We start from the raw sequence: 45,302 nt of genomic DNA on the forward strand, positions 1-45,302 counted from the left end.
GGGAGCCTCTCCGTACGCCGGCTCTTACACGTACGTCGTGCGGTGAGCCGCTCGTAGCTGCTCGCACCCTGCTCGTACGCCGCGAGAGGGTCAGACGGCCTCGGCCTGCTTGGGAGCGGCGGCCGCGGCCCGTGCCTGCGTGTCGTCCGACGACGTGGTCTCCGGGCCCGCGCCCCGCAGCGGGACCTCCTTGACGAACACCGAGGCGAGCAGGGCGATGACGCCGACCGAGGCGCCCACCAGGAACGCGATGTGCGTGCCGGACGACACCGCGTACTGGTACGCCTCACGCGCCTGCTCAGGCAGCTTCGCCAGGCTCGCCGCGTCCAGCTGGGCGGACTTCGCGGTGGCTGCCCCGCCGCCGCGGGCCACCATCTCGTCCTGCACCCGTCCGGTGAACAGTGCGCCCATGATCGCGACGCCGAAGGAGCTGCCGAGCGTACGGAAGAGGGTGGTCGCGGAGGAGGCGACGCCCATGTCCTTCATCTCCACGCTGTTCTGCGCGACGAGCATCGTGATCTGCATCAGGAAGCCCATGCCCGCGCCGAGCACCGCCATGTAGACGCCCGAGGTCAGTCGCGTGGTGGCGGTGTCCATCTGGGAGAGCAGGAACAGACCGGTCACCATCAGGGCGGAGCCCACGATGGGGAAGATCTTGTACTTGCCGGTGCTGGTGGTGACCCGTCCCGCGATCAGCGAGACCACCATCATCGCCAGCAGCATCGGCAGGAGCAGCAGGCCCGAGTTGGTCGCGGAGGCGCCCTGGACGGACTGCTGGTACAGCGGCAGGAAGAGCACCGCCCCGAACATCACGAAGCCCACCATGAAGCCGACGACGGACATCAGGGTGAAGTTGTGACTGCGGAATATGTGCAGCGGAATGATCGGCTCTGCGGCCTTGGTCTCGACGAAGAGGAAGCCGACGAGCGCGGCGACACCGATCGCGATGAGCTCCATGATCACAGCGGAGTTCCAGTCGTACTCCGAACCGCCCCAGGTGGTGACCAGCACGATCGCGGTGATTCCGAGGGTCAGCAGCCCGGCACCGAGGTAGTCGACCTTCGCCGCGGCGCGCTCACGCTTCGGCAGATGCAGTACGGCGGTGACCATGGCGAGGGCGACCGCGCCGAGCGGCAGGTTGATGTAGAAGCTCCAGCGCCAGCCGAGGTGGTCGGTGATGGTGCCCCCGACCAGCGGTCCGCCGATCATGGCGATGGCCATGACACCGGCCATCATGCCCTGGTACTTGCCGCGTTCGCGCGGCGGTACGAGGTCGCCGATGATCGCCATGACACCGACCATCAGACCGCCCGCGCCGAGCCCCTGGACCGCCCGGAAACCGATCAGCTGACCCATGTCCTGGGCCATTCCGCTCAGCACCGAGCCGATCAGGAAGATCACGATGGACGTGAGGAAGATGCCCTTGCGCCCGTACATGTCGCCGAGCTTGCCCCAGATGGGGGTGGAGGCGGCGGTGGCCAGGGTGTACGCGGTGACGACCCAGGACAGATGCTCCAGACCGCCCAGGTCGCCGACGATGGTCGGCATGGCCGTGCCGACGATCAGGTTGTCCAGCATGGCGAGCAGCATCGTGATCATGAGCGCGAGCATCACCACCCGCACACTGCGCTGCTGCTTGCCGGGTTTTCCGGCAGGCAGGTCGGCACCGGCCGCCTTTCCGCCGGCCGCCTTCTTCAGATCGGACATTGGTCCCCACTCCCCTGATCCCCTGTGCGGGCCTGACACTTACTTGCCGCCCGGCTAGTTGACTACACTGGGGAAAGTAGACCCGTAACTAGCCGGGCGTCAAGTAAGTTTTTTTGAGGGAGAGCTTCATGGGCCGCACGCCGCAGCAGCGCCGTGGCAACACGCGCCAGCGCATCCAGGATGTCGCCCTGGAGCTCTTTGCCGAACAGGGCTATGAGAAGACCTCGCTCCGCGAGATCTCCGAGCGGCTGGATGTCACCAAGGCCGCGCTGTACTACCACTTCAAGACCAAGGAAGACATCCTGGTCAGCATCTTCGAGGACCTCAACCGGCCGGTCGAGGAGCTGCTTGCCTGGGGCAAGGAGCAGCCGCGCACCCTGGAGACGAAGAAGGAGATCCTCAGCCGCTACAGCGAGGCCCTGATCGGTGCCGCCCCGCTGTTCCGCTTCATGCAGGAGAACCAGGCGGCCGTGCGGGACCTCAGCATCGGGGTGACCATCAAGGAGCGCGTCGTCGCCCTGGTCGACCTGCTCCAGGAACCCGGCGCGTCACTGACCGACCAGGTGCGCTGCTTCACCGCGCTCTTCACGACGCACGCGGGCATGTTCGCGCTCAAGGACCTCGAAGGCGACCCCGAGGAGAAGCGCAAGGCCATCCTCGAAGTCGCCTTCGAACTCATCACCCGGGCGCACGGCCCGGAGTCCGCCGAGTAGCGGGGTCCGTCCCGGTCGGATCAGACCGAGACGCCCTCCTTGTGCAGGAAGCTGACCGGGTTGACCGCGGAACCGTAGTCGGCGGTGTGGCGGATCTCGAAGTGCAGGTGCGGGCCGCTGGAGTTGCCGGTGTTGCCGGAAAGGGCGATCTTCTCGCCCGTCTTCACGGTCTCGCCGATGCGCACATCGATCTTCGACAGGTGGGCGTACTGCGAGTACGTGCCGTTGGCGTGCTTGATCACAACGGCGTTGCCGTACGCGGGACCGTCGCCACCGCCGTTCGGGCCGGCCTTCACGACGGTGCCGCCGTGTGCGGCCTTGACCTTGGTGCCGATCGGCACGGCGAAGTCCTGGCCGGAGTGCTTGTGGGCCCAGCGACTGCCGTCGTTGCCGAAGCTCGCGCTCAGCTCGTAGCGGCTCACCGGGGTCTCCCAGCCGGCCGCCTTCTTCGCAGCCGCCTTCTTGACTGCCGCCTCCTTGGCAGCCTTGGCCACCTTGGCCTCCTGGGCAGCCTTGGCCGCCTTGGCCTGCACGGCCGCCTGCTGGGCGACCGAGTGGGCCGAGAAGTCGTTGATCAGGCTCGCGGCACCAGGAGAACCCGCCGTGGCGGCCGCGAACGCAGCGCCCGCACCGAGAACCATCGACGTCCCCAGGCCGGCTGCCACCACGGCGCCACGGACACGGGACAGGGACGGGCGGCGGGAGTGCTGGAACGAAACGCGCTTCGACATAAGCGGAGATCCTCCGGAGATGACTGGACCCGGCGCTCCGGCCGGGCTGGCCATTCCTTGGTAACCCGCGCCCCCGCTCATGCTCAAACACCCTATCTACGAACAAAAGCCGTAGCAGCACCCTAGGGAATTCGCCGCCGGCAGTCCCGCACACCCGCCGCCGGGACGCGTCGAAACTCCTTTTCCAGGCAGGATTAACCCCAGCTTCGTACCGGTCGAATCGGACTAAACATAGCTATTCAGACCCATCCTCCTCGGGCCCCGAAACCCCCTCCCCTCGCAGGGGCATAGGGCCCTGCCGCGACCGCGGCACTCTCCCCTATGGCCGCTAGTAGGCCGCGAAAGGGCTGTGTGCCTTGTCACCACCGGTGGGACCGAAGCCCGTCCGATCCGGGACTTTCGGCCGACGGGTGAAGTCGGTCCGGTTCACCGTTCCGAGGTACTCGGCGCCGATCGCGGCACCGCACGGGCACGACCGGGTACAGGCACGGACACGGGGCGGGGCGGGGCGGGTACAGGCACGGGGCGGGGCGGGGCGGGTACAGGCACGGGCACGGGGCACGGGGCACGGGGCACGGGGCACGGGGCACGGGGCACGGGGCACGGGGCACGGGCACAGTAAAAGGGGCTGCCCCGGACCGTTTCTCACAGTTCCGGGGCAGCCCCTTCAGGCGCTCAGGCGCTCACACGCTTCGGCGCGTCCTCACACGTCCTTCGACATGTTCGGTCCCCCGCCGCCCGCCGCCTGCTCGATCGGGGGGACGTCGGGCAGAGCCGACTTCTCCTCGCCGCGGAAGGTGAACGTCTTCTCCTCGCCCTCGCCGTCGGTGCCGACGACCACGATGTGACCGGGGCGCAGCTCACCGAAGAGGATCTTCTCGGAGAGGATGTCCTCGATCTCGCGCTGGATCGTCCGGCGCAGCGGCCGGGCGCCCATCACGGGGTCGTAGCCCTTCTTCGCCAGGAGCGACTTGGCTTCCGAGCTCAGCTCGATGCCCATGTCGCGGTCCTTCAGGCGCTCGTCCACCTTGGCGAGCATGAGGTCGACGATCTGGATGATGTCTTCCTCGGTGAGCTGGTGGAAGACGACCGTGTCGTCGACACGGTTGAGGAACTCGGGGCGGAAGTGCTGCTTGAGCTCTTCGTTGACCTTGTTCTTCATCCGCTCGTAGCCGGTCTTGACGTCACCCTGGGCGGCGAAGCCCAGGTTGAAGCCCTTGGAGATGTCCCGGGTCCCGAGGTTGGTCGTCATGATGATGACCGTGTTCTTGAAGTCCACGACCCGGCCCTGGGAGTCGGTCAGCCGACCGTCTTCCAGAATCTGGAGCAGGGAATTGAAGATATCGGGGTGGGCCTTCTCGACCTCGTCGAAGAGGACGACGGAGAACGGCTTGCGGCGCACCTTCTCGGTGAGCTGGCCGCCCTCTTCGTAACCCACGTAACCGGGGGGAGAACCGAAGAGGCGGGAAACCGTGTGCTTCTCGCTGAACTCCGACATGTCGAGGGCGATCAGTGCGTCCTCGTCACCGAAGAGGAATTCGGCGAGCGTCTTCGACAGCTCCGTCTTACCGACACCGGACGGGCCGGCGAAGATGAACGAACCACCGGGGCGCTTCGGGTCCTTCAGACCGGCTCGCGTACGGCGGATCGCCTGCGAGAGGGCCTTGATGGCGTCCTTCTGGCCGATGACGCGCTTGTGGAGCTCGTCCTCCATGCGCAGCAGCCGGGAGGACTCCTCCTCCGTCAGCTTGAAGACCGGGATGCCGGTCGCGGTGGCCAGGACCTCGGCGATCAGCTCGCCGTCGACCTCGGCCACGACGTCCATGTCGCCGGCCTTCCACTCCTTCTCGCGCTTGGTCTTCGCGGCGAGGAGCTGCTTCTCCTTGTCGCGCAGGGACGCGGCCTTCTCGAAGTCCTGCGAGTCGATCGCGGACTCCTTGTCGCGGCGGACGGCCGCGATCTTCTCGTCGAACTCGCGGAGGTCCGGCGGCGCGGTCATCCGGCGGATGCGCATCCGGGAACCGGCCTCGTCGATCAGGTCGATCGCCTTGTCCGGCAGGAAGCGGTCCGAGATGTACCGGTCGGCCAGCGTCGCGGCCTGGACCAGCGCCTCGTCCGTGATGGAGACGCGGTGGTGGGCCTCGTAGCGGTCGCGCAGACCCTTGAGGATCTCGATGGTGTGCGGCAGCGACGGCTCCGCGACCTGGATGGGCTGGAAGCGGCGCTCCAGCGCGGCGTCCTTCTCCAGGTGCTTGCGGTACTCGTCGAGCGTCGTCGCACCGATGGTCTGCAGCTCGCCGCGGGCAAGCATCGGCTTGAGAATGCTGGCGGCGTCGATCGCGCCCTCGGCGGCGCCCGCACCCACCAGGGTGTGGAGCTCGTCGATGAACAGGATGATGTCGCCGCGGGTGCGGATCTCCTTGAGGACCTTCTTCAGGCGCTCCTCGAAGTCACCGCGGTAGCGGGAACCGGCAACCAGCGCACCGAGGTCGAGGGTGTAGAGGTGCTTGTCCTTGAGGGTCTCGGGCACCTCGCCCTTGACAATGGCCTGCGCCAGTCCCTCGACGACCGCCGTCTTGCCGACGCCGGGCTCGCCGATGAGAACCGGGTTGTTCTTGGTACGACGGGACAGCACCTGCATGACCCGCTCGATCTCCTTCTCGCGCCCGATGACCGGGTCGAGCTTGGATTCGCGGGCAGCCTGGGTGAGATTCCGGCCGAACTGGTCGAGCACCAGGGACGTGGAGGGCGTGCCTTCCGCGGGGCCGCCCGCGGTTGCCGCCTCCTTGCCTCCCGAGTACCCGGAGAGCAGCTGGATTACCTGCTGCCGCACCCGGTTCAGGTCGGCGCCCAGCTTCACGAGGACCTGGGCGGCGACGCCCTCGCCCTCGCGGATCAGGCCGAGCAGGATGTGCTCGGTGCCGATGTAGTTGTGGCCGAGCTGGAGGGCCTCACGGAGCGACAGCTCCAGGACCTTCTTGGCCCGGGGGGTGAAGGGGATGTGCCCGGACGGGGCCTGCTGGCCCTGGCCGATGATCTCCTCAACCTGCTGGCGGACCGCCTCGAGCGAAATCCCGAGGCTCTCCAGGGCCTTAGCGGCGACACCCTCACCCTCGTGGATAAGGCCCAGGAGGATGTGCTCGGTGCCGATGTAGTTGTGGTTGAGCATCCGGGCTTCTTCCTGAGCCAGGACGACAACCCGCCGCGCGCGGTCGGTGAACCTCTCGAACATCGTTAATCGCTCCTCAGAGCGGTCAGGCAGTAAGGGGTCGGTCCCCTCCCTGTCCTTCCGCAGCTTAGTCCCGCAAGCGGGGACCGCTCATTCCAACTGCCGACACCGTCCTTGGCCTCCTGCCCCGAACGCCGACATCTGCTCCAACCTGATGGTGCGAGACGATGTTCCCGCAGGCCAGGCAGATACGCCTTTCGTCAGTACGCCGATGGCGAACGTGAGATGCCCAGACCTGCGTGTCGCCCCTCCCCACTAGGGATGTCTTACCCGCTATTACAGACAGTCCATGCGGCGCACGCCGGTTCCCTCCGCTATGGGCGAACATATTTACGCTCCTGAATACGCTCCTACGCCCCCATCTCGGACACGCTGAGCACCTGGTCACGGACTCCGCGTAACCGTTGATGCGGTTCGGCCGTTCTTCCGGCATGACCATCACCGACCCGTCCCCCCCGCCGTCGTTCGCCGACGGGCGGAAGGGCCTGGACGCCTGCGCGTGGTGGGCACGGTGGTACGAACGCGAGCTCGGCTGGGCAACGGAGGGCACCACGCCGGTGCGGTTGCTGACCGGGCTGCGGTTCGACGTCCTGGAGGTGCCCGCGGCCGTCGGCCGTGCGGCGCTGCGACGGGTCGGCGCCGGCGGGCCGGTGGCGCTGGCGGGCGCACGGATGAACCTGCTGGTCGCGGCGGGAAGCGCCGACGAGCTGCCCGGGCTGCTCGACTGGCTGGAGTGGGGCGGGGTCGCCCTCTCGCTGACCGCCATCGGGGCGGGCGGCCGGATCACCGCGCCGGTGCCGCCCGGCGGGGTGCCGAGCCGGCCGGGGGCCGCCGTATGGCTGCGGCCCCCCGGGCTGCGGCACGAGGAAGAGCCGGAGCTACCGACTCTGAGCGGCCTCGGGAGCAGGGGTGGGGGTGCTCCCGATCTCGTACGGCTCGTGGACGCGGTGGCGACGGAATGCCACCGGGTCCGGTTGATGCACGCCCGAACGGGGCGGTCGACCGATGAGTCGACAGCTCAGCCGTTGGCCTTCTCGTAAGCCTCACGGATCTCCGCGGGAACACGGCCACGGTCATTCACATTGTGGCCGTTCTCGCGCGCCCACTTACGGATCTCCGCGGTGTCCTTGTTGCCACCCGTAACAGCGCGACCCTTGCCGCGGCCGGCCGCCGCGCGGCCACCCGTACGCCGGCCACCCTTGGTGTACGGCTCAAGAAGACCACGGAGCTTGTCCGCGTTGCTCGTGGTGAGGTCGATCTCGTACGTCTTGCCATCCAGAGCGAACGTGACGGTCTCGTCCGCCTCGCCGCCGTCGAGGTCATCGACAAGAAGGACCTGAACCTTCTGTGCCACCGGATTTCCTTTCATCGAAAATGCAGTACGCGGAAAGGAAACCGCTTTTCTCCGAAAAACACAAACCCTCGGGAGAGGTTCAGGATCGCGAGAAGACGGGAAACGTGCGCGATTCGGACATAGAGCTACGGCTTCTTGTGGCGGTCACAGGTGCAGAAGCATCCGGCTGTTGCCCAAGGTGTTCGGCTTCACTCGTTCGAGACCCAGGAACTCCGCTACACCCTCGTCATAGGAACGCAGCAGCTCGCTGTAGACATCTCCGTCGACCGGCGTCTCTCCGATCTCCACGAAGCCGTGCTTCGCGAAGAAGTCGACTTCGAAGGTGAGACAGAAAACCCGCCGTACGCCCAGCCAGCGGGCGGTCTGCAGCAACTTGTCCAGTACTTGATGTCCGACTCCGGCGCCCCTGATGCTGTGGTCGACCGCGAGAGTGCGCACTTCGGCCAGGTCTTCCCACATCACGTGCAGTGCGCCGCAGCCGATGACCCGGGCGTCCTCGTCGCGTTCCGCGATCCAGAACTCCTGGATGTCCTCGTAAAGGGTCACCGTCGCTTTGTCGAGGAGGATGCCTTCACGTACGTACCCGTCGAGGAGACGGCGGACCGATGCCACATCGCTGGTCCTGGCCCGGCGGACGGTGATGGCCACGTTTATAACCGACGGTTCGGTACGCAAATCGGTATGCGGAAGCTCTGAGGACATACCCCGACGCTATCGCCCGGACTCCGGGCCCGCGCCATCGGCCGGATCTACGGCCTGTTCATCGGTCGGTTCATCGCTCGGTTCATCCGCGGCTTCGTGCGCGGGTTCATGCTTGCCTTCATCCGCGACTTCGCGCTTGTCTTCATCGGGCTCTTCCCGCGTCCGGGGCTCGGAGGAACCGAGCAGGTCGGGCCGGACGATCCGCATGGCGTCCCGGAGGGCCTGGCGCTGCTCGGCGGACATCATGCCGAAGAAGGCGACGAGAGCGGCGGCGGGGTTGTCACTGCGCGACCAGGCCTCGTTCATCAGTGCGGCCGAGTATGCGGCGCGGGTCGAGACCGCCGTATATCGATATGCGCGGCCGTCGACTTCCCTGCGCACCCAGCCCTTCTGATGGAGATTGTCCATTACCGTCATGACGGTCGTATAGGCGATGGAGCGTTCCTGCTGAAGGTCCTCGAGGACTTCCCGCACGGTCACCGGACGGTTCCATTGCCAGACCCGCGTCATCACGGCGTCTTCCAGATCTCCCAATTGGCGGGGCACAATGTCACTTTAGTGCTAGATGCCGGGAATGCTCGGTTATTTACGCAGCGAAAGGGCGCACGACTCCTGACGAGTCGTGCGCCCTTTGTGTGCGCGAGAAGCGGAGTGTCAGACTCCGTCGGTCCGCGGTGCCTGCTGGACGGACTCGGCACGGCCGAGCACCGAGTCCACGGCCGCGTCCTCCTTGGCCTTGTTGGGACCGCCCTGGCTCTTGACGATCGTCACGACGAGGCCGATGAAGAAGGCGGCCATCACCACTGGGGGCACGAGCGCGGATACGTAGTCCATGGCATCCAGAGTAGCGAGGCCGGTACGGGCTTCCGCGCACCCCCTCCGAGTCGCGGCCGGCTATCCCGCGGCACGCTGCTGCGGCGGCGGGGCCGGGCGGCGGGGCGGGAAGACCTCGGAGGGCTTGGGTGCCGGGCGTCCGGGCGACGGAGCGGGCCGGGCCGGGCGGGCCGGGGCCGCCGGGGTCTTCGGCCGTTCGGGTTCGGCTTCGTCGGCCCGGCCGCCGGGCAGGGCGAGAAGCCGGCTGCGGGGCGCGGGGGTCACCGCCGGCACGGCACGTCCGGCGAGGCGGGCCCGCACCGAGCGCTCCGTGAGCATCTGGCAGCGCTCCAGGAGGGCCGCGGCCACCGGTCTGTGGCGCAGGGCGCGCAGCGCGGCGAGGTCGTCGGGGCGAGGGTCGTATCCGCCCGCCAGGGCGTCCTGGAGCAGCTCCAGGTAGCCGCCGGCGGAGCCGGGGAGGGCATTGCGGTAGCGGACGAGGTCGGCGAGCAGGAACGTGCGCAGCCGTCCCGCCTCGCCGACCGCCTCGTCCACGGCGCCCGCCAGCAGCAGGCAGTCCTGGACGTCCTCGTCGGGCAGGGGCGTGGGGTGAAGGGCGGTGGAGAGGGCGCGTCGGAGCACACGCAGCTCGTCCGCGCTGAACGCCATACCGCCGCGTGATCCGTAAGGCGTGGGCATGAAGCGACAATACGTGCTAAATGGACAAAATCCGCTTAACGGGTCGTCGGCGGCGCGGCGGCGGCCCCGGTCCGCCCCGCCGTTCCCGCAGGTACGCCCCGTATCCACTACATCCGGGCGATGTTCCGCTCATACACCAGCCGCAGACCGATGAGGGTGAGCCAGGGCTCGTGCTCGTCGATGACGGAGGACTCGCCCAACACCATCGGCGCAAGGCCGCCCGTCGCGATGACGGTGACGTCGTCGGGGTCGGCGGCCAGTTCCTTCTTCATCCGTGCGACCACACCGTCGACCTGGCCGGCGAAGCCGTAGATGATGCCCGCCTGCATCGCCTCGACCGTGTTCTTGCCGATCACACTGCGCGGCCGGGCCAGCTCGATCTTGCGGAGCTGGGCGCCCTTGACGCCGAGCGCCTCGACCGAGATCTCTATGCCGGGTGCGATGACACCGCCGGTGTACTCGCCGCGGGCGGAGATCGCGTCGAAGGTGGTGGCCGTCCCGAAGTCGACGACGATCGCCGGACCGCCGTACAGGTCGACGGCGGCGACCGCGTTGATGATGCGGTCCGCGCCGACCTCCTTCGGGTTGTCCATCAGGATCGGCACCCCGGTCTTGATGCCCGGCTCGACGAGGACCGCGGGCACGTCGCCGTAGTAGCGGCGGGTCACCTCGCGCAGCTCGTGCAGGACGGCCGGGACCGTGGAGCAGATCGCGATGCCCTCGATGCCGTCGCCCAGCTCCATGCCCAGCAGCGGATGCATGCCCATCAGGCCCTGGAGCAGCACCGCGAGCTCGTCCGCCGTGCGGCGGGCATCGGTGGAGATCCGCCAGTGCTCGACGATCTCCTCACCGTCGAACAGGCCGAGGACGGTGTGGGTGTTGCCGACGTCGATGGTGAGCAGCATCAGGCGCCGGCCCCGTCGGTGTCGCGGAAGTCCAGGCCGATGTCGAGGATCGGCGAGGAGTGGGTGAGCGCGCCGACGGCCAGGTAGTCGACGCCCGCCTCCGCGTAGGCGCGTGCGGTGTCCAGGGAGAGCCGGCCGGAGGACTCCAGGACCGCGCGGCCGCCGACCAGGGCGACCGCCTCGGCGGTCTGCAGCGGGGTGAGGTTGTCCAGCAGGATCAGGTCGGCGCCCGCGTCGAGGACCTCGCGGACCTGCTGCAGGGTGTCGACCTCGACCTCGATCGGTACGTCCGGGAACTCGTCCCGTACCCGCTTGAAGGCCTCGGCCACGCCGCCGGCCGCGATCACGTGGTTGTCCTTGACCAGCGCCGCGTCCGACAGCGACATGCGGTGGTTCACGCCGCCGCCGCAGCGCACCGCGTACTTCTCCATGGCGCGCAGGCCAGGGGTGGTCTTGCGGGTGTCGCGGACCTTGGCCTTCGTGCCTTCGAGGATGTCGGCCCAGGCGCGGGTGGCGGTCGCGATGCCGGAGAGCCTGCAGAGCAGGTTGAGCGCGCTGCGCTCGCCCGTGAGCAGGTCGCGGGTGCGGGTGGTGACGGTCAGCAGCTTCTGGCCGGGGACGACGCGGTCGCCGTCCTCGACATGGCGCTCGACCGCGAACTCGTCCGTGCAGACGATGGACAGGACGGCCTCGGCGACGCGCAGACCGGCCACGACGCCCGCCTCACGGGCGGTGAAGTCGCCGGTGGCCACGGCGTCCTCGGCGACGGTCGCGACGGTGGTGACGTCGACACCACCGTCGAGGTCCTCCTCGATGGCGACATGCGCGACGTCCTCGACCTGGACCGGGTCCAGGCCCGCGTCGGCCAGGAGCTGGGCGAGGTCGGGGTCGAGGCCGCACTCCAGGGGGTTGAGCTGGTAGTACTCGTCCTCGCCGCAGCCGCAGCCGTCCCCGCAGCCGCCCTGGGACGGTGCGGGCGCGCCGATCTGGATCAGCGGTACGTCCACGGGTGTGGGGCGCGGATTCTCTTCGGGCGTGCTCACGGTTACGGCTCCTCGATGACGTCTACGGGGTGAATCAGGGGTGCTGCTGCTGCGCAGTCTGGTGCCTGCGCCGGGCGTACGGGCCCGAATGCCTCGGTCTCCGTCCGACGGAGGACGAGTTGACGCTCCGGGGTGAGCCGGACGACGAGGTGGCGGCGCCAGTTCTCGTCGTCGCGCTCGGGCCGGTCCTCGCGCCAGTGACAGCCGCGGGTCTCCTCGCGCCGACGGGCGGCGGCGACCAATACGCGCGAGACGAGCAGCAGATTGGTGGCCTCCCAGGACTCGACGCCGGGCACCGCGACCTTGGGCTCGGCCTCGCCGGCGGCGCGGGCGACGCTGTCGTGCAGGGCCTCGAGCTCATCAGCGGCGGTGGCCAGGCTCTCGGCGGAGCGCAGGACTCCGGCGCCCCGGGTCATGATCCGCTGGATCGTGCCGCGCGCCTCGGGGGCGAGCAGCGGCGACGGGGCGGGGAGGGGGTAGGAGGCGGGGAGCGGCGAAGGGGCGGGGAGGGGGAGCCGGCCGACGGTCGCGGTGCCCGCGCGGGGCCGGTCCTCGACGATGTCCGCCGCGATGCGCTCGGCGAAGACGAGGCCCTCCAGGAGGGAGTTGGACGCCAGTCGGTTCGCGCCGTGCACGCCGGTGCACGCGACCTCGCCGCAGGCGTACAGACCGGGCACGGTCGTACGCCCCCGCAGGTCGGTGCGGATGCCGCCGGAGGCGTAGTGCGCGGCAGGCGCGACGGGGATGGGTTCGGTGATCGGGTCGATGCCGTGGGCGCGGCAGGCCGCCAGGATGGTGGGGAAGCGCTGTTGCCACATCTCGGCGCCGAAGTGACGGGCGTCGAGATACATGTGCTCGGTGCCGTGCAGCTGCATCTGGCGGGTGATGGCCTTGGCGACGATGTCGCGCGGCGCCAGTTCCGCCAGTTCGTGCTGCCCGGTCATGAAACGCGTACCGGACGCGTCGACGAGATGGGCGCCCTCGCCCCGTACCGCTTCCGACACGAGGGGCTGCTGGCCCTCGGAGTCGGCGCCGAGGAAGAGGACCGTCGGGTGGAACTGGACGAATTCGAGGTCGGAGACCTCCGCGCCGGCCCGCAGCGCCAGGGCCACGCCGTCGCCGGTGGAGACCGACGGGTTGGTGGTGGCGGAGAAGACCTGGCCCATGCCGCCGGTGGCGAGGACCACGGCGGGGGCACGGACCGCGCCGACGCCGTCGTGCTGCCCCTCGCCCATGACGTGCAGGGTGACGCCCGCGGTACGGCCCTCGTCGTCGGTGAGGAGGTCGAGGACGAGGGCGTTCTCGACGGTGTGCAGGGCGGCTTCGCGGACCGCCTCGACCAGGGCGCGGGAGATCTCGGCGCCGGTCGCGTCACCGCCCGCGTGCGCGATGCGGCGGCGGTGGTGGCCGCCCTCGCGGGTCAGCGCGATGTCGCCGCTGTCCGTGGTGTCGAAGTGGGCGCCGGTCCCGATCAGCCGACGCACGGCGTCGGGCCCCTCGGTGACCAGGGTCCGTACCGCGGCCTCGTCGCACAGGCCCGCGCCCGCGACCAGGGTGTCGTCCAGATGCTGCTGGGGCGTGTCGCCCTCGCCGAGGGCGGCGGCGATGCCGCCCTGCGCCCAGCGGGTGGAGCCGTCGTCGAGGCGGGCCTTGGTGACGACGACCGTGGCGAGACCCGCGGCGGCGCAGCGCAACGCGGTGGTCAGACCGGCCACGCCGGATCCGACGACCACGACGTCGGCGTCGATGGACCAGCCGGGGGCGGGGGCGGTCAGCCGTATTCCGGTCACGTGGTGGCTCCGAAGGTCAGCGGGATGTTGTCGATGAGGCGGGTCTTGCCGACCTTCGCCGCGACGGCGAGGATCGCGTCGCCGGTGGTGCGGTCGTCGGGGATCTCGGTGAAGTCGGCCGGGTCCACGAGTGCCAGGTAGTCCAGGGCGAGCGGCGGCTGTTCGGCGGACGCGTCGTCGAGGATCAGTCGCGCGGCGGCGCGCACCGCGGCGGGTCCGTCCACGGGGCGGGCCAGGGCCACCGCCTGGGTGTCGGCGGCCGCGCGGGTCTCGCCGAGCGCGGTGAGCGCGGCGGCCCGGCCGGTGGTCGCCGCGGTGGTCTGCGCGCGGGCGTGCAGCGCCTGCTGGGCGGCGAGCCTGTCGCGCGCCGCGAACAGGGCCCGGGACAGGGCGAGGGCGGTGTGCCGCTCCTCGGCGTCCAGGAAGCGGTTGCGGCTGGAGAGCGCGAGGCCGTCCGGCTCGCGGACCGTCTCCACGCCGACGATTTCCACGGGGAAGTTCAGATCGCGCACCATGCGGCGGATCAGCGCCAGCTGCTGGGCGTCCTTCTGCCCGAAGAACGCGGCATCGGGGCGGGTGAGGTGCAGCATCTTCGCGACGACAGTGAGCATCCCGTCGAAGTGCCCCGGCCGGGACGCGCCTTCGAGCCGCTCGCCCATCGGGCCCGCCGAGATCCGGACCTGCGGTTCGCCGCCGGGGTACACCTCGTCGACGGACGGCGCGAAGACCGCGTCCGCCCCGGCGGCACCGGCCACGGCGAGATCGGCGTCGAGGGTCCGGGGGTAGCGCTCCAGGTCGGCGGCCTCACCGAACTGGAGCGGGTTGACGAAGACGGTGACGACGACCTGGCCGTCCGGGCCCGCGGCCGCGCGCGCGGTACGGATCAGGGTGGCGTGGCCCTCGTGGAGAGCGCCCATGGTCATCACGACGGCCCGCGGCCCCTTGAGCGGCGCGAACCCGGCGAGCTCGGCAGCCGTACGGAGAAGGGTGGCCGCGGGGGCGGCGCCGGGGGCCTGCGGCGGGGCGGCGGAGCGGGGGGTGCGGGGCATGGGGGACTCAGCGGGCCGGGGCGGTGGGGTGGGCTTGTGCGACTGGGCTGTCGGAGGCGTGGTGCCCCGCGTGTGCGGTGCGTCGGGCCTGCCGGTCGTGTGGGTCATCGGGGCTCCTGTGATCCCGTGCCGCCTGCGGTGTCGGCGCCGTCGGCCAGCACGCCGAGCAGGGCCTCGGCCAGCTCCGGCTTGAGCATGCCGTGGGCGAGCGCGCGGTCGGCCGTGGCGCGGGCCATCGCGAGGTAGCCGGCCACGGCCTGCGGAGAGTGCCGGCGCAGCTCGCTCATGTGCGCGGCGACCGTGCCGGCGTCGCCTCGGGCCACCGGGCCGGTCAGGGCGGCGTCGCCGGAGCGCAGGGCGTTGTCGAGGGCGGCGCCGAGGAGGGGGCCGAGCATCCGGTCGGGGGCGGCGACCCCGGCCGTACGCAACAGCTCCATCGACTGGGCGACCAGCGTGACCAGGTGGTTCGCGCCGAGAGCGAGCGCCGCGTGGTAGAGCGGGCGGGACTCCTCCGCGATCCATTCGGGCTCGCCGCCCATCTCGATGACCAGCGCCTCCGCGGCGAGCCGCAGCTCCTCGGGGGCGGTCACGCCGAAGGAACAGCCGGCCAGCCGCTGGACGTCGACGGAGGTGCCGGTGAACGTCATCACCGGGTGCAGGGCGAGCGGCAGGGCACCGGCCCGCATGGCCGGGTCCAGCACTTGCGTCCCGTACCGCCCCGACGTGTGGACGAGCAGCTGGCCCGGCCGCACCGCGCCCGTCTCGGCGAGGCCCTCGACCAGGCCGGGCAGGGCGTCGTCCGGAACGGTCAGCAGCACCAGCTCGGCGCGCGCGAGCACCTCGGCGGGCGGCACCAGCGGGACGTCGGGGAGCAGGGTGGCCGCCCGGCGCACCGACGCGTCGGAGACGCCCGACACGGCGACCGGTCGGTGCCCGGCGAGCTGCAGGGACGCGGCGAGAGCGGGGCCGACGCGACCCGCGCCCACGACACCGACCGTGAGTCGGGCGGGGCGGTCCCTCGCGTCGAGGGGCTCCTTGGGGATTGATGCATTCACGCGGCGGTGGCCTTCCGTTCCAGTCCGCGGGGGGTACCGGACGATTTCTCTGCATGCTACGCCAGCGTTTCGCCCGGACCCCTGGCTGTCCACAGCCTGTGGGAAAAGTCCCGGGAGCGCGCGGCCCGGCACCCCCGTGGGCCCGAAAAAACGTGCGAGCTCCGGCTGCGACCTGCGTGATGATCGTCCCATGACAGACACGGCAGACATGGCGAGCGCGGAAGAGCAGGCACGGCACTCGAAGGGGGATGCGCGGGAACAGTCACAGGGGCAGCCGCAGGCACAGGAACAGTCGCAGTCGCACGAGCAGTTGCGGTCACAGGAACAGTCGCAGGAGGACGCGGAGCGGCTGCGCAGGTTGAAGGCCCGGCGTGCGGCCGAGCGGGTCCTGATCAGGTCGCCCATGCACCTCCCGCTCGGTGAACGGCTGGCCGCGCTGGCGGCGGGGGCCGGCGCGGTCACCGATCTCGGCCGTCCCACGGACATATACGGCGATGGCGTCGTCGCCGAGCTGGAGCGGCGGATCGCGGACCTGCTGGGCATGGAGTCCGCCGCGTTCTTCCCGACCGGGACGATGGCACAGCAGGTCGCGCTGCGCTGCTGGGCCGGGCGGACCGGAAATTCCACGGTGGCGCTGCATCCCCTGGCCCACCCCGAGGTGCACGAGCGCGGCGCGTTGGGAGCGGTGAGCGGGCTGCGTACCGTCCATCCGACGTCCGAGCCCCGGCCGCCCACGGCGCAGGAGATCCGCGACTTCGCCGAGCCGTTCGGCACGCTGATGCTGGAGCTGCCACTGCGCGATGCCGGTTTCGTCCTGCCGACGTGGGAGGAGCTGGAGGCCGTGGTGGCGGCCGCCCGGGAACGCGATGCGGTGGTGCATGTCGACGGCGCGCGGCTGTGGGAATGCGCCCCCCACTTCGGGCGGGAGCTGCCGGAGATCGCGGCGCTCGCGGACAGCGTGTACGTCTCGTTCTACAAGACCCTCGGCGGAATCTCCGGGGCCGCGCTGGCCGGTCCCGAGTCCCTGATCGAGGAGGCCCGCACCTGGCGCCACCGGTACGGCGGGCAGCTCTTCCAGCAGTTCCCGGCGGCGCTCGCCGCGCTGATCGGCCTGGACCAGGAGCTGCCGATGCTGCCGTCGTACGTCGCCCAGGCGAAGGTGGTGGCCGGGGCGCTGGCCGAGGGCTTCGCGGCGACCGGCGCCGGGTGGTTCCGGGTGCATCCGGAACCACCGCACACGCACCAGTTCCAGGTATGGCTGCCGTACGAGGCGGACGTCCTGACGGAGGCGGCGGTGCGGCAGGCGGAGGACACGGGCGTGGTGCTCTTCCACAACTGGCACCCCGCGGCTGCCGGGCCGCCCGGGGTGGCGTTCACCGAGGTCACGGTGGGCCGGGAAGGGCTGGAGTGGACGGCGCAGGACGTACGGGGGGCGGTGGCGGAGTTCATGAACCGGGTGATGGCTCAGCTCCGTTCGTCGGACTGACGTCCGCCGGGCCGGGCGGACCAGGTGCGACGGCGGTAGCGGCCGTAGTGGTCCCGGACGGTCCGCAGTACGGACCGGTCGTGCCGGCCCGGCGGTGGCGGCGGCGGCTCGCCGTGCTGGGCCGCGCGGTAGCTGTCGATCATGTGCTGCTGAAGGGCGTTCATGGCCTCAGGGTGGGCCGGTCCCGGCCCACCCTGCTCGCCGATTGACGAGCAGCGTCAAGTGACGCGTGGCCTTTCGCGCGCACCCCGCACCATGGAGGGGTGAGCGTGCACATCGACATCGTGGGGCTGGAGCCCCGGAGCATCGTGTTCGAGACCTCTCCCCTCGCCGAGCTGGGGCTGGCCCTGCATGCCCTCTCCGAGCCCGGACACCACCCGGGGCTGCACGGCTGGGCGACGGCGACCGCCAGTGCGCTGGAACCCGACCTCGCCGACCGGCTGCACGAGGCCGAGTTCCTGTGGCGCAACACGTTCTCGGACATCTTCATGCCGTTCGCCGGCGTCCGTGGCGGCAACGGCAGGACGGGCGCGAACCTCGCCGAGGACCTGGACATCCTCGACCGGCTGGACGACGAGCGGTTCGTCGCCGCCGCCCTGGAGTTCACCTGCTCCAGCCTGTACGGGCTCGGCGCGCCCTCCCCGCTCAGCGACTCGCTGATGCGCGCCCGCGCCTTGGACATGGCGGCGGCGCGCGGCCCCCAACAGGTGGAATTCGCCCAGCAGCTGCTGGACGATCCCGCCCCCGTACGCCGCTGGATCCGCCGCCTGTTCGAGGACTGTGACCAGGCGTTCTTCGCCGACACCTGGCGGCGGGTGCGGGTCCAGCTGGTCGCCGACGCCCGGCACAAGACGGATCTGCTGCGGCGCAAGGGGCTCGGCGAGGCGATGGGCGCGGTGTCCCCGGCGCTGTCGCTCGACGAGGCCGGGACCCGGATCAGCGCCGACAAGCTGACCGAGGGCCGGACCAACGCCGCAGACCCGGCTGTCGGCCGCCCCGGGCTCACCCTCGTCCCGTCCGCCTTCGGCTGGCCGCACCTGAACCTGCTGTACGCGCCCGGCTGGCGCCCGGTGATCCACTACCCGGTGCACCACCCCGAGCTGCCCTCCCCTGCCTCCGTGGAGCTGCTCCAGCTGCGCATGGAGGCGCTGGCCCACCCGATGCGGATGCGCCTGTGCCGCCATCTCGCCCGTTCCCCGTACACGACCGGTGAACTCGCCGAGACCTACGGCATCTCGGCGCCCGAGGTCTCCCGGCACCTCGCGGCGCTGAAGAAGGCGGGCCTGGTCACCACCCGGCGGCGCGGCCGGTACGTGCAGCACCAGCTGGACCTGACCGTGGTGGCACGGCTCGGCAGCGACTTCCTGGAGGGCGTCCTGCGCTGAGTCACGCTTCCGATTCGCGCCGAGCGACGACCGGCTCGACCGGCCGCATCAGCCGCATCGGCCGGCTCAGTCGAAGCGGATGTGTTTGATCCCCGTCCACGTACGCCGCACCCGGTGCCGCAGCGCGCTGTCCGTGTCCGGCAGGATGCTCAGCCCCGCCGATCCGGCGATCCGGTCGGCGACCTGCGGGACCGTCAGCCGGTCGGTGGCGAGGTGTTCGGCGAACTCCGGCTCCGCGAGCCGTTCGAGGCAGTGATCGAGCTTCGCCACGGCGAAACTCTCCCGCTTCAGCCCCCGCCCGAACCCGCGTTCGCTCAGCCGCCGCAGCACCGTGGCCCGTTCGGCGAGCAGCGCGAAGTGGTGCACGGTGTGCCCGTCCTCGCGCAGCCGTCCGATGATCTCGGCGAAGTAGCCGGGGTCGACGAGCGTCATCGGGGCGATCACCGGTCCCGGATGACCCCGCAGCGCCAGTCCCAGCACCTCGCGCACGCCGTCCCGCCAAGCCGTCAGGTCCTGGAAGTCACCGCGTAGTCGCGGTGGGAGCGTCCGGTGTAGCCCGAACCCGACGTGCTCGGGGTCGCAGACCACGCTGCCGGGCAGTCGCCGGTTCAGCTCGTACGCCGTGTGCGTCTTGCCGCCGCCGAACGGCCCGTTGATCCAGAGCAGCGCCCCCATGGTTCAGCCCATCCCGCCGGCCCTGACCAGCCCCGTCTCGTACGCGAGGACGACGACCTGCACCCGGTCACGCAGGCCCAGCTTGGTGAGGATGCGGCCCACGTGCGTCTTCACGGTCGCCTCGGAGAGCACCAGGCGGGCCGCGATCTCGCCGTTCGACAGTCCCTGCGCGACCAGCAGCATCACTTCGCGTTCACGTTCGGTGAGCTTGGCGATGCCCTTGTGCTGCGGCTCGCTGGTGCCGCTCGGCAGCATCGGTGAGAAGCGGTCGAGGAGCCTGCGGGTGGTGGACGGGGCGACGACGGCGTCGCCGCTGTGCACGGAGCGAATGGCTGCGAGCAGTTCGGCGGGCGGCACGTCCTTGAGCATGAAGCCGCTGGCCCCGGCCTTCAGCCCGGAGAAGGCGTACTCGTCGAGGTCGAACGTGGTCAGGATGAGCACCTTGGGCGCATCCGGCTGCGCGCAGATGCGCCGGGTGGCCTCGACACCGTCCAGCCTCGGCATCCGGACGTCCATCAGCACCACGTCGACGGCGGTGGTGCGCAGGATCCCGATCGCCTCCGCGCCGTCGCCGGCCTCGGCCACGACCTCCATGTCCGGCTGGGCGGCGAGCACCATCCGGAAGCCGGTGCGCAGCAGCACCTGGTCGTCGACGAGCATCACGCGGATCGCCATGAGGGGTCCTGTCTCCTGTCTGTCCTGCGCCTGTACTGCATTTCTGTACCGTGTCCGTCCTGCGCCCGTACTGCGTCTCCGTACCGCGTCCGTCCCGGGTCCGGAAAATAGAATGCCGGAGGCCTAGTGGGCCGCCTTGAGCGGCAGCAGGGCGCTGATCCGGAACCCGCCGCCGGGCCGCGGCCCGGCGTCCAGCGTGCCGCCGACCATGCCCACCCGTTCGCGCATGCCGATCATTCCGTGGCCCGCGCCGTCGGCGCCGCCGTCCACGTACAGTTCGTGCGCCGCACCCCGCCCGTCGTCCTCGACCAGCAGCCCGAGCCCGTCGTCGAAGTAGACCAGCCGCACACTGGCCCCGGCGTCCGGACCCCCGTGCTTACGGGTGTTGGTCAGGGCCTCCTGCACGATGCGGTACGCGGTCAGCTCGACCCCGCTGGGCAACGGCCGCGGGGTGCCCTCGATCTTGAAGTCGACGGCCAGCCCGGTCTTCCTGACCTGCTCGATGAGGTCCTCGATCTGCTCGACATCGGGCTGCGGGACGTACTCCCCGCTCTCCTGGGCGTCCCCGGTCCGCAGCACCCCGAGCAGCCGCCGCATCTCCGCGAGGGCCTGCCTGCCGGTGCTGGAGATGGTCTCCAGGGCCTGCCGGGCCTGATCGGGGGCCGCGTCCATGACATACGCCGCGCCGTCGGCCTGCACCACCATCACCGAGACGTTGTGCGCGACGACGTCGTGGAGTTCGCGGGCGATACGGGCCCGCTCGGCGGCCACCGCGACCTTCGACTGCGCCTCGCGCTCCCGCTCCAGCCGGGCCGCGCGCTCCTCCAGCTGGCTGAAGTAGGCGCGCCGGGTCCGCATCGAGTCGCCGAGCACCCAGGCGAGCACGAACGGCACGGTGAGCACGATGACGACGAAGACCTGCTGGGGCCAGCCGGTGTGCGGTACGTCCTGCGGCCAGCGCAGCTGAGAGAGGCCGGCCGCGCCCAGGGCGCAGACCAGCGCGAGCCGGGACGCCCAGCGCTCCCCGAGGGTGGCCACGGTGAAGACGATCACCAGCATCGCGAAGTTCACGACGCCGGGAGTGACCCCGAACACCAGCTGTCCGACGCCCATCGCGATGGTGAGGAGCAGCATCTTCTCCGGCGCACGCCGGCGCAACGCGACGACGGTGCAGAGCCCGACGCTGATCAGCAGGGTGGCGAGCCGCCCACCCGCGCGATCCGCAGGCGCCACCATGGACAGGCCGGAGAGCCCGAAGAGGAAGACAGCCCAGAAGCTGTCGACGCCCGTCGGGTGTCTGCGGATGAAGTCGTAGAGGCGCTGCACGTAACCCAGCGTAGGGACAGGCGACAGGTGCACGGGTCAGCCGAAGGGCCGATCCGGCTCCAGGGACCGTACTCCCCAAGGTGGAGACTTGGAAACGTGACGGACGAGTGGCGTGGGTGGCAGGAGGCGGCAGAGACCGCTTTGTACGGAGACGGGGGGTTCTATCGGAGCCCCGAAGGGCCGGCGGGTCACTTCCGTACCTCCGTCCACGCGTCCCCGCTGTTCGCCTCGGCCGTCGCCCGGCTGCTGGTCAGGACGGCGCGGGAGCTCGGCACCGGCTCGGTCGACCTGGTGGACCTGGGGGCGGGGCGGGGCGAACTGCTGACGGGGGTGCTGGCGGCCCTGCCGGCCGCGGGCGCCGACGGCCTGGCCGTACGGGCGTACGCCGTGGAGCTCGCCGCCCGCCCCGCCGGTCTGGACCCCCGGATCGAGTGGTGCACCGAACCGCCGCCGGGGGCGCGCGGTCTGCTGTTCGCCAACGAGTGGCTGGACAACGTCCCGACCGAGGTCGCCGAGACCGACGCGGACGGCGTGGACCGGTATGTCCTCGTCCGGACGGCGGACGGTGCGGAACGGCTGGGCGGGCCGGTGTCCGGGGCCGACGCCGCGTGGCTGCGCCGCTGGTGGCCGTCGGCCGGACCGGGCAGCCGGGCCGAGATCGGGCGCCCGCGCGACGAGGCCTGGGCACGGGCGGTTTCCACGCTGGACGGGGGGCTCGCGGTGGCGGTGGACTACGCCCACGTACGGAAGGCGCGGCCCCCCTTCGGCACGCTGACCGGCTTCCGGTCCGGCCGCGAGGTGCGACCGGTGCCGGACGGCAGCTGCGACCTCACCTCGCACGTGGCCCTGGACGCGTGCGCGGCGGCGGCCGGGGGCGGGACGGTGCTCCCCCAGCGCGAGGCGCTGCACGGCCTCGGCATCGACGGCAGGCGCCCGCCCCTGGCCCTGGCCTCGACCGACCCGGCAGGCTACGTACGGGCCCTCGCCTCGGCGGGCGAGGCGGCGGAGCTGACGGCCCGGGGCGGCCTGGGCGACTTCGGCTGGCTGATGCACCGAAGAATCGGCCCCGTCGGCGAGTGAGGCGCGGGGCCGGGGCGGCGCCCCGGTCGGACCAGCCCCGCAGGCGCTTGAGCCGCGGGGCCCGGGGCAGGGCGCCGGACGCTCAGGGAATACTGGCTGTATGACGGAGACGACAGTCGGCATCGGCGGCGCAGCGGAGAGCACCGACATGGTGCTCAACATCGGCCCCCAGCACCCCTCCACCCACGGCGTGCTCCGTCTGCGCATCGTCCTCGACGGCGAACGCATCCAGCACGCCGAACCGGTCATCGGTTACATGCACCGCGGCGCGGAGAAGCTGTTCGAGGCCCGCGACTACCGGCAGATCGTGATGCTCGCCAACCGCCACGACTGGCTGTCGGCGTTCTCCAACGAGCTGGGCGTCGTGATGGCCGTCGAGCGCATGCTCGGCATGGAGGTCCCGGAGCGCGCGGTCTGGACGCGCACCCTGCTCGCCGAGCTGAACCGGGTCCTGAACCATCTGATGTTCCTCGGCTCGTACCCGCTCGAACTCGGCGGGATCACCCCGGTGTTCTACGCCTTCCGCGAGCGCGAGGAGCTCCAGGCCGTGATGGAGGAGGTCTCCGGCGGCCGGATGCACTACATGTTCAACCGGGTCGGCGGCCTCAAGGAGGACCTCCCGGCGGGCTGGCTCGGCCGCGCCCGGGACGCCGTCGCCTCGGTCCGGTCCCGGATGGACGTGTACGACGACCTGGTGCTCGGCAACGAGATCTTCCGGGGCCGTACCCGCGGCGTCGGCGTGCTGTCCGCCGAGACCGTGCACGCGTACGGGGTGTCCGGTCCCATCGCCCGCGCCTCCGGGGTCGACTTCGATCTGCGCCGCGACGAGCCCTATCTCGCGTACGGGGAACTCCAGGACACCCTCAAGGTCGTCACCCGCACCGAGGGCGACTGCCTGGCCCGCTTCGAATGTCTGCTGGAGCAGACACACAACGCCCTGGATCTGGCGGACGCCTGCCTGGACCGGATGGCCGGCCTCGCGCCCGGCCCGATCAACCAGCGGCTCCCCAAGGTGCTGAAGGCCCCCGAGGGCCACACCTACGCCTGGACCGAGAACCCGCTCGGCATCAACGGCTACTACCTGGTGTCCAAGGGCGAGAAGACCCCGTACCGGCTGAAGCTCCGCTCCGCGTCGTACAACAACATCCAGGCGCTCACCGAGCTGCTGCCGGGCACGCTGGTCGCCGACATGGTGGCGATCCTGGGCTCGCTCTTCTTCGTCGTCGGCGACATCGACAAGTAGGCCGGACCGGCCCCGGCCGCGCGGCGCCTACGAGATGGCGGTGCGCAGCTCCACCACGTCCAGCTGCTCGGTCTCGTCGTGCGCGGTCAGATCGATGACCTTACCGACGGCCCGGTTCCCGGTCGTGCCCGTGCGGTGCGCGGCCAGCGCCTCCTCGCCCACCACGTCCGCGAGGTCCTCGTTCTGCACGGACTCGATCGCGGCGCGCGCCTTCTGCGTACCGAAGAAGTCGAAGCTTCCCTGCGGCACCGGATGACGGCGGGGCGCGGCGTGCGGAGCGACCGGGCTGGCGGCCGGCACGGCGCGCGCCGCGGGCAGCGCGGCGGCCTGCCGGGGTGCCGGAAGGGCCGTCGTCGGGCGGAGGTGCTGCGCTCCGGAGGTGTCCGGGGCCGCCGCGTGCTTCCCCTGCCGCTCCTCCGCCTCCCGGGCGCGCTCCGCGAGATCCCGCTTCCTGGCCTGCTCGGCGGTACGGCGCGCCTCCTGGAGGGCCCCGTTGCGCGAGAGGTCCTCCAGCGCCTGGGCGGCGCGCAGATAGGCGGCCGGCGTCGGTGTGCTGCGCGCCGCGGGCAGTTCCCGGGGAGTCGCGGCTTCGAGCGCGAGCTGCCTGCGGCCCTCCAGCGCGCTGGCCCGCTCGGTCTCGGCGTTGGCGTACCGCCGCAGCAGAGCAGCGTGCTCCCCGCGCAGGTTGGCGAGCTCCACGCGCTTGCGGCGCAGCTTCGTCTCCAGTCGGGCGCGCAGCTCCCGCGACTCCTCCAGGTCGGCCTCCAGCTCGGCCATGCGCTCCTCGGCCCGCCATTCGTCACCGGCTCGGGCGCGCGTCAGCTCCGCGAGACGGCGGCCCGCGTCCCGGTCCCAGCTGCGCATCAGATACGCGCCGGTCACGGCCGCGGCCGCCGTGGCGGCCACCAGACCGCGCAGGATCAGGGGCTCGGCGAGCAGCCAGGCGCCCCCGGCACAGAGAACCGACACTCCGACGACGGCAGACGGCGGAAGGATTCTGTGCAGAGGTGGCGAATGGCGATGACGTCCACGTGGCATGGCCTGAAATTTACCGTGTGTAGGAGGCACTTGGGGAGCCGCCGGCCAATCTGTTCCCACCCGGTTACCTGGCGGTCCCCAATCCTCGATCTCTACTTCTTGATGAGGCCCTTCGACCGCAGATAGTCCTTGGCCGCGTCGGCGGGCTTTGCGCGCTCGGCGTCCACCTTGCGGTTCAGTTCCGCGAGATCCTCGGTGGTGAGGGCCTTGGTGAGCTTGCCGAGTGCGTCGGCAATGTCCTGGGAACCCGCGTCCTTGGCATTGACGACCGGCAGAACGTTGTCCGCGTTCTGGAGCTTCTTGTCGTCCTCCAGGAACACCAGGCCGTAGCTGTCGAGCACCGCGTCCGTGGTGGTGGTGAGGACCAGTTGGTCCTTGCCGTCCTTGACTGCCTGCTTGGACTGCGGTGTGCCGACTCCCTTGGGGTCGATACCGGTGACATTGACGCCGTACGTCTTCTTCAGGCCCGGCGCGCAGAACGGCCGCACCTCGCACTCGTCACCCGCAGCGATCCTCACTTCGGCCTTCGAACTGCCGAGATCCGAAAGCGTCCTGAGCTTGTTCTTCGCGGCGAATTCCTTGGTCACCGCGAAGGCGTTCTGGTCGACGGCTCCGCCGACCGGGAGGACCTTCAGTCCGCGCGGAGTGGCGAGCTTCTCCAGCGCCGCGACCGTGGCGGCCGCGTCACCGGAGGCGACCGGCTTCTTCTCGGCCGCCTTCGCGCCGTTCACCTTGGCATTGAGGAATTCGGCGATCGTCGCAGCGTATTCGGGAACGACATCGATTTCGCCCTTCTCCAGGGACGGTTCGTACAGTTCCCGGTTGGCCACCGTGGTGACCGAGGTGCTGTATCCGGCCTCACCCAGGATCTGTGCGTACAGCTCCGCGAGGACCTTGGACTCGGTGAAGGACGCCGCGCCGACGACGAGCGGACCCTTCTTGCCGGAGCCGCCGCCGGAGTCGCCGGAGGACGCCGAGCCCGCCTTGTCCTTCTCCAGGCTGTCGCCGCCGCAGGCGGCGAGCGAGCCGGCCAGCGCGACCATGCCGATGACCGCGCCCGCTATTCGCGAGGTCTTGCTCATGAGGTGTTCTCCGTCCACAGCAACAGGGCTATTTGAGATGAGATATGGGGATCCGGGGAGCTGGGGGCGTCATGCCGTCCTGCGGCGGCGCAGCGGTGACAGCAGCCGGTCCAGACCCACCAGCACCGCCTCCACCAGCAGGGCGAGTACGGCGACCAGCAGCGCCCCCGCGACCACCTGCGGCGTGTTGTACGTGTTGAATCCGGCGGTGATGATCCGGCCGAGGCCGCCCTGGCCGACCATCGCGGCGATCGTCGCCGTGGCGACCACCTGGACCGCGGCCGAGCGCAGCCCGGTCATGATCATCGGGTAGGCCAGCGGCAGCTCGACCCGTACGAAGAGCTGGCCGCCGGACATTCCCATGCCTCGCGCCGCCTCGGCCACCGACCGGTCGACCTCTGTCATCCCGACATAGGCGTTGGTGAGCAGCGGCGGCACGGCGAACAGCACCAGCGCGGTGATCGTCGGCACGTATCCGGCATTGCGCAGCGGCGAGACCATGAAGAGGGCCAGCACTGCGAAGACCGGGACCGCCCGCCCCACGTTGGAGATGTTGACGGCCAGCGCGCCCCCTTTCCCGATGTGCCCGAGGTACAGGGCGACCGGCAGCGCGATCGCACAGGCCAGGGCGAGCGCGACACCGCTGACGTACAGATGCTCGGCGAGCCGGTGGGCCGCCCCGCTCTCCCCCGTCCAATTGGCGCCGGTCATGAGCCAGGTCCAGGCCTCGCCGAGAACTCCCATGGTTCAGACCGCCTTTGCCGTGGCACCCGCGACCGCGGTCTCGCCCGCGCGGGTGGGGCGTATTCGGGTCCAGGGGGTCAACAGCCGCTGGAGGCCCAGCAGCAGCAGATCGGCGAAGACCGCGAGCAGTACGCACAGGACCGAGGCGGTCAGCACCTGGGCCTTGAAGAAGCTGGGCAGGGCGTCCCCTATGAGGTTGCCCAGGCCGCCTCTGCCGATGATCGATCCGACCGTCGTCAGCGCGATCGTCGAGACGGTGGCGATCCGTACACCTGCCATCAACGCGGGCATGGCAAGGGGGACTTCAACCTCCCACAGCAGCCGGACCGGCCCGTAGCCCATGCCCTTCGCGGCTTCCTTCGCCTCCCGCGGAACCGCTTCGAGACCCGCCAGGATGTTCCGCACGAGAATAGTCAGGGAATACAGCACCAGACCGGTGACGACCAGCGCCGCGGAGAGACCGAACAGCGGCAGCAGCAACGAGAACATCGCGAGGGACGGCACGGTGTAGAGCACCGTCGTCAACCCCAGCACCGGTCCGGCGAAGCGGCGACTGCGGCGGGCGAGCAGCGCCAGCGGAAAGGCCACCACGAGCCCGATCAGCACCGAGACCACGGTGATCCAGATGTGCTGGACCGTCGCATCGGTCAACTCCTGGCTGCGGGAACGGAGATACTCCCCGCAGATCCAGTCGTTCGTGACCATGCAGTTCTGTGCGGCAGCCATCCGTCCCCCACCTCCCGATTACCGCTCGTGCCGAAGCATCGACGTCGTACCCGAAGTACCGATGCCTGGCGACCCTATCCCCGACCACCGACAATCGCCGAGGCCGTTGTATTCCAGCAACATGTCCTTCACAGAACACGCGCGACAATGGGGAACCATGATCCGTTTCGAGCACGTCACCAAGCGGTACGCGGACGGCACCACCGCCGTCGACGACCTTTCCTTCGAGGTCGCCGAGGGTGAACTGGTCACGCTCGTCGGACCGTCGGGCTGTGGCAAGACGACCACCATGAAGATGGTGAACCGGCTGATCGAACCGACCGGGGGCCGGATATTCCTCGACGGGGACGACATATCCGCCATCGACCCCGTCCAACTGCGCCGCCGCATCGGCTATGTGATCCAGCAGGTGGGCCTCTTCCCGCACCGTACGGTCCTGGAAAACACCGCGACCGTTCCCCACCTCCTCGGCTGGAAACGAGGAAAGGGCCGCGAGCGCGCGGCAGAACTCCTCGACCTGGTCGGACTTGATCCTTCCGTTTATGGCGACCGCTATCCGGAACAGCTCTCCGGCGGTCAGCGCCAACGCGTGGGCGTCGCAAGGGCGCTGGCCGCCGACCCGCCCGTACTGCTGATGGACGAGCCTTTCGGCGCGGTCGACCCCGTCGTACGGGAACGGCTGCAGAACGAATTCCTGAATCTCCAGAAACAGGTCCGTAAAACCGTGTTGTTCGTCACGCACGACATCGAGGAAGCGGTCCGGCTCGGTGACCGTATCGCCGTCTACGGACAGGGCTCGATCGAGCAGTTCGACTCCCCGGCGACCGTGCTCGGCGCACCCGCCACCCCCTATGTGGCGGACTTCGTGGGCGCCGACCGCGGCCTCAAACGCCTCTCCGTGACCCCCATCGAGGAGGGCGACCTCGACCAGCCGCCGGTCGTCCACCTCGACGACTCCCTGGCGAGGGCGACCGAACGGCTGCGGGCCGAAGGCGCGCGCTGGGCCGTCGTGCTGGACGGCGAGGACAATCTGCACGGCTGGATCCCGGCCGACGGCACCACCACCGCGACCGAGGAGACGGTGCGCGCCCACGCCCGCAGGATGGAGGCGTGGCTGCCCGTCGGCGCCCCGCTCAAGCAGGCGTTCGCCACCATGCTCCAGCACGACGCCGGCTGGATCGCCGTCATCGACAAGGAGAGCACCGGCCGCTTCCTCGGCGTACTCACCCCGGCCCGGCTCCATGAGGCGCTGCGCCGCTCGATCGACGCGGACGCGCAGGACGTCCCGCGGGCCGAGGTGGCCGTCGAGACGGTGGAGAGCATCACCAAAGCCGCCTCACAGTGAGCCGGGAGCCGGGGACCGGGGGTCGGGGGCCGGGGACCGGGGGTCGGGGGTCGGAAGCCGGGGACCGGGGGTCGGGGGCCGGGGACCGGGGGTCGGGGGTCGGAAGCCGGGGACCGGGGGTCGGGGGCCGGGGACCGGGGACCGGGGGTCGGGGGCCGGTGAGCCGGATGCCGGGGACCGGGGACCGGGGGCCGGGGGTCGGGGGCCCGGGGCCGGTGGGCCCCTGCCCGGGACGGGAACCAGGACCCGCCCCGTCCCCCGGCTCAGCTCTCGCTCAGCCGGCTGCTCATCCAGTCCAGCGCCGAAGGAATCTCCCGCCGCCAGGTGTTGAAGTTGTGCCCACCGCTGTCGAGCACGATCGACGAGGCATGGGCGGGCGGCTTCACCTTGCTGAGGAACCGCATCGTGGAGTGGTAGTTCCCCTCGCCGTGCCTGGAGGTCGTGACCAGGAACGACGAGTCGGGCTGCGGCAGGTTGTCCAGGCTCCACATCAGATCGGAGCGGTCACGCGCGCCCTGGTCACCGTGGAAGAGGTCGCCGGTCGTCGGGTCCTCGGCCGCCTTGTAGTACGCGGAGAGCCCGGCGCTCGCGGCGAACCGGTCCGGGTGGTGGAGGCCGATCTTCAGCGCACAGTAGCCGCCGGTCGAATTGCCCATGATGCCCCAGTTACGGGGCAGCTTTCCGACCCGGTACGCATTCGAGACCACCTGCGGCAGGTCGTCGGCGAAGAACGTCTCGGTCTGCGGTCCGCCCTTCACGTTCACGCACTCGGTGTCCCGCGGCGGCGCCACCGTCGGCCGCAGCATCACCAGGATCATCGGCTGCGACCGTCCGGCCTCCACCCGATCGTGTGCCGTCCGCGGATAATCGAGGCCCTTCAGAAGGTTCTCCGAGACACCCGGGTAGCCCGTGAGGACCACCACCGCGGGGAACTTCCGGCGGGCGAACGCCGGCTGGAAGTACTCCGGCGGCAGATACACGTACGCGGAACTCTCTATCTTCGACCGCCGCCCCGAGATCACGACCTTGTCGATCCGGCCGCTCACCGCGGGCTGCGAACTGCGGGGCCCGTCCGGCAGCTGCATCCCGACCCGGACGATGTTCTTGGTGGCCAGCGTTCCGGCCGCGTGGTCCGTGACCACGCCCAGATCCTGCTTCTGCCCGAACAGATCGGCCCAGGAACCGTAGAAGAGGAAGGAGTTGTTGGCCACCAGCCCGACGGTGACGAAGACCGTCACCTGGGTCGCCAGCAGCAGGCCGACCCTGCCGAACACCGCGGACACGCTGCGCCGCGCCAGCCGCGGCCAGAGCCAGACCGTGGCACCGAAGAACACCACGGCCAGCACGATGGCCAGCGCCAAGAACGTCTTGCTGGTAAGACCCATGGGGGGTGCGCTTTCTTGTCTGGAATTTTCCGGCCGACGGGTGAACCCCCGCCGCGGAAGCCTCGTCCTACAGGTCGCACATCGTCCGGAAGGCCCTCGGCCGAAGGACTCAAGAATCTCTCGCGGAACCACGGGAAGCGATGTCTGTCACGCTAGATGGGGATAAATCGGGATCGGTTCCGAGTCCTGTACGTAAGTTCATGCGGGGCCCGCGCCCCGAATCCGTACCGGCACTGGTCGGCACCGCCTGCGCCGTCGTCGGCCTGGTCGATGTCGCCGCGGGTGTCTTCCCGCGCTTCCGGAACAGTCGGATGCATACCCTCGCCGAGGTGCTCCCAGGCGCCCTCGGACCGTTCGCCGCCGCTCTCTCCTTGAGCGCGGGCGTCCTGCTGCTGCTCCTCGCCCACGGCCTGAAGCGGCACAAGCGGCGGGCCTGGCGGGCGGCCGTCGTGCTGCTGCCGGCCGGTGCGCTGGCGCAGTTCGTCTACCGGCACTCGTTGATCGGCACGCTCGTCTCGCTCACGCTCTGCCTTCTGCTGGTCCGCCATCGCGGTGAATTCGCCGCGCTCCCCGACCCCCGGAGTCGCTGGCGGGCCCTGGCGAACTTCGTGCTCCTCGGCGCGGGTTCGCTCGGACTGGGCCTGATCATCGTCAGCGTCCATCCCGGCCGCGTCGTGGGGAGCCCCAGCGTCGCCGACCGTCTCCAGCACGTGCTGTACGGGCTGTTCGGCTTCGAGGGTCCCGTCGAATACGCCGGAGTCACCTCCTGGACCGTGGCGTACTCGCTCGGCGCCCTCGGTCTGCTGACCGCCGTCACCACCGTCTACCTGGCCTTCCGCCCCGAGCACCCGGCCGCCCGCCTCACCGAGGACGACGAGGCCCGGCTGCGCGCCCTGCTGGAGAAGCACGGCGGCCGCGACTCGCTCGGCCACTTCGCGCTCCGCCGCGACAAGGGCGTCGTCTTCTCCCCCAGCGGCAAGGCCGCCGTCTGCTACCGCGTCGTGTCCGGGGTGATGCTGGCGAGCGGCGACCCGATCGGTGACGTGGAGGCCTGGCCCGGCGCCATCGAGCGCTTCATGGACGAGGCCAAGGTCCACTCCTGGACCCCTGCCGTGATGGGCTGCAGCGAGACCGGCGGCGAGGTCTGGACCCGCGAGACCGGACTCGACGCGCTGGAACTGGGCGACGAGGCGGTGGTGGATGTCGCGGATTTCTCGCTCGCCGGGCGCGCGATGCGCAACGTACGCCAGATGGTGAAGCGCATTGAACGTCTTGGCTACGAGACCCGGGTCCGGCGTGTCCGCGATATCGGCGAGGCCGAGCTGGACCGCATCCGGCTGGCCGCCGCCGACTGGCGCGGCACGGACAACGAGCGCGGCTTCTCCATGGCGCTCGGCCGGATCGGCGACCCGGCCGACGGGGACTGCGTCATCGCCACCGCCCACAAGGCCGACGAACACACCGCCGACTCCCCGTACGGCGACCTGAAAGCCGTGCTGCACTTCGTCCCGTGGGGCAACGACGGAATGTCCCTAGATCTGATGCGCCGCGACCGCTCCGCCGACCCCGGCATGAACGAGCTGCTGATCGTCGCCTCCCTGCAGGAGTCCCCCCGGCTCGCCGTCGAACACGTCTCGCTGAACTTCGCGATGTTCCGCTCGGCGCTCGCCCGCGGCGAGAAGCTGGGTGCGGGACCGGTGCTGCGGTCCTGGCGGGGGCTGCTGATCTTTCTGTCACGCTGGTTCCAGATCGAGTCGCTGTACAAGTTCAACGCCAAGTTCCGGCCCCGCTGGGAGCCCCGATTCGTGGTGTACCGCGCCGCCCGCGACCTGCCCCGCATCTCCCTCGCGGCGATGCAGGCGGAGGGCTTCGTGAACCTCGCGCTGCCCCGTCCCTTCGCCCGCCGGTTCCCGCGCCGCCGGCCCCGCCCCTGCGCCCACACCCCGGCGCCGGGCCAGGAGCACCACGCCCGCGCGGCGTAAGAGCACGCCGTACGGGCCTACGCTGGTCGCATGAGTACGTTGCGTGGACGAGGCACGGTCCAAGGCCTGCCGGAGTGGGACCGCTGCGCGGTCATGGGTGTCGTCAATGTGACCCCGGACTCCTTCTCCGACGGGGGCCGCTGGTTCGACACCACGGCCGCGATCAAACACGGCCTCGACCTTGTCTCCGAGGGTGCCGACCTGATCGATGTCGGCGGCGAGTCGACCCGCCCCGGCGCCAGCCGGGTGAACGCGTCGGAGGAGCTGCGGCGCGTGGTCCCGGTGGTCAGGGGCCTGGCGTCCGAAGGGGTCACGGTCTCCGTCGACACCATGCGGGCCCGGGTCGCCGAGGAGTCGGTCGCGGCCGGAGCCGCCCTGGTCAACGACGTGAGCGGCGGTCTCGCCGACCCGGACATGGTCGGTGTCGTCGCGGCGGCCGGCGCGCCGTTCGTGGTGATGCACTGGCGCGGCTTCAGCGAGTCCATGAACAGCCGGGCGGTGTACGAGGACGTCGTCGCCGAAGTCGTCACGGAGCTGCGGGAACGGATGGACGCCGTGATCGCGGGCGGTGTCGACCCGGAACGGATCGTCATCGACCCCGGTCTCGGCTTCGCCAAGGACGCCGGCCACGACCTCGCCCTCGTCGCCCACCTCGACGAACTGCGCGCCCTGGGCCGCCCGCTGCTGGTCGCCGCCTCCCGCAAGCGCTTCCTCGGCCATGTGCTGGCCGGTGGGGGCGCCGCCCCACCACCCGCCCGCGAACGCGACGCCGCCACCGCGGCGATCTCCGCGCTCTCCGCCCACGCCGGCGCCTGGGCCGTCCGGGTCCACGAGGTCCGGGCCACGGCCGACGCCGTACGGGTCGCCCGCGCTGTCGAGGGAGCCGCGTGAGCGGGCGCGACGAGCACGCGGAGGCGGCCGCCGACATCGCGGCCGTCGAGCACGCCAACACCGCCTTCTACGAGGCGATGGAACGCGGCGACTTCGAGGAACTCTCCGGGCTCTGGCTGCCCGGCGAGGACCTCACCGTCTCCTGCGTCCACCCCGGCTGGCCGGTGCTCACCGGGCGCGGCGAGGTACTGCGCAGCTACGCCCTGATCATGGCGAACACCGAGTACATCCAGTTCTTCCTGACCGACGTCGGGATCTCGATGACCGGCGACACGGCCCTGGTGACCTGCACCGAGAACATCCTCAGCGGCGGCCCCGCGGAGGACGGCAACGCGCTCGGACCGCTGGTCGGCCAACTCGTCGTGGCCACCAATGTGTTCCGGCGCACGCCGGAGGGCTGGAAGCTCTGGTCCCACCACGGCTCGCCCGTACTCACCGAATCCGATGACGAGGACGAGGACGAAAGCCCGTCCTGACCGGAACATCCCCGTCCTGACGGGAACATCCGCGCGCTGGGGTGGGTTCGAAGCGGGCGATGGGGGTAGAAGCGGCTACCAGTCCCACGGAGCCCTGTCCATAGCCCCCGCGGGCAGGCACTGTCGGTGCTCGCAGGTAGATTCGAGAGTGAGAACAAGGCCGTCCGCACGCGGCCCCGTGTCTCTACGCCCTACGACAGCAGGAGTGATTCGCGTGGATCGTGTCGCGCTGCGCGGCCTCAAGGCCCGTGGACACCATGGAGTCTTCCCCCGGGAACGGGAAGAGGGCCAGACGTTCATCGTGGACCTGGTGCTCGGCCTCGACACCCGCCCCGCGGCAGCCGCCGACGACCTGACGAAGACCGTGCACTACGGCATCGTCGCCGAGGAAGTCGTCGCCGTGGTGCAGGGGGAGCCGGTCGACCTGATCGAAACGCTCGCGGAGCGGATCGCCCAGAGGTGCCTCAAGCACGAAGGAGTCGAGGAGGTGGAGGTCGTGGTGCACAAGCCGGACGCGCCGATCACCGTCCCCTTCGACGATGTGACCATCACCATCACCCGGAGCCGAGTATGAGTGCATTTTCCACCGAAGGGCAGAGCGACCCGACCGTACAGCCGGTGCCCGCCTCCGTGGTCGAGCAGGTGGACGCCGCGGACATCACCCTCTCCAACCCCAAACGCGCCGTGATCTCCCTGGGCTCCAATCTCGGCAACCGCCTGGAGACCCTCCAGGGCGCCATAGACGCCCTGGAAGACACCCCGGGCCTGCGGGTCAAGGCGGTCTCCCCGGTCTACGAGACCGAGCCCTGGGGCGTCGCTCCCGGCTCCCAGCCCTCGTACTTCAACGCGGTGATCGTGGTGAAGACGACACTCCCCCCGTCCTCGCTCCTGGAACGCGGCCAGGCCGTCGAAGAGGCTTTCGAACGGGTCCGCGAGGAGCGCTGGGGCCCGCGCACCATCGACGTCGACATCGTCGCGTACGCGGACGTCGTCTCCGACGACCCGTCGCTCACCCTCCCCCACCCCCGGGCCCATGAGCGGGCCTTCGTCCTCGCCCCGTGGCACGACGTCGACCCCGAGGCCCAGCTGCCCGGCGCCGGCCCCGTCTCGGAGCTGCTGGCCGGTCTCGGCCGTGAGGGCGTACTGCCCCGGACCGATCTGGAACTCCGCCTGCCCGAGTAGTCGTTAGGCTCAACGGACACGGACCGGTGGCGACACGCGCCACGGACGAATGACGGACCACTGACCACTGACGGCACGGACCCACCGACGTCGAAGGGCGGATCACTCGGTGAAGCAACTACGGCTCGGGATACTGGCCGGCCTCTTCGCCGCGGCCGGGGTGCTCTCCTGGGGCGGCGCCCGCCTCTGGGACTCCCTGGGCAGCCTGCCGAGCGTTCCCCTCGCCGCGCCGATCGTGCTCGCGGTGATCGCCGCCACCCTGCTCGCGACGGCACTCTCCATCCGTTCCCGGCTGCGCGCCCAGCGCGAGCGCCGGCCGGGGGCCAAGGGCGTCGAGCCCCTGATGGCGGCACGGGCAGTCGTCTTCGGCCAGGCCAGCGCCCTGGTCGTCTCCCTGGTCTCCGGCATGTACGGCGGCACGGGCGTCTACCTGCTCGGCTCCCTCGACATCCCGGCCCGCCGCGACCAGGCGATCTACGCAGGCCTCGCAGTCCTCGCCGGCATCGCGGTGGTGGCCGCGGCCCTCTGGCTCGAACGCATCTGCAGGCTCCCGGACGACGAGGACAAGGACAAGAGCTCGGCGGCCGCATAAGAGCCACCGAGCTCTCCTCCCGAGGCCGCTGTGGAACTCAGCGCGCCATGATCAGGCTCATGGCCTCGGCACGCGTCGCGGGGTCGCGGAGCTGCCCGCGGACCGCCGAGGTCAGCGTCTTGGCACCGGGCTTGCGGATACCGCGCATCGACATGCACATGTGTTCGCACTCGACGACGACGACGACGCCGCGCGGCTCCAGAATCTCCATGAGCGAATCGGCGATCTGCGTGGTGAGCCGCTCCTGGACCTGCGGACGCCGGGCGAACACGTCGACGAGACGGGCCAGCTTCGAAAGACCGGTGATCTTGCCGCTGGTCGCCGGGATGTACCCGACGTGCGCGACGCCCCTGAACGGCACCAGATGGTGTTCACAGGTACTGAAGACTTCGATGTCCTTGACCAGCACCATCTCGTCGTGCCCCAGGTCGAACGTGGTCGTCAGGACGTCCTCGGGCTCCTGGTAGAGGCCCGCGAATATCTCCTTGTACGCCCTTGCCACCCGGCCCGGTGTCTCGCGCAGTCCCTCACGGTCCGGATCCTCGCCCACCGCGAGAAGGAGTTCACGTACGGCGGCCTCGGCCCGCTTCTCGTCGAACTCGCCGATCGGACCCTGGCCGTCCAACGTCACCGGGTCGGTCATCTGTGCCTCGTTCCCTTGAGCTGTCACCCGCACACGCATCCGCACGGGAGTACGAAAAAGCCGCGCCCCCACAGGCTAGAACCTGCGGGGGCGCGGCATCCATTCCGAACCCGGTACGGCCCCGTGAAAGGGGCCACACCAGGGCTTCTATGCCTCGGGGTGGTCCTCCGGGATCACCTCGGTGGCCGGGACGGTGTCCGTGGGGACGACCGAGCCGTTCGCCGTGGCGGCGCCATTGGTGAGGGCGAGCTCCTTCGGCGAGAGCACCGGCGGCCGCGTCGACGGGGTGCGTCGGGCGGAGCCGGTCCATGCCGGACGGGACGGGCGCTTCACGATCGGGGCGAAGATCTCGGCGATCTCCTCCTTGCCGAGCGTCTCCTTCTCCAGAAGCTGGAGAACGAGGGCGTCCAGCACGTCGCGGTTCTCGACGAGGATCTCCCACGCGTCGTTGTGCGCGGTCTCGATGAGCTTCTTGACCTCTTCGTCGACGAGGGCCGCGACCTCTTCCGAGTAGTCGCGCTGGTGGCCCATCTCCCGGCCCACGAAGGGCTCGGTGTTGTCGCCGCCGAACTTGATCGCGCCGAGCCGCTCCGTCATGCCGTACTGCGTGACCATCGCGCGGGCCGTTGCGGTGGCCTTCTCGATGTCGTTCGCAGCGCCGGTGGTCGGGTCGTGGAAGACCAGCTCCTCGGCCGCGCGCCCGCCCAGCATGTAAGCCAGCTGGTCGAGCATCTCGTTGCGCGTCGTGGAGTACTTGTCCTCCTCCGGGAGCACCATCGTGTAACCGAGGGCGCGGCCGCGGGAGAGGATCGTGATCTTGTGGACCGGGTCCGACTGGGGGGAAGCCGCCGCGACCAGGGCGTGTCCGCCCTCGTGGTACGCGGTGATCTTCTTCTCCTTCTCGGACATGATCCGGGTCCGCTTCTGCGGGCCCGCCACGACGCGGTCGATGGCCTCGTCGAGCATCTTGTTGTCGATCAGCTTCAGGTTGCCGCGCGCCGTGAGGAGCGCCGCTTCGTTCAGCACGTTCGACAGGTCGGCACCGGTGAAGCCGGGCGTACGACGGGCGACGGCGCCGAGGTCGACGTCCTTCGCTACCGGCTTGCCCTTCTGGTGCACCTTGAGGATTTCGAGACGGCCCTGCATGTCCGGCCGGTCGACCGCGATCTGCCGGTCGAAGCGGCCCGGGCGCAGCAGCGCCGGGTCGAGGATGTCCGGCCGGTTCGTGGCGGCGATCAAGATGACGCCGCCCTTCACGTCGAAGCCGTCCATCTCGACGAGCAGCTGGTTCAGCGTCTGCTCGCGCTCGTCGTGACCGCCGCCCATGCCGGCGCCGCGGTGGCGTCCCACGGCGTCGATCTCGTCGACGAAGACGATCGCCGGGGCGTTCGCCTTGGCCTGCTCGAAGAGGTCACGGACCCGGCTGGCACCGACACCGACGAACATCTCGACGAAGTCCGAACCGGAGATCGAGTAGAACGGGACGCCCGCCTCGCCTGCGACGGCGCGTGCGAGCAGTGTCTTGCCCGTACCGGGAGGCCCGTACAGCAGGACACCCTTGGGAATCTTGGCGCCGACGGCCTGGAACTTCGCCGGCTCCTGGAGGAACTCCTTGATCTCCTGGAGCTCCTCGACGGCCTCGTCCGACCCCGCCACATCGGCGAACGTCGTCTTCGGCGTGTCCTTGGTGATCAGCTTGGCCTTGGACTTCCCGAACTGCATGACTCGGGAGCCGCCGCCCTGCATCTGGTTCATCAGGAACAGGAAGACGACCACGATCAGGACGAAGGGCAGCAGCGAGAGGAGGATCGAGATGAACGGGGACTGCTTCGACGGCGAGACGGTGTAGCCCTTGTCGATCTTGCCGCTCTCGAACTTCTGCTGCAGCGTGTCGGCCAGCTGGACACCCTGGTCGCCGATGTAGCTCGCCTGGAACTTGCTGCCGGACTCGCCCGAAAGCTTCTGGTCCTTCTTCAACTCGATCTTGATGATCTGTTCGTCACCGGTGGTCAGCTTCGCCTGCGCCACCTGGTCCTTGCTGATCGCCTGGATCACCTTGCCGGTGTCCACCGATTCGTAGCCGCCCTTTGAGCCGACGACCTGCATCAACACGACCACGGCGAGGACGGCCAGCACGATCCACATGACCGGCCCACGGAAGTATCGCTTCACGTCCATCCATACGGGGCGATGACGCCCCGTCCCTCCTGCCCGTAGGTAAATGCTGCTGTGAGAAAAGACTGTTCTTCGGACGGTACCCCAGCATTGTCACCCGAGACTGCCGGGGACGTCTGTCAAAACCTGCCTTCGAATGCTCAACGGCGGGAATCCGGTGAAAGGTTCCCGGCGCCCCGTACCGGTCGGGCCGGCCCCCAGGACCGGAAGGCGGTCAGCCGCCGTAGACGTGCGGGGCGAGCGTGCCGACGAAGGGGAGGTTGCGGTACTTCTCCGCGTAGTCCAGCCCGTATCCGACGACGAACTCGTTGGGGATGTCGAATCCGACCCACTTGCAGTCGAGCGCGACCTTGGCCGCGTCCGGCTTGCGCAGCAGGGTGCAGATCTCCAGGGACGCGGGCTCGCGCGAGCCGAGGTTCGACATCAGCCAGGACAGGGTCAGGCCCGAGTCGATGATGTCCTCGACGATCAGGACGTGCTTGCCCTTGATGTCGGTGTCGAGGTCCTTGAGGATCCGGACGACTCCGGAGGACTGGGTGCCCGCGCCGTACGACGAGACGGCCATCCAGTCCATCGTGACGGGGGTGGACAGCGCGCGCGCCAGGTCCGCCATCACCATCACCGCGCCCTTGAGGACGCCGACGATGAGCAGGTCCCTGCCCGCGTACTCCGCGTCGATCTTCGCGGCCAGCTCGACGAGCTTCGCGTCGATCTCTTCCTTGGTGAGGAGCACCGACTGAAGGTCGGTGCCCATGTCCTTCTCGTTCACCCGCGTCTCTTTCTCTGCCTGCCCGGTCCGGGGTGATGCCCCGTACCTGCGCGGCCGCTCGCCTGCATTGTCAGCCGCCCGTGCTTCAGCTCTGCCGAATCACCAGTCTGCCACCCTGCCGCCTGGCTTCCACCCGGCCGGGCAGGTTGATGGCCCGCTGACCGCGCCAGCTGGTGATCAGACGGTCGACTTCCTCGATGTGCCGGGCGAAGAGGGAACCGGCCGGGGAGCCCGCCTCCATGGCGGCCCGGCGCAGCACTCGGCGGCGTACAGCGGGCGGCAGCGCGTACAGCTTGGCGCACTCCAGCCGGCCCGCGTCGTCCCGAACGGTGCGGTCGGCCTCGGCGGCCCAGGTGTCCAGGGCGTCGGCGTCGTCGCGGGACAGCTGCGCCGTACGGGCCAGGGCCTCTACGACGCCCTTGCCCAGCGCCTTCTCCAGGGCGGGCAGGCCCTCGTGGCGCAGTCGTGAGCGGGTGTAGGCGGGGTCGATGTTGTGCGGGTCGTCCCAGACGGGCAGCGACTGGACGAGGCAGGCCTTGCGGGCGGTCTGCCGGTCGAGCTGGAGGAAGGGGCGGCGGTAGCGGCCCGCCGGTCCCGACGCGGCGGCCATGCCGGAGAGCGAGCGGATGCCGGAGCCGCGGGCGAGGCCCAGCAGCACCGTCTCCGCCTGGTCGTCACGGGTGTGGCCGAGCAGGACGGCGGCGGCGCCGTACCGCTCGGCGGCCGCGTCGAGGGCGGCGTAGCGGGCGTCGCGGGCCGCGGCCTCGGGTCCGCCCTCCTGGCCGACCCGCACGGCGACGGACTCGACCGGGTCGAGGTGCATGTCGGTGAGGCGGTCGACGACCTCGGCAGCCCGGGTGTCGGAGCCGTCCTGGAGGCCGTGGTCGACGGTGATGCCGCCGGCCCGGACGTCGAGCTTGCGGGCTTCGAAGGCGAGGGCGGAGGCGAGCGCCATGGAATCGGCGCCGCCGGAGCATGCCACCAGCACCAGGGGGGTATCGGGGCGTTCGGGGAGTGCGGCGCGCTGCCTGCCCGCGCCGGCTTCGGCGAGCTCGGGGTGCGGGGTGCGCCGGGTGTGCTCGGCGCACCGGGTGTGTTCGGTGAGTACGTCGTGGAGTACGCGGCGGACCGCCAGGCGTATCGCCGCGACCGCAGGATGGGGACCCATGTCCGGTGCCCTTCGTGAAGTTTGGGGAGGTGCCTCGGAGTGCCGGGACGAGAAGTGTGCCGTCACTCAGAGTGCGTCGATGGTGACAGAGGCAAGCCGTCCACCGAGCATTGCACGCCTTCCCATGCCCCTACGGTCCCTCGGATGGGTGATTACCGGCGCGTTCTTGTCCTGTCGTACGCCGTCCGGCCCGTCGTGATCAGGACTCTGCCCTACGGTGCACCCTCGCGATCCAATCCGCCGGCTTCGCGATCTCCGCCTTGGTCGGGAGGGTGTTCGGCGAGGTCCAGACCCGGTTGAAGCCGTCCATGCCGACCTCCTCGACCGCGGCGCGGACGAACCGTTCGCCGTCCCGGTACTGGCGCAGTTTGGCATCGAGGCCGAGGAGCTTGCGCAGCGCCTGGTCGAGTCGGCTCGCGCCGCGCGCCCTGCGCTGCTGGAACTTCTCCCGGATCTCGCCGACGGAGGAGACGACCTCCGGGCCGACGCCGTCCATCACGTAGTCGGCGTGTCCTTCGAGCAGGGACATCACGGCGGTGAGCCGGCCGAGGATCTCGCGCTGGGCGGGTGTCTGGACGAGTTCGACGAGGCTGCGGCCGCCGTCCTCGCCGTCCTCGCCCTCGGGGCGGCCCCCGGCCAGGGACTGGGCCGCCTCGCGGAGCCGCTCCAGCACGGTCACCGGGTCGACGTCGGTCTCCTCCAGGAACGACTGGATCTCGCCCTGAAGGTGGTCCCGTAGCCAGGGCACCCCGGTGAACTGGGTGCGGTGGGTCTCCTCGTGGAGGGCGACCCAGAGCCGGAAGTCGTGCGGGTCGACGTCCAGTTCGCGCTCGACGTGGACGATGTTCGGGGCGACGAGCAGCAGCCTGCCGCCGCCGTCGGCCGAGGCCGGGAGTTCGCGGGTGGCCGGGGCGAACGTCTCGTACTGGCCGAGGACCCGGGAGGCGAGGAACGACAGCAGCATCCCCACCTCGACGCCGGTCACCTTGCCGCCGACCGCGCCGAGCACGGCGCCGCCGGGGCCGCTGCCGCGCCGCTCCTGCATCTTGCCCAGCAGGGGGCGGAGCAGTTCGCGGAAGCCCGCGACGTTGGCCTTGATCCAGCCGGCCCGGTCCACGATCAGGACCGGGGTGTCCTCCGGATCGGTCCCCTCGGGGATCATCCGGGTGAAGGAACGGACGTGCTCCTCCGAGGCCTTGGCGTGCCGGCGGAGCTCCGCGACGACTTCGCGGGCCTCCTCCCGGCTGATCTCGGGCCCCGGCCGCACGAGTCGGGTCGCGGTCGCCACCGCGAGATTCCAGTCGACCATCTCGGCACCACCGATGCTCGTCATGCGTCAACGGTACGTGCTCGAGTCCGTCCGTGGTGTGGTGTCGACCGGCTCACCGGGTTCGGGTGGCGAGGCTGGTGGCGAGGGAATCGAGGGAGGACTGGGCCGCGGAGGGGGATGTCGTACCGGACGCCAGGAAGGCGAAGGCGAGCAGCCGGCCCTGCCGGTCGACGACCGTACCGGCGAGGGAATTCACTCCGGTGAGGGTGCCGGTCTTGGCGCGGATCAGGCCGGTGCCCGCGGACTTCTCGGTGTAACGGCCGCTGAGGGTGCCGCTGAACCCGGCCACGGGAAGGCCGGTGAGGACGGGGCGCAGTTCGGGGTGGCGCGGGTCGGCGGCGCGGGCGAGGAGGCCGGCCAGCAGTCCGGCGGTGACCTTGTCCTTGCGGTTGAGCCCGCTGCCGTCGGCGAAGTTCGCGCCGGTCAGTGGCAGGTGGAGCTTCTTGAGCTGTGCGGTGACGGCCCGTCGGCCGCCCGCGAAGTCGGCCGGTTCGCCCGCGGCCAGGGCGGTCTGCCGGGCGAGTGCCTCGGCAATGTCGTTGTCGCTGTTGGTCAGGGCCCGTTCGACCAGGGCGGAGAGCGGTGCGGAGAGGTGTTCGGCGACCGGCCGGGACCCACCGGCCGGACGGCCGGGCGCCGGGCCGGACCCGGTGGCGATCCCGGCGTCGTGGAGCAGCTCGGCGAAGGTCCGGGCGGTGTCACCGGCCGGGTCGTCGCTGCGCGGGGCGGGTCCGCTGTCGGTGTTGTCGAGCCTGCCCTCGCGGGTCATCAGGGCGGTGACCGGCGCGATGTTCTCGTTGGGGCCGATCGGGTGCCGCGCGGGGCCGGAGTAGCGGGAGGTGTCGTACGCGAGGCGGACCGTCTTCACACCCCGGTCCTTCAGGGCGCGGGCGGTGTCGGCGGCCAGCTTGCGCAGGGCGGCCTTGTCGAGGGTGGGATCGCCGCCGCCGACCAGGGTGAGGGCGCGGGAGTCGGGGGACGCCCGGACCGTCGTGGCGATGCGGTGGCCGGGGCCGAGCGCGCTCAGCGCGGCGACCGAAGTGGCGATCTTGACGGTGGAGGCGGGCGTCATGGGCGTGTCGGCGCCCTGGCCGTACAGCCGCTCGCCGGTGGCGGTGTCGATGACGACGGCGGTACGCACGGTGCCCAGGGCGGGGGCCTTCAGCAGGGGGCCGAGGGTGGCGCGGAGGGCGGCCGCCGCGCCGTCCTGGTTGCCGCGGGCGTCCGGGGCGGCGTTGTCGACCGCGGCGGAGAGCGGGGCGAGGACGGCCGGGGCGCTGGGTGCGGGTTCCGGTCCGGACGGCGTGCGGGGTTCGTGATCTGCGCCACCTGTACGGTTGCGGGCGGCGGCCCAGTCCTGCTCGGCCTTACGCTGACCCGAGTCCCAGGGGCCGGCGGCAAGGACGACGCCGGCCGCGAGCATCAGGCCCAGGCCGGCGGAGACAGCCGCGAACTGCCGATCGCTCAGCCCCCGCAATCTGATCACGCCACCCGGCCGGGCGAGCCTGCTCAGCTTGTCCAGCGGGTTGACCGATGGTCTTTTCACCGGCTCGTCCACCGTTGACCAGCCCCTTTCGCGAGCACACATCTGCGTGGGGGACACTTAATCACCAGTCGTATGTGTTGATCATGGAGGAGCCACCCGTGGAGTTCGACGTCACCATCGAGATCCCGAAGGGTTCGCGGAACAAGTACGAGGTGGACCACGAGACCGGTCGGATCCGCCTGGACCGTCGACTCTTCACCTCGACCAGCTACCCGGCGGACTACGGTTTCGTCGAGAACACCCTCGGCGAGGACGGCGACCCGCTGGACGCGCTGGTCATCCTGGACGAGCCGACCTTCCCCGGCTGCCTCATCAAGTGCCGCGCCATCGGCATGTTCCGGATGACGGACGAGGCCGGCGGCGACGACAAGCTGCTGTGCGTACCGGCCTCCGACCCCCGGGTGGAGCACCTGCGCGACATCCACCACGTGTCGGAGTTCGACCGCCTGGAGATCCAGCACTTCTTCGAGGTCTACAAGGACCTGGAGCCCGGCAAGTCCGTCGAGGGCGCCGACTGGGTCGGCCGCGCCGAGGCCGAGGCCGAGATCGAGGCCTCCTACAAGCGCCTTGAGGCGCAGGGCGGCGCGCACTGACGACCTGCGGGTCGCGGCCGGACTCCGGCCGAGGTACGTCGCACGGTTCCGTTTACGGTTCCGTGCCGGAAGTGGGCGGTACTCCCTCCGAGGGGGTGCCGCCCACTTCGCTTCTGCACCCTTGTCCGTGGCCATACTGGGCAGCAGCGCGACCGAGGACGCGCAGCCGATGAGGAGCGAGGTCGAGTGGTGGCGGAACCGGGCGGTCCGGAAGACCAGAAGCCCCAGTCCGACGAGGCGCGCAGCGCCTTCGTCCCGCCGGCCGGGGTGGGACGGCGGACGTCTGCGTCCGAGGACGACCAGCCGACCTCGGAATTCGCCATTCCGACCGGTCTGACGGCCGAGCCCCAAGGACCGGGCCCGGCTTCCGCTTCGGGCTCCGGTTCCGGTACCGCCTCCGGCTCGGACACGATCGGCTCCGCCTTCGCCCCGCCGAGCACGTACAGCGCCCAGCACGCGCCGCCCGCCTTCACCCCGGCGCACGGCAGCCCGATGATCCGGCTGACCAAGGAGGCCCCTTGGCAGGACCGGATGCGCACGATGCTGCGGATGCCGGTCGCCGAGCGCCCCGCGCCCGAGCCGGTGCAGAAGCCCGACGAGGCGGGGCCCGCGGTGCCGCGCGTGCTCGACCTCACGCTGCGTATCGGGGAGCTGCTGCTCGCGGGCGGTGAGGGCGCCGAGGACGTCGAGGCGGCAATGTTCGCGGTGACCCGCAGCTACGGACTCGACCGCTGCGAGCCCACCGTCACCTTCACCCTGCTGTCGATCTCGCACCAGCCGTCGCTGGTCGACGACCCCGTGACGGCGAGCCGCACCGTACGCCGTCGCGGCACCGACTACACCCGGCTGGCCGCCGTCTTCCGGCTCATCGACGACATCACCACCGAGGATGTCGACGTCTCGCTGGAGGAGGCCTACCGGCGGCTGGCGGAGATCCGGCGCAATCGGCACCCGTACTCCGGCTGGGTGCTGACGCTGGCCGGTGGCGGTCTCGCGGGGGCTGCGTCGGTACTGGTCGGTGGTGGCGCGCTGGTCTTCGTGGTGGCCGCGATCGGCGCGATGCTCGGCGACCGGCTCGCCTGGCTCTGTGCCGGGCGCGGGCTGCCGGAGTTCTATCAGTTCGTGGTGGCGGCCATGCCGCCCGCCGCGATGGGTGTGGCGCTGACCCTCACCCACTGGTCGGACGTACGGCCGTCCGCGGTGATCACCGGTGGGCTGTTCGCGCTGCTGCCGGGGCGGGCCCTGGTGGCGGGCGTGCAGGACGGGCTGACCGGCTACTACATCACGGCCGCCGCACGCCTGCTCGAAGTCATGTACCTGTTCATCGGCATCGTCGTCGGTGTGCTGCTCGTGCTGTACCTGGGCGTTCAGCTGGGCGCCGAGCTGAATCCCGGTACCCGGTTCTTCGCCCCGGACCGGCCCGTGGTGCAGATCCTGGCGTCGATGGCGCTCTGTCTCGCGTTCGCGATCCTGCTCCAGCAGGACCGGTCCACGGTGCTGGCGGTGACCCTCAACGGCGCCGTGGCGTGGGTGATCTTCGGCGCGATGGCCAGGACCGGCCATATCTCACCGGTGCTGGCGACGGCGACGGCGGCCGGCCTGGTGGGCCTGTTCGGGCAGCTGTTCGCACGCTACCGATACACCTCGTCACTGCCGTTCATCACGGCGGCGATCGGCCCGCTGCTGCCCGGCTCGGCCACGTACTTCGGTCTGCTGGGCATGGCCCAGGGCAATGTGAACGCCGGGCTCGCCTCGCTGTCGACCGCGGTGGCGACGGCGCTGGCGATCGCGATCGGGGTGAATCTGGGAAGCGAGATCTCCCGGCTGTTCATGCGGGTGCCGGGAGCGGTCGGCGGGGCGAACCGCCGCGCGGCCAAGCGGACGCGCGGCTTCTGACACCGCCGACGGTGCGGCTCGCGGTCAGCGCTTGGCGTGGCGGCCGCGCTGCGCCGTGGAGGGGCCGGGGCCCGCGGAC

General features: G+C 70.4%; 43 protein-coding genes. 15 read left to right on the forward strand and 28 right to left on the reverse strand.

Annotated elements, in window-relative coordinates:
• Positions 1–90: 90 nt before the first annotated feature.
• Positions 91–1,707, reverse strand: coding sequence for an MDR family MFS transporter (locus tag ACFU8Q_RS07060; protein ID WP_384448948.1), 1,617 nt, complete (start codon positions 1,705–1,707; stop codon positions 91–93).
• 128 nt (positions 1,708–1,835) lie between these two features.
• Here ACFU8Q_RS07060 and ACFU8Q_RS07065 point away from each other — a divergent pair, with 128 nt between their 5' ends.
• Positions 1,836–2,420, forward strand: a complete 585-nt coding sequence (locus tag ACFU8Q_RS07065; RefSeq protein WP_384448951.1) for a TetR/AcrR family transcriptional regulator — start codon at positions 1,836–1,838, stop codon at positions 2,418–2,420.
• Positions 2,421–2,440: 20 nt separating this feature from the next.
• Here the strand turns inward: ACFU8Q_RS07065 and ACFU8Q_RS07070 are convergent, their stop codons facing one another.
• Both ACFU8Q_RS07070 and ACFU8Q_RS07075 read right to left on the reverse strand, forming a co-directional pair.
• Positions 2,441–3,151, reverse strand: a complete 711-nt coding sequence (locus tag ACFU8Q_RS07070; protein WP_384448954.1) for a M23 family metallopeptidase — start codon at positions 3,149–3,151, stop codon at positions 2,441–2,443.
• Between the two features lie 703 nt (positions 3,152–3,854).
• Complete coding sequence (locus ACFU8Q_RS07075; protein WP_384448957.1) at positions 3,855–6,383, reverse strand: ATP-dependent Clp protease ATP-binding subunit; 2,529 nt, start codon at positions 6,381–6,383, stop codon at positions 3,855–3,857.
• 428 nt (positions 6,384–6,811) lie between these two features.
• Between ACFU8Q_RS07075 and ACFU8Q_RS07080 the strand changes: the two genes are divergently transcribed.
• A complete protein-coding gene (locus ACFU8Q_RS07080; RefSeq protein ID WP_384448960.1) occupies positions 6,812–7,420 on the forward strand; it encodes an SCO3374 family protein in 609 nt (202 codons plus the stop codon).
• Here ACFU8Q_RS07080 and ACFU8Q_RS07085 read toward each other — a convergent pair.
• The 10 genes from ACFU8Q_RS07085 to ACFU8Q_RS07130 form a co-directional block, all read right to left on the reverse strand.
• A complete protein-coding gene (locus ACFU8Q_RS07085; protein ID WP_093894032.1) occupies positions 7,399–7,734 on the reverse strand; it encodes an Lsr2 family protein in 336 nt (111 codons plus the stop codon). The two genes, ACFU8Q_RS07080 and ACFU8Q_RS07085, sit on opposite strands and share 22 nt — an antisense overlap.
• 144 nt (positions 7,735–7,878) lie before the next feature.
• Positions 7,879–8,436, reverse strand: coding sequence for an amino-acid N-acetyltransferase (locus ACFU8Q_RS07090; protein WP_384448962.1), 558 nt, complete (start codon positions 8,434–8,436; stop codon positions 7,879–7,881).
• Between the two features lie 9 nt (positions 8,437–8,445).
• Positions 8,446–8,982, reverse strand: coding sequence for a BlaI/MecI/CopY family transcriptional regulator (locus ACFU8Q_RS07095; RefSeq protein WP_384448965.1), 537 nt, complete (start codon positions 8,980–8,982; stop codon positions 8,446–8,448).
• 108 nt (positions 8,983–9,090) lie between these two features.
• Complete coding sequence (locus ACFU8Q_RS07100; RefSeq protein WP_384448968.1) at positions 9,091–9,270, reverse strand: hypothetical protein; 180 nt, start codon at positions 9,268–9,270, stop codon at positions 9,091–9,093.
• A 60-nt stretch (positions 9,271–9,330) separates the two neighbouring features.
• Positions 9,331–9,918 (reverse strand): hypothetical protein, encoded by a 588-nt coding sequence (locus ACFU8Q_RS07105; RefSeq protein WP_384449045.1) that lies wholly within the window; start codon positions 9,916–9,918, stop codon positions 9,331–9,333.
• A 137-nt stretch (positions 9,919–10,055) separates the two neighbouring features.
• On the reverse strand, positions 10,056–10,853 hold the full coding sequence (locus tag ACFU8Q_RS07110; protein WP_384448971.1) for a type III pantothenate kinase: 798 nt from the start codon (positions 10,851–10,853) through the stop codon (positions 10,056–10,058).
• A complete protein-coding gene (gene nadC, locus ACFU8Q_RS07115; RefSeq protein ID WP_384448974.1) occupies positions 10,853–11,896 on the reverse strand; it encodes a carboxylating nicotinate-nucleotide diphosphorylase in 1,044 nt (347 codons plus the stop codon). Before nadC ends, ACFU8Q_RS07110 begins: the two co-directional genes overlap by 1 nt.
• A gap of 2 nt (positions 11,897–11,898) precedes the next feature.
• On the reverse strand, positions 11,899–13,686 hold the full coding sequence (locus ACFU8Q_RS07120) for an L-aspartate oxidase (protein ID WP_384448977.1): 1,788 nt from the start codon (positions 13,684–13,686) through the stop codon (positions 11,899–11,901).
• The gene (gene panC / locus ACFU8Q_RS07125) at positions 13,683–14,735 is read right to left on the reverse strand and encodes a pantoate--beta-alanine ligase (protein WP_384449048.1); all 1,053 of its coding nucleotides are present in this window, start codon (positions 14,733–14,735) and stop codon (positions 13,683–13,685) included. The genes ACFU8Q_RS07120 and panC overlap by 4 nt, the downstream gene beginning before the upstream one ends.
• A 104-nt stretch (positions 14,736–14,839) precedes the next feature.
• On the reverse strand, positions 14,840–15,790 hold the full coding sequence (locus tag ACFU8Q_RS07130; protein ID WP_384448979.1) for a Rossmann-like and DUF2520 domain-containing protein: 951 nt from the start codon (positions 15,788–15,790) through the stop codon (positions 14,840–14,842).
• A gap of 190 nt (positions 15,791–15,980) precedes the next feature.
• On the opposite strand from ACFU8Q_RS07130, the gene ACFU8Q_RS07135 reads away from it, so the two are divergent.
• Positions 15,981–17,276 carry a threonine aldolase family protein gene (locus tag ACFU8Q_RS07135; protein WP_384448982.1) on the forward strand — a complete coding sequence of 432 codons (1,296 nt, stop codon included), beginning with the start codon at positions 15,981–15,983 and terminating at the stop codon, positions 17,274–17,276.
• On the opposite strand, the gene ACFU8Q_RS07140 is transcribed toward ACFU8Q_RS07135, so the two are convergent.
• Positions 17,255–17,440 carry a hypothetical protein gene (locus tag ACFU8Q_RS07140; protein WP_383757133.1) on the reverse strand — a complete coding sequence of 62 codons (186 nt, stop codon included), beginning with the start codon at positions 17,438–17,440 and terminating at the stop codon, positions 17,255–17,257. The genes ACFU8Q_RS07135 and ACFU8Q_RS07140 overlap by 22 nt on opposite strands.
• 105 nt (positions 17,441–17,545) lie before the next feature.
• On the opposite strand from ACFU8Q_RS07140, the gene ACFU8Q_RS07145 reads away from it, so the two are divergent.
• Entirely contained in the window at positions 17,546–18,661 is a 1,116-nt protein-coding gene (locus ACFU8Q_RS07145; protein WP_384449050.1) for a DUF5937 family protein, read from the forward strand.
• Positions 18,662–18,727: 66 nt separating this feature from the next.
• On the opposite strand, the gene ACFU8Q_RS07150 is transcribed toward ACFU8Q_RS07145, so the two are convergent.
• From ACFU8Q_RS07150 to ACFU8Q_RS07160, 3 genes are all read right to left on the reverse strand, one after another.
• Entirely contained in the window at positions 18,728–19,336 is a 609-nt protein-coding gene (locus tag ACFU8Q_RS07150; RefSeq protein WP_384448985.1) for an AAA family ATPase, read from the reverse strand.
• A 3-nt stretch (positions 19,337–19,339) separates the two neighbouring features.
• Positions 19,340–20,011, reverse strand: a complete 672-nt coding sequence (locus ACFU8Q_RS07155) for a response regulator (protein WP_384448988.1) — start codon at positions 20,009–20,011, stop codon at positions 19,340–19,342.
• 123 nt (positions 20,012–20,134) lie between these two features.
• The gene (locus ACFU8Q_RS07160; RefSeq protein ID WP_384448991.1) at positions 20,135–21,337 is read right to left on the reverse strand and encodes a sensor histidine kinase; all 1,203 of its coding nucleotides are present in this window, start codon (positions 21,335–21,337) and stop codon (positions 20,135–20,137) included.
• A 96-nt stretch (positions 21,338–21,433) separates the two neighbouring features.
• On the opposite strand from ACFU8Q_RS07160, the gene ACFU8Q_RS07165 reads away from it, so the two are divergent.
• Together ACFU8Q_RS07165 and ACFU8Q_RS07170 are read left to right on the forward strand one after the other, a co-directional pair.
• Positions 21,434–22,417, forward strand: coding sequence for an SAM-dependent methyltransferase (locus tag ACFU8Q_RS07165; RefSeq protein WP_384448994.1), 984 nt, complete (start codon positions 21,434–21,436; stop codon positions 22,415–22,417).
• 100 nt (positions 22,418–22,517) lie between these two features.
• Positions 22,518–23,660: an NADH-quinone oxidoreductase subunit D gene (locus ACFU8Q_RS07170; RefSeq protein WP_093893679.1), complete on the forward strand. Its 1,143-nt coding sequence runs from the start codon at positions 22,518–22,520 to the stop codon at positions 23,658–23,660.
• A 27-nt stretch (positions 23,661–23,687) separates the two neighbouring features.
• Here ACFU8Q_RS07170 and ACFU8Q_RS07175 read toward each other — a convergent pair whose 3' ends face one another.
• The 4 genes from ACFU8Q_RS07175 to ACFU8Q_RS07190 form a co-directional block, all read right to left on the reverse strand.
• Positions 23,688–24,698, reverse strand: a complete 1,011-nt coding sequence (locus tag ACFU8Q_RS07175; RefSeq protein WP_384448997.1) for a hypothetical protein — start codon at positions 24,696–24,698, stop codon at positions 23,688–23,690.
• A 92-nt stretch (positions 24,699–24,790) separates the two neighbouring features.
• Positions 24,791–25,780 carry an ABC transporter substrate-binding protein gene (locus ACFU8Q_RS07180; RefSeq protein ID WP_384448999.1) on the reverse strand — a complete coding sequence of 330 codons (990 nt, stop codon included), beginning with the start codon at positions 25,778–25,780 and terminating at the stop codon, positions 24,791–24,793.
• A 69-nt stretch (positions 25,781–25,849) separates the two neighbouring features.
• Positions 25,850–26,524, reverse strand: a complete 675-nt coding sequence (locus tag ACFU8Q_RS07185; RefSeq protein ID WP_384449002.1) for an ABC transporter permease — start codon at positions 26,522–26,524, stop codon at positions 25,850–25,852.
• A gap of 3 nt (positions 26,525–26,527) precedes the next feature.
• Positions 26,528–27,250, reverse strand: a complete 723-nt coding sequence (locus ACFU8Q_RS07190) for an ABC transporter permease (RefSeq protein ID WP_384449005.1) — start codon at positions 27,248–27,250, stop codon at positions 26,528–26,530.
• 157 nt (positions 27,251–27,407) lie between these two features.
• Here ACFU8Q_RS07190 and ACFU8Q_RS07195 point away from each other — a divergent pair, with 157 nt between their 5' ends.
• The gene (locus tag ACFU8Q_RS07195; protein WP_384449008.1) at positions 27,408–28,595 is read left to right on the forward strand and encodes a betaine/proline/choline family ABC transporter ATP-binding protein; all 1,188 of its coding nucleotides are present in this window, start codon (positions 27,408–27,410) and stop codon (positions 28,593–28,595) included.
• A 263-nt stretch (positions 28,596–28,858) separates the two neighbouring features.
• On the opposite strand, the gene ACFU8Q_RS07200 is transcribed toward ACFU8Q_RS07195, so the two are convergent.
• Complete coding sequence (locus tag ACFU8Q_RS07200) at positions 28,859–29,980, reverse strand: alpha/beta hydrolase (protein ID WP_384449011.1); 1,122 nt, start codon at positions 29,978–29,980, stop codon at positions 28,859–28,861.
• A 200-nt stretch (positions 29,981–30,180) separates the two neighbouring features.
• On the opposite strand from ACFU8Q_RS07200, the gene ACFU8Q_RS07205 reads away from it, so the two are divergent.
• From ACFU8Q_RS07205 to ACFU8Q_RS07230, 6 genes are all read left to right on the forward strand, one after another.
• On the forward strand, positions 30,181–31,962 hold the full coding sequence (locus tag ACFU8Q_RS07205; RefSeq protein ID WP_384449014.1) for a phosphatidylglycerol lysyltransferase domain-containing protein: 1,782 nt from the start codon (positions 30,181–30,183) through the stop codon (positions 31,960–31,962).
• Between the two features lie 93 nt (positions 31,963–32,055).
• Positions 32,056–32,853: a dihydropteroate synthase gene (gene folP, locus ACFU8Q_RS07210; RefSeq protein WP_384449052.1), complete on the forward strand. Its 798-nt coding sequence runs from the start codon at positions 32,056–32,058 to the stop codon at positions 32,851–32,853.
• Positions 32,850–33,329: a nuclear transport factor 2 family protein gene (locus ACFU8Q_RS07215; RefSeq protein WP_384449017.1), complete on the forward strand. Its 480-nt coding sequence runs from the start codon at positions 32,850–32,852 to the stop codon at positions 33,327–33,329. Before folP ends, ACFU8Q_RS07215 begins: the two co-directional genes overlap by 4 nt.
• Positions 33,330–33,543: 214 nt before the next feature.
• Entirely contained in the window at positions 33,544–33,903 is a 360-nt protein-coding gene (gene folB / locus ACFU8Q_RS07220; protein WP_384449019.1) for a dihydroneopterin aldolase, read from the forward strand.
• Positions 33,900–34,511, forward strand: a complete 612-nt coding sequence (gene folK, locus ACFU8Q_RS07225; protein ID WP_384449022.1) for a 2-amino-4-hydroxy-6-hydroxymethyldihydropteridine diphosphokinase — start codon at positions 33,900–33,902, stop codon at positions 34,509–34,511. Before folB ends, folK begins: the two co-directional genes overlap by 4 nt.
• A 109-nt stretch (positions 34,512–34,620) precedes the next feature.
• Positions 34,621–35,103: a DUF3180 domain-containing protein gene (locus ACFU8Q_RS07230; protein ID WP_384449025.1), complete on the forward strand. Its 483-nt coding sequence runs from the start codon at positions 34,621–34,623 to the stop codon at positions 35,101–35,103.
• A 37-nt stretch (positions 35,104–35,140) separates the two neighbouring features.
• Here the strand turns inward: ACFU8Q_RS07230 and folE are convergent, their stop codons facing one another.
• The 6 genes from folE to dacB all read right to left on the reverse strand — a co-directional run bounded on the left by folE (position 35,141) and on the right by dacB (position 42,746).
• Positions 35,141–35,746 (reverse strand): GTP cyclohydrolase I FolE, encoded by a 606-nt coding sequence (folE, locus tag ACFU8Q_RS07235; RefSeq protein WP_384449028.1) that lies wholly within the window; start codon positions 35,744–35,746, stop codon positions 35,141–35,143.
• A gap of 147 nt (positions 35,747–35,893) precedes the next feature.
• Entirely contained in the window at positions 35,894–37,924 is a 2,031-nt protein-coding gene (gene ftsH, locus ACFU8Q_RS07240; protein WP_384449031.1) for an ATP-dependent zinc metalloprotease FtsH, read from the reverse strand.
• Between the two features lie 211 nt (positions 37,925–38,135).
• Positions 38,136–38,675, reverse strand: a complete 540-nt coding sequence (hpt, locus tag ACFU8Q_RS07245; protein ID WP_266752243.1) for a hypoxanthine phosphoribosyltransferase — start codon at positions 38,673–38,675, stop codon at positions 38,136–38,138.
• Positions 38,676–38,775: 100 nt separating this feature from the next.
• A complete protein-coding gene (gene tilS / locus ACFU8Q_RS07250) occupies positions 38,776–39,858 on the reverse strand; it encodes a tRNA lysidine(34) synthetase TilS (RefSeq protein ID WP_384449034.1) in 1,083 nt (360 codons plus the stop codon).
• Positions 39,859–40,057: 199 nt separating this feature from the next.
• The gene (locus ACFU8Q_RS07255; protein WP_384449037.1) at positions 40,058–41,191 is read right to left on the reverse strand and encodes a zinc-dependent metalloprotease; all 1,134 of its coding nucleotides are present in this window, start codon (positions 41,189–41,191) and stop codon (positions 40,058–40,060) included.
• A 49-nt stretch (positions 41,192–41,240) separates the two neighbouring features.
• A complete protein-coding gene (gene dacB, locus ACFU8Q_RS07260; RefSeq protein WP_384449040.1) occupies positions 41,241–42,746 on the reverse strand; it encodes a D-alanyl-D-alanine carboxypeptidase/D-alanyl-D-alanine-endopeptidase in 1,506 nt (501 codons plus the stop codon).
• 86 nt (positions 42,747–42,832) lie between these two features.
• On the opposite strand from dacB, the gene ACFU8Q_RS07265 reads away from it, so the two are divergent.
• Both ACFU8Q_RS07265 and ACFU8Q_RS07270 read left to right on the forward strand, forming a co-directional pair.
• The gene (locus tag ACFU8Q_RS07265) at positions 42,833–43,327 is read left to right on the forward strand and encodes an inorganic diphosphatase (protein ID WP_003968257.1); all 495 of its coding nucleotides are present in this window, start codon (positions 42,833–42,835) and stop codon (positions 43,325–43,327) included.
• A gap of 186 nt (positions 43,328–43,513) precedes the next feature.
• Positions 43,514–45,223, forward strand: a complete 1,710-nt coding sequence (locus ACFU8Q_RS07270) for a threonine/serine exporter ThrE family protein (RefSeq protein WP_384449042.1) — start codon at positions 43,514–43,516, stop codon at positions 45,221–45,223.
• The last annotated feature ends 79 nt before the right edge of the window (positions 45,224–45,302 follow it).

It is taken from the genome of Streptomyces sp. NPDC057543 (genome assembly GCF_042801895.1).
Lineage (GTDB): Bacteria > Actinomycetota > Actinomycetes > Streptomycetales > Streptomycetaceae > Streptomyces.

Bases quoted from the DNA above. Each gene is read 5' to 3' on its own strand.
- ACFU8Q_RS07060 (WP_384448948.1), bottom strand. From the start codon at position 1,707: ATGTCCGATCTGAAGAAGGCGGCCGGCGGAAAGGCGGCCGGTGCCGAC.
- ACFU8Q_RS07065 (WP_384448951.1), top strand. From the start codon at position 1,836: ATGGGCCGCACGCCGCAGCAGCGCCGTGGCAACACGCGCCAGCGCATC.
- ACFU8Q_RS07070 (WP_384448954.1), bottom strand. From the start codon at position 3,151: ATGTCGAAGCGCGTTTCGTTCCAGCACTCCCGCCGCCCGTCCCTGTCC.
- ACFU8Q_RS07075 (WP_384448957.1), bottom strand. From the start codon at position 6,383: ATGTTCGAGAGGTTCACCGACCGCGCGCGGCGGGTTGTCGTCCTGGCT.
- ACFU8Q_RS07080 (WP_384448960.1), top strand. From the start codon at position 6,812: ATGACCATCACCGACCCGTCCCCCCCGCCGTCGTTCGCCGACGGGCGG.
- ACFU8Q_RS07090 (WP_384448962.1), bottom strand. From the start codon at position 8,436: ATGTCCTCAGAGCTTCCGCATACCGATTTGCGTACCGAACCGTCGGTT.
- ACFU8Q_RS07100 (WP_384448968.1), bottom strand. From the start codon at position 9,270: ATGGACTACGTATCCGCGCTCGTGCCCCCAGTGGTGATGGCCGCCTTC.
- ACFU8Q_RS07105 (WP_384449045.1), bottom strand. From the start codon at position 9,918: ATGGCGTTCAGCGCGGACGAGCTGCGTGTGCTCCGACGCGCCCTCTCC.
- ACFU8Q_RS07110 (WP_384448971.1), bottom strand. From the start codon at position 10,853: ATGCTGCTCACCATCGACGTCGGCAACACCCACACCGTCCTCGGCCTG.
- panC (WP_384449048.1), bottom strand. From the start codon at position 14,735: ATGCCCCGCACCCCCCGCTCCGCCGCCCCGCCGCAGGCCCCCGGCGCC.
- ACFU8Q_RS07135 (WP_384448982.1), top strand. From the start codon at position 15,981: ATGACAGACACGGCAGACATGGCGAGCGCGGAAGAGCAGGCACGGCAC.
- ACFU8Q_RS07140 (WP_383757133.1), bottom strand. From the start codon at position 17,440: ATGAACGCCCTTCAGCAGCACATGATCGACAGCTACCGCGCGGCCCAG.
- ACFU8Q_RS07150 (WP_384448985.1), bottom strand. From the start codon at position 19,336: ATGGGGGCGCTGCTCTGGATCAACGGGCCGTTCGGCGGCGGCAAGACG.
- ACFU8Q_RS07155 (WP_384448988.1), bottom strand. From the start codon at position 20,011: ATGGCGATCCGCGTGATGCTCGTCGACGACCAGGTGCTGCTGCGCACC.
- ACFU8Q_RS07170 (WP_093893679.1), top strand. From the start codon at position 22,518: ATGACGGAGACGACAGTCGGCATCGGCGGCGCAGCGGAGAGCACCGAC.
- ACFU8Q_RS07175 (WP_384448997.1), bottom strand. From the start codon at position 24,698: ATGCCACGTGGACGTCATCGCCATTCGCCACCTCTGCACAGAATCCTT.
- ACFU8Q_RS07180 (WP_384448999.1), bottom strand. From the start codon at position 25,780: ATGAGCAAGACCTCGCGAATAGCGGGCGCGGTCATCGGCATGGTCGCG.
- ACFU8Q_RS07185 (WP_384449002.1), bottom strand. From the start codon at position 26,524: ATGGGAGTTCTCGGCGAGGCCTGGACCTGGCTCATGACCGGCGCCAAT.
- ACFU8Q_RS07190 (WP_384449005.1), bottom strand. From the start codon at position 27,250: ATGGCTGCCGCACAGAACTGCATGGTCACGAACGACTGGATCTGCGGG.
- ACFU8Q_RS07195 (WP_384449008.1), top strand. From the start codon at position 27,408: ATGATCCGTTTCGAGCACGTCACCAAGCGGTACGCGGACGGCACCACC.
- ACFU8Q_RS07200 (WP_384449011.1), bottom strand. From the start codon at position 29,980: ATGGGTCTTACCAGCAAGACGTTCTTGGCGCTGGCCATCGTGCTGGCC.
- ACFU8Q_RS07205 (WP_384449014.1), top strand. From the start codon at position 30,181: ATGCGGGGCCCGCGCCCCGAATCCGTACCGGCACTGGTCGGCACCGCC.
- folP (WP_384449052.1), top strand. From the start codon at position 32,056: ATGGGTGTCGTCAATGTGACCCCGGACTCCTTCTCCGACGGGGGCCGC.
- folK (WP_384449022.1), top strand. From the start codon at position 33,900: ATGAGTGCATTTTCCACCGAAGGGCAGAGCGACCCGACCGTACAGCCG.
- folE (WP_384449028.1), bottom strand. From the start codon at position 35,746: ATGACCGACCCGGTGACGTTGGACGGCCAGGGTCCGATCGGCGAGTTC.
- ftsH (WP_384449031.1), bottom strand. From the start codon at position 37,924: ATGGACGTGAAGCGATACTTCCGTGGGCCGGTCATGTGGATCGTGCTG.
- hpt (WP_266752243.1), bottom strand. From the start codon at position 38,675: ATGGGCACCGACCTTCAGTCGGTGCTCCTCACCAAGGAAGAGATCGAC.
- tilS (WP_384449034.1), bottom strand. From the start codon at position 39,858: ATGGGTCCCCATCCTGCGGTCGCGGCGATACGCCTGGCGGTCCGCCGC.
- ACFU8Q_RS07255 (WP_384449037.1), bottom strand. From the start codon at position 41,191: ATGACGAGCATCGGTGGTGCCGAGATGGTCGACTGGAATCTCGCGGTG.